Source organism: Polaribacter aquimarinus (genome assembly GCF_003129485.1).
Lineage (GTDB): Bacteria > Bacteroidota > Bacteroidia > Flavobacteriales > Flavobacteriaceae > Polaribacter > Polaribacter aquimarinus.
In genome coordinates, this window is the sequence record NZ_QFFG01000004.1 from 288,357 (window position 1) to 344,392 (window position 56,036).

Sequence of the window (56,036 nt, forward strand, 5' to 3'; positions counted from 1 at the left end):
ATGAATGATTTAACTTATACTTTAGAGCCAGTAACCAATGTTTGGGGTCTAGTAGGTGGAGCATATAATAATTGGGGTGCTACTCCAGATGCACAATTTAAAAGAGATTGGTCTAAACCATTTAATGACATTTGGATCTTAAAAGATGTAACTTTAATTGATGGAGAATTTAAATTTAGAGCCAACAATGATTGGGGTGTAAATTATGGAGATGATGGAAATGATGGAACTTTAGAAGCTGGTGGAGCAAATATTGTAACTACTGCTGGTACATATAGTTTTGAATTAGATTTCTCTGACCCTAATGCACCAACGTATAAAAAAATATAATTTTATTAAACTTTACAAAGGCTATCCTAATTAGGATAGCTTTTGTTTTTTTAATTTCTATCTGATGAAAAAAATTACACTTTTATTCTTGTTATTTTCTACTATTACATATTGTCAAGTAATAATTACACCAGCTACCTTTGATATGAACCAAAGCATTACAATTAGCATAGACGCTAAAAGTAGCGCTACAAATTGTAACAAATTTAGTAATCCTCAAAAAATATATATCCACTCTGGTGTTGGTGATGATAACAATCCTTTTGGAAAAAGTGTAGTTGGTAATTGGGGACAAGATGATGGTATTGGTGAAATGACATTAAATTCGACAAACAACAGATGGGAAATTACTTTTATCCCTAAAACATATTATAACCTAACAGATTCAGAAGTTGCAACAATTACAAAAATGGGAATGGTATTTAGAAATGAAAATGGTTCTCAAGAATTTAAAGATAATGGTTGTAATGATTTTGTTTTTAACGTAGGTACTTTTCAATTAACCTTAAATTCTCCATCAAATACTACGACTACTTTAAATTCAGGTCAAATCTATTCTATAAGCGCTTCAACATCAAAAGCAGCTAATTTTACTTTAAAAGCAAATGGAAATATTATCGATCAAAAAACAAATTTAACCAACTATAATTATCAACATACAGTAAACCAAGATATCGATTTTACTCTAGAAGCTATTCACAATGGAGAAACAAAAAGTGTAACTTTTAATTTTATTGTTAAACCTACAATTACAGAAGCTGCTATACCTTCTGGCATGAAAGACGGTATCAATTTTAATCCAACAGATAACACAAAAGCAACTTTAGTTTTTTATGCACCCATGAAAGAATTTGTTCATGTTATTGGCGATTTTAACAATTGGACAAGAAACAACATGTACTTACTAAAAAAAGACACTGCTAAAGATCGATTTTGGATAGAACTAACTGGTTTAACTCCACAAACAAATCATATGTATCAATATTTAGTTGATGGTGTAATAAAAGTTGCAGACCCCTACTCTACATCAATTTTAGACCCTTCTAACGATCAATATATCAACTCAACAACATACCCTAACCTACCTACTTATCCAACAGGAAAAACTAGTCATGCAGTAACACTTTTAAGAACTGGTGATGAAGAATATCAATGGAAAACTACTGATTTTCAAAGACCCGCTAAAACAGATTTAGTTATATATGAGCTTTTAATAAGAGACTTTGATGCTTTACATAGTTTTGATGCTGTAAAAGCAAGATTAGATTACTTGCAAGGTTTAGGAATTAATGCGATAGAATTTATGCCTGTTAATGAATTTGACGGAAACGAATCTTGGGGTTATAATCCTTCATTTCATATGGCTCTTGATAAATATTATGGAACACCAAAAGCTTTCAAACAACTCATTGACGAATGCCATAGAAGAGGAATTGCTGTAATTATAGATGTAGTTTACAATCATGCAAGTGGTCAGAATCCATATTTTAGAATGTATAGTTCGGATAGCGAGAACTACGATGCACAAGTAAATGCCAATAGTCCCTTTTTTAATCAAACTGCTACACACAGTTACAGTGTTTTTAACGACTTAAATCATAGCAAGCAAGCTGTAAAAGATTATGTAAAAAGAACTGCTCAATATTGGATTGAAGAATTTAAAGTTGATGGATTTCGTTGGGATTTAACCAAAGGGTTTACTCAAAATTGTACAAATAATGAAGGTTGCACCAACTCAGAACAAGCAGACAGGGTTGCTATTTTAAAAGAATACGCAGATTATCAATGGGAAAAAGATGCTGACTTCTATGTAATTTTTGAACATTTAGGCCCAAATTCTGAAGAAACTAAATGGGTTAATTATCGATTAAATGAGGGGAAAGGAATTATGGTTTGGAGTAATCATAATTGGAATTATTCTTCAGCAACTAGAGGAAAACATACTGGTAGAGATACTAGACATAATAGAGATTATTCTTCAGATTTCTCTTGGATATCATATAAGAATAGAGGGTGGTCTATACCCGCAAACATTAGTTATATGGAAAGTCATGATGAAGAAAGATTAATGTTTGAAAATTTTGATGATGGTAATTCTAATGGTTCATATAATATAAAAAGTACCAATATTGGATTACAGAGATCAGAACTCGCAGGAGCCTTTTACTTTACCGTTCCTGGGCCAAAAATGATTTGGCAATTTGGAGAATTAGGATATGACATTAGTATCAATCAAAATGGTAGAGTTGGCAATAAACCTATTCTTTGGAATTATTTTAACAATCAAGAAAGAAAAGATATTTATAACACTTGGAATAAATTAATCCAACTAAAACTTAAATACGATATTTTTAAAACATCAGATTTTACATTGGACGTCGCTAATATATTAGGATTAAAGAAAATACAACTTTCTTCACCAAACTCTCCTGAGATTAAATACATTACAATCGTAGGTAATTTTAGTACAACCACCCAAAACATCAACCCTACTCTACAAAAAACAGGAGTTTGGTATGATTTATTAGACAATAATAAAGCCCAAAACTTTACAAATACCAACAATTTAATCTCATTAGCACCAGGTGAGTTTAAAATTTTAGCAAGTGCTCCAGCTACACTTGCTACTGAAAATCTAATATTAAACCATGAGGTTTTAATTTATCCAAATCCTGTCAAAAATTCATTCAGATTAAATATTAAATCTAATAAGTTAACTCTTTTTGATATTAACGGAAAAAAAGTAAAAGAATTTAATGGTGCTTTTAACATTGATAAATCTTTTAATATTCAAGAATTAAAAAAAGGATTTTATATCTTAAAAATAGTCAACTCAAAAGGAAAATCTTATAAAAAACTAATTATTAATTAACCTTTTTTTCTTAACTATGAAAACTATCTATTTGGTTTTATCACCTCTATGATGTATATTTGTAAGGAGTAGCTATATAACTGTATAGCAGAGCTTTAAAAAATACATTATGAAAATTATTATTTCGAGAGTATTTGAATTTGGGGGAATTCAAAGCTTAAAGAATAATTTAGCCTCCTTTACTTTTATTGTATTACTTACTATACTTAGCATTCAAACCAATGCTCAGACAATTCCAAGTACTGGTTCTTCAGCTACAACTTGTGGAGACTGTACTCCAACTGGTTGGTTAGATTTTTTAGGAACTCCAGATATTTCGAATAGAAATGTTGCTGGTGGTCAAGGAACTATTGGTTCAGAAGCAACTTGGACAAATGCACCACTACCTTTACCTCCAACTGGAGATGCTACTTGGATAACAATGAAAGATTTAGGTGGAAATGGAACAGAAGAATCTGTTAAAACTAATATGGGAAGTATAGTTTCTGGTAAAGTTTACAGATTAACCCTCTATACAATGACCGCTATTAGTAACGCAGATGGTGGAACAGGAAATGATGAATATTATGGAGGAGCATACAAATCTAAATTTGATTATCAAATCGGCAAAAACGATGCTAATTTACAACCAAGACAGGTTGTTTCTGGATTAACCCAAAACTCTTGGGGAAAAACATTTTTTTATTTTTTAGGAGACCCGGATGTGGATAACTCAATGGTTCTAAATATTTTTCCCGGAGAGTATTCTGCTTATGCGGGTATTGGAACAACTTCTCCTGAAAATCTATTTGTAGAACCTTTACATATTGCTGTAGAATTAAATGCTCTAGACGAATTAGATTCAGATGGAGATGGTGTGCCAGATTCTGTGGATATAGATGATGATAACGATGGTATATTAGACACCGAAGAACTAACTGTTAGTGGAACAACTTATGACCCATTAGGTGATGAAGATGGAGATTTGCTTCCTAACTATTTAGATGTTAGAGATGATAATGGAACTTCAGACGGTAGTACAACAGATTATAATGATATTAATGGAGATGGAATACCTGATGTTTATGACTTCGATAAAGATGGAATACCTAATCATTTGGATTTAGATTCAGACAACGATGGTATCCCAGATATTATAGAAGGTCAGCCAACAGCCACATATGTTGCTCCAACTGGAGTTGTAGGAGCCAATGGGTTAGATAGTGCCTATGAAAACAATGATACACCAAGCGCTACAAGTTATACTGTTGTTAATACAGATAGTGGAGTAGATACAATTCCAGATTATTTAGATTTAGATTCAGATAACGATGGAACTAGCGATGAAATTGAAGCAAATTCGGCATTAACAGAAGAAGTTGGAGACAATGGCTTAGACAATGCTTATGATAATGGAGATGATTATTCTGACCCAAATGGTAGCTTTGACAATACACAAACAGACAACTTTCCAGACACAACAGTAGGTGGTGACGTTAACTGGAGAGATAATGGAACCACGGTTGGTAAAGATACTGATGGAGATGGTATTTTAGACAATGTAGATATAGATGATGATAACGATGGTATTCCTGATGTAAACGAATGTGCTACATCAAATACTGTTGCAAGTGATGCCTCTGGAATTCAAGCAGAAACTAGTATCACAACTTCAGCAAATGCCATAGGTTCTAATAATGCTTATGCTATTTTAGATGATGTTGGAGATAGTTTAACCATAGATTTAAATAGCGATACAGATGTTGCCGACAATACTCTTATTTTTATTGAATCTTCCATAACAGGAGACAATACTCATACCATGAGAGTAGAACAATCTGCAGATAATATTACATTCTCAAATCAAAAAATATTTACCTGGACAACTACCGGAGCTGATGAAAACAAAGAATATAGATTAGATGGAGTTGCAAGATATGTCAGAATTCGATTAGAAGTAGATAATGGAGGAACATTACAAATAGACAATGTAAGTTTCGAAGGCTTTACTATTACTTGTGATGAAGATGGAGATGGAATCCCTAACGAGTTGGATTTAGACTCAGATAATGATGGAATTCCAGATAATATAGAATCTCAAGTTACTTCTGCTTATGTTCCACCTGCAGATGTAGATTCAGATGGAGATGGTTTAGACGATGCTTATGATCCGGATTGCACCCCTTGTGGAGCAGTAACTGGTGTAGATTTATCAACACCAAATAATCATGACGGATTGGATAATCCAGATTATCTTGACTTAGATTCAGATAACGATGGAACCTCAGATAGAATAGAAGCTAACCTCTCTCTTAGTGGTTCTCCTGGAGCCAATGGTTTAGACTCTAATTACGACAATGGAGATAATTATGTAGATGTTAACGGAAATAATGATGACACTCCTTTCGGTGAATATCCTAACACAAATGGTGCTGATGTACCAAATGATGTTGATTGGAGAGATAACACAACAATATATACAGATAATGATAATGATGGTGTTCCTGACACCACAGATTTAGATGATGACAACGATGGTATCTTAGACACAGAAGAAACAGGTGGTTACGACCCATCTGCAGATGCAGATACAGATGACATACCAAACTATAAAGACCCTGATTTTGCAACTGGTGTTCCTGGTGATACTATCAATACTTTTGGTATTTGGACCAGCTTAGACCCAGACAATGATGGAGTTCCGAATCATTTTGATTTAGATGCAGATAACGATGGAATACCTGATAATATAGAAGGACAAACTACTAATGGATATATCATTCCAAATGGAGTTGTAAATGCAAGTGGTATAGATACGGCATATGGTATTAGTGGATTAACACCTATAGATACAGATACAGATGGAGATAATGATTATTTAGAACTTGACTCAGATAATGATGGCTTATTAGATAATACAGAAGCTGGTGTTACCTTAACAGGAATTGTTGGTAACAATGGTTTAGACAATGTTTATGATAATGGTGATAACTACACAGACGTAAATGGTAGTTTTGATGGTTCTCAAACTGATAATTTCCCAGATGATGATGGTGATGTTTTTTCTGGTGGAGATGTAGATTACAGAGATAATACGTTTACAATCGATACTGATGGAGATGGCGTAAACGATGAAATAGATTTAGATGATGACAATGACGGTATTTTAGATTCCATAGAACAAAGTACTAATGGAGATTGTGTTGGAGCCGATAAAACTCTAGACTGGGGAGACACTAGTGAATTTGGAGGAAATACTACTACTGAAGACCCAACCACTTTAAATGGAGGTGTTACTACAGAAAGTAAAGTAGATATTACATTAACTAGAACTACAACTGTAGGTAGTGATAGTAATTATCTCATTGGTAATTCTGCTGTTTCGAATAGCACAAATGCATATATTTTTACGCAAAGAGCAGCTGTTTCGGCAGAATCAAGACACATATTTACCTTTAAAGCTCCTGTAAAAGACTTAAGCTTTACCATTTATGATATTGATGAAGATAATGGTGCTGGTGGAACATCAAAAGACAAAGTTCAAATTATTATTACACAACAAGATGGATCTACATATACTATGGTTGGAGGTACAGACTATACAACACCAGCTGCAACTATAACAGATTTAGGTTCAAATACTTTCGAGGCAAATAACGACAACACCAACGAAGACCTAGTTATTAACTCAATTCCTGTTTATATTACAAAAATTCAAATAGTTTTTTCTAATACTGGGTCTGGTTCTATATCAAACAATCAAAGTTTAGCTGTTGGAAACTTTACGTATTGTTCACCATTAGATTCAGATGGAGATGGTATTTTCGATTATATAGATTTAGATTCTGATAACGATGGTATTCCAGACAATATTGAAGCACAATCAACAGCAGGTTACATTACTCCTTCTGGTAGTTACAGTATTACAGGTATAGATTTAGCATACGGAACAGGTCTTACACCAGTTAACACAGATGGTGATGCTAACCCAGATTATTTAGATTTAGATTCTGATAACGAAGGAGGTTTTGATATTGTAGAATCTGGTGCTGGTTTAACAGATGGAAATACAGATGGTATAGCAGATGGTGCTCCTTCAGTTTTTGGCACAAATGGTTTAATAAACACTCTTGAAACAGGAGATACAGATCAAGGTTACACTGATGTTAATGGTGAATATGACAACACTTTTAAAACCGTTTTTACAGATACAGATGGTGATGTAGATATGGGAGGTGATTTAGATTATAGAGATGATTTAGCTGGAATAGATTTAGATAATGATGGTTTTGTGAATTCTGTCGATATAGATGATGATGGTGATGGAATACCAGATATTAATGAAAGTGGTGGTAATGATCCTGATGGTGATGAAGACAATGATGGAACACTTAACTATCTTGACACATCAGATGATGGCTCAGGTGGCCCAGGAGGTACAACCAATTACACTGATGCAGACGGCAATGGTATTCCTGATGTTTATGATTTTGATGGTGATGGTGTTGCTAACCATTTAGACATAGATGCAGACAACGATGGTATTCCAGACAATGTAGAAGCACAAACAACTACAGGTTATGTTCCACCTGCAACTGTCGGTGATACAGATACTGATAATGATGGTTTAAATGATGCTTACGACCCAGATTGTACACCTTGTGGTAGTATAACTGGTGTAGATTTATCAACTCCAAACAATCATGATGGTACAGACAACCCTGATTATTTAGATACAGATTCAGATAACGATGGAACTTTCGATATTGCAGAAAATCAAGTAAATAATGCTACTGATGCAATTTTAGATGCAAATACTGGCAATACTACTGACGGAACTCCAGACGGAATTGTTGACCCATCAAGCTTTGTAGATACTGATGGAGATGGTTTAGCAGATGTTTTTGAAGGCATAGACAATAATGATGGCTATGATGTAAATGATGAAATAGATACACCACAGTCTGACTTACCAGATGTAGATTCTGATGTTCTTACAACTGGAGATGTAGATTTTAGAGATAATACGTTAGATCCTGTTACTCCTGGAATTACAAATGGTATTCTTTGGTTAAGAGCAGACAGAGGTGTAACAGAAGCCTCAGATGAAGTTACAGCATGGGTAGATCAAACCACACCTTCTTTTACAGCTACATCTCCAACAGGAGAAGCTCCAGATAGATTAGATGCTACTGCCAACTTGTTAAATTTTAACCCAGTTATCGATTTTGATGATACAAATAATGAAGATTTAATAATTACAGGTGGTATCTTAGGGAGTGGATCAACATATGACAATTTATGGACATATGTTGTTACAAATCCTAATACACATAAAAACTCATTTATATTTGTGGAAGCTTTAACAGGTTCAAGTGTTAACTTCCATGTTAAAATTAGTAACGATGCTCCTACTGATCCTCTTGTGTGGAGGCAACGTTTTGGAGCAAGTGGGACTATTTTTGCAACTAATAATCCACCAAATTTTTTAAATAATTATTCATTATACACTTTTGGAACGGCTACTTCAAGCACAGATACCCCAACAGGATTTGAACAAGCAAATCATCAATTAGGTGCTGTTTTAAATACTACAAGTGGTAATACAATAGCTACTATAACCGGTGCTGGTTCCAATATGGGTATTGGAAGTAATGCAGGAGGAAGTAACCGCTATTGGGATGGACAAATTGCGGAAATAATGGTTTTTAATGAAAAACCTACAGCATTAAAACAACAATCCATAGAAAGTTATTTGGCAATAAAATACGGTTTTACGTTAAGTACAACTTCCTATTCTGCAGACATTGTAGAAGGAGATTATATTTTATCCGATCAATCTACAAAAGTTTGGGATTACAGTGCTAACAGCTCATATCATAATGATGTAGCTGGTATTGGTAGAGACGATGCTTTAGATTTTATCCAAAAACAATCTAAATCAGTTGGCGTAAGTTCGGATGCCATTATAACTATTGGTTTAGGAGCAATTGCTTCTTCAAACACTGCTAATGCTAATTCATTTAGCAGTAACAAAGATTTCTTAATGTGGGGTAATGACAATGGTGTAATTAATACAACAACAGAAACTGAAATTATTTGTGCTCCCGAAAAAACTATTGGTAGAACTTGGAAAATTGTAGAAACTGGTAATGTTGGTTCTGTTCAAATAGCCGCTAATAAAGCCATTATTGATGGTGCTTTAAACACACCATTTACCATAAAAGTTTTAAAAGTAGCTGATGATGAAGCCTTTACTACAAATGTTAATTATGTTCCATTAAATGACACTACTATAAACTCAGAAAATGTTTATGAAGCCAACTTCGACTTCAATGGTACTAAATATTTTACCTACAGTGAAATAAACGGAATCTTTTGGAATGGTGGTGAAGCTTTAGAAGCAGATAGATGGATTGGTGGATTCAATTCTGGGAAGCCGACTACAAATGTAGCTGATAAAGATAAGGTAATGATTATTGATGCTCAAGGTACCTCTAACCACCCAACTCTAACAGAAGATGCCATTGTAGAATGTGTTTGGATTAAAACTGGCTCTAAATTAATGGTAGATGATAACAAATATTTAGAGTTTGATGAAGATTTTATTTTAGATGGTGAATTACGTTTAATTGACAACGGACAATTAATACAAACCCATACAGGTTTATCAAATGTTCAAGGTAACGGAAAGCTATATAGAGACCAAGCAGCAATTGTACCTAGCATATACAGATATCATTATTGGACTTCTCCAGTAAGAGAACTAAATAAAGACACCTTTAGAGTTGGAGAAGTATTATTTGATGGGAATGACTCAACATCTGAAACATCTATTTTGCGACCTATTACTTGGTCTGGAGAGGGTAATATTTATGATGGTGCCACAGGAACTGTTTCTCCAGATTTACCCATTAAAATTGCACCTTATTGGATTTATTCTTATTTGTATGGAACTACTCAAGCAGATTGGGCACAACAGTTTCAAACAGGTGTTTTACAAAGAGGACAAGGTTTTTCAATGAAAAGTACTGGTCAAAATCCACAGAATTTCACTTTTGCGGGTACACCAAATGATGGTTCAATTACCTTTAATTTTCCAGCAAATACTACAAGCTTATTAGGTAATCCCTACCCATCTGCGTTAGATGCTGTAAATTTTATCAGCACTAATTTAAGTTCTATCGATGGTACTCTATATTTTTGGGAACATACTGGTGAAGACGATTCTGTTTCTTCTGCTACAGAAGGTCATAATTTAACAGGTTATCAAGGTGGATATTCTCAAAGAAACATAGCTATGGGAATTGCAGCTAATAGTGTTCCAGCTGTTGCACCTTTCACATTCGATTTTGAGAATGCCATAGACAATACATCAGATATAACTCAAACAGTAGAAGGTTTTTCTGTTACGTATACTACTTCTAACAATAAACAAGATTTAGACACCACTGAAAATGAAGCTGGTGGAACAACGGGTAAATATTTAGATTTGAATGATGAAATTTCAGCATCATACACCTCAACATTTACTTTTAATAGTGATGTAGATATTGTAAGTGTTTATATTGCTAAAAAAGGAGCTGGAACTTTGAATGTTACATTTAGCGATAATGGACCTGAAGATAATGATGATGTTGTTCAGGTTCTTACAGATACAAACGGAGTTACGGTTAATTTAAATTGGGTTGATGTATCTTCTTTTACTATTAGTGCTGATAATGAATATAATTTAATAATAGATGATATTAAATTTAGAGAAGGTAATTTACCTGGTATAGATCCCGCAGATACTTACCATGCCCCAAACCGATATATCGCTGTAGCTCAAGGTTTTTTTGTTTCTGCATCACCTTCTGGAGGTGAAGTAAGGTTTGAAAACTCCATGAGAAATTTTGAAACAGATATTTACAGTGACCCAAGTAATGATGGTAGTGGTACAGGAACATATTTCTTTAAAGGAGTTAAACAACAAAAAAATGCAAGTAACAACAATATACAAGATGTAAACCTCTTGCCTATTTTAAAATTAGGGTTTAACTACAAATCTCCTAGACAAATTGATTTACATAGACAAATCGGAATTTCATTTAGAAGAGGCAACACATTCAACTATGACAACGGATATGATAGTGAAGTTTACGATGTTGGAACAACAGATTTCTATTGGCATTTTCCTGATTATTCAAATAAGAAGCTTATTATTGCGGGCGTTTCAGAAATTAATAAAGACTTAGAAGTTCCTTTAACGATTTCTGTAGATAATAATACACCTTTTACTATTGAAATAGATCATCAAAGAAATATTGATAAAGATATTTTTATTCATGATAAAGTAACGAATATTTATCACAAATTATCAGATGAAACTGCTATAGAGTTTAAACTTGATAAAGGCGAATATAGAAAACGTTTTTATTTAACCTTTAATGAAAGTAGCCCTACTTTAAATACTGATGAAAATATAATACTTAAAAAAATTAATATTTATTTAAATAACGATTCAAAAGAAATAATTATTGAAAACAAAGACAATATTATAATAAAAAATATAGAAATCTATAACATATTAGGGCAAAAAATAAAAACTTGGTCTAATATAAAAAGAACCTTAGAAAATAGATTAGAGGTTAAAACTTTATCCAATTCTTTTTATATTATTAAAATTAAAACCGAAAAAGAAATTTTATCTAAAAAGATTTTTATAAAGTAGTATAATAAGAACTTAAGTTAACAAATTATATTTTAACAAACACATCTCATAGGTTATGTTTTTTTTATTAAAAAAAATAACATTACTTTTGCAGTATTCCCCCCAATTATTTATTCAACAAACAATACATGAAAAAAATGTTTTTCAGTGTACTAGAATTTGGGGTAATTCTATTCACTAAAAAAAAACAATACAAGGTTTTAATTACTTTACTATTGTTTTTGACTTCTGCAGTAACTTTTTCACAAACGATACCAGGTACGGGTTCTAATAATGCTACTTGTGGGGACTGTACACCCACAGGTTGGTTAGATTTTAATGGAACACCAGATATTTCTAGAGGAACTATTGCTGGAGGTCAAGGTACTATTGGTGCAGAAGCAACATGGTCAGCTGGTATTCTACCTAACCCTCCAACAGGGCATGCAACATGGATAACTATGAAAGACTTAGGAGGTAATGGTACAGAAGAATCCGTTAGAACTACTATGGGAGATTTAGAAGTTGGAAAATTGTATAGACTTACCATATATACTATGTCTGCAACAAGTAATGCCAACGGTGGCACAGGTAATAACGAATATTATGGAGGTACACACAAACAGAAATTTGACTACCAAGTAGGTAAAAATGCGGCTACTTTATACCCAAGGCAGGTAGTAAATAGAATTTCTAAAAACGAATGGGGTAAGACATATTTTTACTTCATAGGAAATCCAGATAATATTGTAGGTGGCAAAGGTACTATGGTGTTAAATGTTTTTCCTGGTGAATATTCTGCTTATCCTGGTATTGGAAACGAAACCCCAGAAAATACATCTGTTGAACCACTTCACATAGCTGTAGAGTTAAATGCTATCGAAAAAATAGATACAGATGGAGACGGTATAGATGATACAATTGATATTGATGATGATAATGATGGTATTCTTGATACTGTAGAACTTACAGTTAATGGAACCACCTATGATCCACTTGGTGATGAAGATGGAGACTTCCTTCCGAACTATTTAGATGTTAGAGATGATAACGGTGTTGGAGACTCTAGTACAACTAATTATGATGATATCAATGGAGATGGTATTCCAAATGTATATGATTTTGATAATGATGGTATTCCTAATCATTTAGATTTAGATTCAGATAATGATGGTATACCAGATATTATAGAAGCACAATCAACTTCTGGTTATATCCCTCCGAATGGTGTCGTGGGTGTAAATGGTCTAGACAGCGCTTACGAAAGTGGAGATGATACTGTAAATGCTAACGGTTTAGGTGGTTTAAATGGTGCTGGACTTATCAATTTTGATAGTAATGGAAACCCCGATTACTTAGATTTAGACTCTGATGGCGATGGTGTTTCAGATACGATCGAAGGTAATATAAATCTATCTGGAGATGTTGGTGAAAATGGATTAGACGATGCTTATGATAATGGTAGTAAATATACAGATGTAAATGGAAGCTTTGATAATACACAGCTCAATAACTTTCCAAATACAAGTGCTGCAGATTCTCCTGATGATGTCAATTGGAGAGACTCTGGAACCATAATTCAAAAAGATACTGATGGTGATGGAATTCCAGATTCTGTAGATATAGATGATGATAATGATGGTATTATAGATACTGTCGAATGTGCTACAGTCAACAGAACTCAAAGTAATGCATCATCAGTTCAAAGTCAAAGTAGTGTTACAAATTCAGGTAATTCAATTGGTTCAGATAATTTAAGAGCAACATTAAATTCTACTTCAGATGTATTAACTATAGATTTAGGTGTTATAGTCCCCAAAAACACTATTATTGAAATAGAATCACGTATTACAGGCTCATTAAGTAATGAAATGAAAATTGAGCAATCTTCAACTACTTCCAATTTTACAAACCCAAAAGTTTTTAACTGGATAGCTCTAAACACAGAACAAAACAAAGAGTATAAATTATCTGCAGATGCAAGATACATTCAAATTACATTAGCTGTTTACACCTCAGGGACTCTTGAAATAGATAATATATTATATCAAGCTCATGACGTAGTCTGTGATTCTGATGGAGATGGCATACCCAATATAGTAGATTTAGATTCGGATAATGACGGAATCCCAGACAATATCGAAGCACAAGCAACAACAAATCAAGGAGGTTCTCCTTATATAGCTCCAGGTGGCTCCGTTGGTGCTAATGGTTTATACAGTGTTTATGAAAATAATGACACAGCTGGAGCAACAGGTTTAGGTGGTGCTGGTGGTGCTGGATTAATAAATACAGATAGTGGAAATGATGCTATTCCTGATTATTTAGATTCAGACTCTGATAATGATGGTATTTCTGATAGAGCTGAAGCTAACCTATCCATAAGTGGTAATTTTGGTGCTAATGGTTTAGATGCAAACTATGATGTTGGTGATGGTTATACAGACACTAATGGTAGCTTTGACAATACACAAACAGACAATTTCCCTGATGCAGATAATGATGTTAACGATGGTAGTGGAGATGATTCTGGTGATGTAGATTATAGAGATGCTGACTCTTCTTTTAGTGATAACGATAATGACGGTATCCCTGATGCTACAGATTTAGATGATGATAATGATGGTATATTAGATACAGAAGAAGGTTTTGACAACTGTAGTGGCACAATAACTTCTTCAATTTTTACAATAACCACTGCTGGAGGTACTACTACAGACAATATAAATTTAACTTCTTTAGGTGTAGCAATTGGTAGTCAAGTTGTAATAAGTAATATTCAAGCGGAAGGTGATTTAGATGGAGGTTCCGAAACATTCACCGTAAATATTAATAGTGGTAGTTATGTCTCTCCATCAGTAAATACAGGGGTACAATGTAGCACCACCCTTGGTTTTAACCCACTAACAAGTCCAATAACACAAACCGTAAGCGTCATAGATATCGGTTCTGGAACACCAGGAATAACAATTTTAGCAGATGCTTCAGCAGATGTAGGTGTTTTAGGAGGTTGTACAGGTGCAATGCGATACACAATCCAAGTAAGCTGTTCTCCAGCTCTTGATACAGATAATGACGGAGTCCCTAATTACTTAGATTTAGACTCAGATAATGATGGTATTCCTGATAACATCGAAGCACAAAGTACAATAGGTTATATTACTCCTAATGGTGTATTTAATGCAAATGGTATTGACACTGCTTATTCCACTGGCACAAATGGTTTAACTCCACAAGACACTGATGGTGATGGTCTTAAAGATTATTTAGAAACAGACTCAGACAATGATGGCCTATTGGATAATACTGAAGCTGGAACTTCAATTTCTGGAGTTTTTGGTACAAATGGATTAGATGCTAATTATGACAATGGTGATAACTACACAGATGTTAATGGTAATTACGATAACTCACAAACAAATAACTTTCCTGATGTAGATGGTGATGTTTTTTCTGGTGGAGATGTAGATTATAGAGATGATACATTTACAAATGACATCGATGGAGATGGTGTAAGTAATGAAACAGATTTAGATGATGATAATGATGGTATTCTAGATACTGTAGAAATAGGCACGTGTTCCGTAAATAACGGTATTTTAGATTGGGATGCTGAATATACAGAAGGTACAACAACAGAAACCTCTGGAGATGATCCAATTACCACAAATGCAAATATTACAAATGCAAATGTAGAATTTAGAATGTCTAGAACTACTAACGTGGGTAGTGACAGTAATTATCGTATAAATGATTTTATTACTACAAATTCTTCTTACACTATCAGACAAAGAGCTTCTATTGGTGCGGAATCAAGGCACATTTTCGATTTAAGTGCTCCAATATATAATTTATCTTTTACTATTTATGATATTAATAGGGAAACTGCAGCTACGGCTACAGACGATGTTCAAGTAATCTTAACAAAGCAAGATGGTTCTACTTATACACTTTTAGCAACAGACTACACAACTGGAGCATCTTACACCTACAGCGGAGGAACTTTCACAGGTACTACAACAGGAACATCAAATGTAACAATTGGAGCAATACCGGCTTGGATTGTTAAAATACAAATTGTATATAAAAATGTAGGTACTGGTACTGTTACTCCTTTTAACGAATCACAAGATATTGCTTTAGGTAATTTTACATATTGTACCCCTTTAGATACAGATGGTGATGGGGTTTTCGATTATATTGATTTAGATTCAGATAACGACGGAATTCCTGATAACTTTGAAGCTCAACCCACCGGTAGCTACATCCCTCCTACTGGAAGTTATGGTATTACAGGTATCGATTTAGCTTATGGTAATGGAGTTACTCCAGAAAATACAGATGCAACTGCTATTGGTCCATTAGTTTCAGACACTATACCAGATTATTTAGACCCAGACTCAGACGGTGATGGAACAAATGATGTATTAGAATCAAGTTTAGGTGGAGCTTTACCAAATGATGGCAGCAAAGTTACTGGTACTTTTGGTACTAATGGATTACTAGATACATTAGATAACGGAGATACTTACAATGATGTAAATGGTAGTTTTGACAACACCGTTTCAGATAATTTTACTGATAGCGACAATGACGTTACTATTGGCGGGGATTTAGATTATAGAGATACCGTTGTTGGTGTGGATACCGATAAAGATGGTATTGGAAATGCTACAGATATTGATGATGATAACGATGGTATTACTGATATTTCAGAAAGTGGGGGAAACAATCCTGATGGTGATGAAGATGGAGATGGTACACCAAATTATAGAGATAATTCTGATGGAGGTAATGGTGGTGATGGAAGCACCACTAATTATACAGACACAAATAATGATGGAATCCCTGATGTGTATGACTTTGATAATGATGGTGTTCCAAATCATTTAGATATAGATACTGATAATGATGGTATTCCAGATAATATAGAAGCACAAACAACAGTTGGTTATGTTCCCCCTTCTACAGATACAGATAATGATGCAGATAATGATGGTTTAAACGATGCGTACGATACTGATTGTACAGTAGGTAGTCCTTGTGGAACAAGTAATACAGTTGGGGTAGATATCTCAACTACACCAAGAAACACAGACAACACAGACAATCCAGATTATAAAGATTTAGATTCAGACAATGATGGGAAACCTGATATAGAAGAAAATGGAGATTCTGATAACTCTATTAGTGGTAATGATTCAGATGGAGATGGACTAGATGATAATTTTGAAGGTTCTGACTTAAATGATGGTTATGATGTAAATGATGAAATAAACACTCCTCAGACTGACTTACCAGATGTAGATTCTGATGTTACAACCGATGATGTAGATTATAGAGATTCAGATGATGATCCAGTATCTCCAAATTATTCTGGTAATACATTATGGCTTAGAGCTGATAAAGACGTTACTGGAGGTAATGATGTAACTCTTTGGTCAGATCAAACACCTGGTAACGCAGATTTTGTTGGAGATGGTACACCAGATGTAACTGTAACTGCAAATAATTTAAACTTTAATCCTACAGTTACATTTGTTCAAGCTGATAATGATGTACTTAGATATACAGGAAACCTAAACCCCAGAACAATGTATATTGTTTATAAGGATGCAGCAACAACAAATTGGACAACTCCATTTACAAATGATGATGCAGATGGTATTGGGCATGGGCATTCAGACGATTCTCAATTGTACAACACTACTTGGACTCCTCCTGACGTTAGAAATGGTGCAGAGTATGTAAATGGTCTTTCGTCAGATTTTCTAACAAAATCAAGACCAGACAATTACGAGATACACTCAAGAGTTTACCTTTCTAATATTTCTAACGAATCTAGAAATTATTATGTTGGTAGAGATAGAGAACAAGGTACAGATAGAGTTATAGATGGTGCAGTGGCTGAGGTTATTTTATATAGCGATGCCCATACAGATGCAAGAAGACAAGAAGTAGAAACTTATCTAGCTATAAAATATGGATTTACATTGGATGTAACTGATAATAGTGGCTCAATCGTTGAAGGAGATTATATTCTTACTGGAGGTAACCCAACTATTTGGGATTATACTACAAATGCGGCTTATCATAATGACGTAGCCGGTATTGGTCGAGATGACGCTATGGATTTAGATCAGTTTCAATCAAAATCAGTAAATTCTGATGCTATTATTACTATTGGTTTAGGTGCTATAGCTTCCACCAATTTAACTAATGGAAATTCTTTTACCAACAATAAAGACTTTTTAGTTTGGGGTAATGATAATGGGGTAATCAACAATACAACTACTTCAGAGTTAGTTTGTGCACCAGAAATTACTATTGGTAGAAAATGGAAAATTGAAGAAAATGGAACTGTTGGTTCTGTACAAATTGCAGTAAATAGAAGTACTATTGATGCCGCTTTAGTGACACCTAATACTTTAAAAGTTCTTAAAGTTGCAGACGATGCTAATTTCACTTCAAATGTAGATTATGTACCCTTAGAAGCTACTTCAATTACAGATTCGGCTGGTAATAACGAAAATGTTTACTCTGCTAATTACGACTTTAACGGTACTAAATATTTTACTTACACAGAAATAAATGGTATTTTCTGGAATGGAGCAACAACCAATGCTGCAGATAGATGGAAAGGTGGTAATAGTGGTTCTATTACAGGTGGACCAAGTACTAATGCTGCCGATGTAGATAAAGTTATGGTTATTGATGCTCAAGGTTCATCCAACCACGCTACTCTTGCTGAAGATGTAGAAGTAGAATGTGTTTGGATAAAAGCAAATTCTAAATTAATGGTTCAAAACAACAAGTTCTTAGAATTTGATGAAGATTTTATTTTAGATGGTGAACTTAGATTAATTGGTAATGGACAATTAATTCAAACTCACACAGGACTTTCTAATGTTCAAGGAGATGGTAAATTATTTAGAGATCAGGCTGCAATTGTTCCAAGCATTTACAGGTATCATTATTGGACTTCTCCGGTAAGAGAATTAAATAAAGATAACTTTAGAGTTGGTCAAGTAATGTTTGATGGTAATGAGCCTACTGCTGAAAACTCTCCTATAAGAAGTATAACTTGGGATGGAAATGGAAACTTATATGATGGTAAAACAGGTTCTGCTTCTCCATATGAAGCTATCAAAATTGCCCCATATTGGATATACTCTTATCTTAATGGTGAAGATCAAAGCGATTGGGTACAACAATGGGCTACCGGAGTCATAGAGAGAGGACAAGGTTATTCTATGAAGAGTACTGGGCAAAACCCTCAAAACTTTACATTTATTGGAACACCAAATGATGGCTCTATAACTTTTAACTTTACTGCAAACAGAACAAGTTTATTAGGTAACCCATACCCAAGTGCTTTAGATGCTGTTAATTTTATAAATACAAATATAAATGAGATAGATGGTACATTATATTTCTGGGAACATACAGGTGAAGATAACATTATACCTGCTAGTTCAGAAGGTCATAATTTAACGGGATATCAAGGGGGTTACTCTCAAAGAAACATAGCTATGGGAGTAGCTGCAAATAGTGTTCCTGCTTCAGCTGCAGTGGTATTTGATTGGGAGAATGCAACTATTAGTAATAATAAGGTTGTACAAACTGTTGATGGTATTACAGCTACTGTAGAATTTTCTTCAGGTAATGCCATAAAAGAAGATATTAGTTTAATTGCTCAACCTACAGATTATGCAATTGAAAACGAAGACGGAAATGGTTCATATACAATGACTGTTAGTTTTAACCAAAAAGTTGATATGGAGAGTATTAAAATATATAATGATATTTTAGGTACAACTCCTTTAAATTTAACTATTTCTGCAGGTATCAATTTTGATGATGTTACAACTTCTTTAACAAATACAGCTTCATTAGTTATAGATAAAACCGTTTCATTATCATGGAAAGATGTCTTTAGTTTTACAATTAGCAGCTCTACTCCATTTAAAATTGGACTTAATGATATGAAATTAAGAAAAGGTAATCTACCTAGCATAGGTGGTGGTACATATCATGCTCCAAATAGATATATTGCTGTTGCTCAAGGTTTCTTTGTTTCTTCTTCAAATACTGGTGGAACAGTTAGATTTGAAAACTCTATGAGAGCTTTTGAAGATGATAATTATACCACAGATGGTTCAGGAGGAGGTTCTGGTACTTATTTTTTTAAAGGCAGTAAGAAATCTTCTAATCATAAACAAATAAACCTGTTACCTATTTTAAAACTTGGATTTAATTACAAAGATTCGAATAATGCTCAACTTCATAGACAATTAGGTATTTCATTTAGAAGAGGTAACGATTTTAAATATGATAATGGATATGATAGTGAAATTTACGATTTAGGTTCAACAGACTTTTATTGGCAGTTTCCAGAGTACTCAGATAAGAAGTTAATTATAGCTGGGGTATCTGAAATTTCAAATTCTCTTAGAGTTCCTATTGTTCTTAAAATTGATACAGATAATCCTATTTTAATACAAATAGATGAAAAAAATAATATTTCCAAAAACATATATTTACAGGATGCATTATCTGGAAAATCTTATGAACTATCAAAAAGTAACCTAATAGAATTAAATATTGAAAAAGGTATTTACACCAATCGTTTTTTCTTAACTTTTGGAGATAATAATGGTGCTTTAAATAACCAAGACAATCTTCTTAACAATAAAATTAGTATTTTCTTAAAAAGAGATGTTAAAGAATTAATATTACAAAACAGCTCCGGTTTGGTAATTAAAAAGCTAGAAATGTTTAATATTTTAGGTCAAAAATCTAAAAGTTGGAATACAATTGAAACAAAAAACACAAATAAATTTAGCGTTAAAAACTTTTCTAATGCGGTTTACATTGTAAAAATAACAACAGAAATTGGGATTTTTACTAAAAAAATAATAATAGAATAAACACCAGTTATAACTTTAATTTAAGTAAAAAAGAAGCAGGATTATCTGCTTCTTTTTTACTTAAATTAAAGTATCTTTTTTTATTATTAAAAAATTAATTTATATATTAGCCAAATATTATAAACCCAAAAGGTTTTTAGTAGCCCCTAAATTAATTACTTTATGACCCCTAAATCTAAAAGTAAATGGTATTTATTACCATTTGTTTTACTATTTATTAATTTAAATAGTTTAGCACAAATTTACAATATTAATGATTTCTCTGTTAATGCTAATACCATTTTAACAGATGTATGTAATTTTTATGATTCTGTAATATATATTAAAAATTATAAAAATTTACTTGTATCTCTTCAATCGACAGAAGCTTCCTCGTTCAATTTCAAATCAATAGAGACAAAAAAACAAACAACTTGTTCTTTTAATAAATTATTCGTTTCTGATTTAGAAATTTTAACCAACAGCAATTCTAAAAGTAATACGAAAAACGTTGTTGATTTAAATGAAATCTACATCACTTTAGTAACAGAAAAAAATACAAATATTAATGACCCCACGAATTTAACGGATATAGATGGGGATGTGCTCACGATAGGTGATGTAGATTATAGGGTTACACACCTATCTGGCACTCCATTAATTGTTAAAATAATTCAAAACCCTATAAGTAAAATATTATATTATAGATTATCTAAAGAATTAAATAGAATTCAAAGTTGAGTTATTAATTTAAAGAACCTATACAATTTTGATCTAAAAACAAACAAAACTTTTAATAAACCCATATATAAAATAAGGAAAAGATAAACAAGAAACAAAAATCCCCTAACCCCTAAAATCCCCTTAACCCCTATGTTTAATTTTATAAAGGTATTATTAGTAATGCCTCCACCGCCTTCACCAGGTCCTCCAGGTCCTCCGGGGGTACCCATAGACAACATTAATTTCTTTTTATTCTTTACAGCTATCTTATTTGGCGGAATATTGATGTACAGAAAAAGAAAAATAACCTAAACTTAAATAATTATTTAACCTACTAATTTTAACTATTATGAAAATTATTAATCAAAGTACTCAAAACATTAAAAGTTTTTCTAAATTATTCTCTAGTTTTTTAAAAATATTTTTAATTTAAACTATTAATTTAAAATTTCTTTAATTTTATCAATTGTTATAGAGAGTTCTTGTATTGTAGTATACTTTGAGAACGAGAATCTTACTGAAGTTTTATCAGCTTCTATAGGGTTAAGGATTTCTGCTAATACATGAGAGCCTTTGTTGCTACCACTTTGGCAAGCACTACCTCCAGATACAGCAATACCTGCCATATCTAGTGTAAACAATAACATATCATTTTTAATCGGAAAACGAACGCTTAAGATAGTATAGCTGCTATGTTCTAAATTTGAAGAAAATCCATTAAACTCCATATTCTTAACTATTTTTTTGAGTTCTGATATAAAATATGTTTTTAGAGATTCTATATGTACTTTATCTTTCTCTAAGTTAAAAATTGATATTTCAAGAGCTTTTTCCATACCCAGAATAGAATGTACATTTTCAGTACTAGATCTTGCTCCTTTTTCTTGATCTCCACCGTGTAACATTGGTAAAATACCAAATCCTTTCTTAAAATAAGCAAAACCAACACCTTTTGGGCCGTGAAATTTATGAGCACTCGCTGTTATAAAATCAATAGGAGTCTTTTGCAAATCTATATGATAATGTCCAATAGCTTGAACTGTATCGGAATGTAGCAAAACATCATAATTTCTGCACACATTACAAATTTTATCAATGGCCAAAATATTTCCTATTTCATTATTAATATACATTAAACTTACCAATGTTTTTTGGGAGCTTTTTTGTAATAACTCCTCTAAATGTTCTAAATCTACGCTTCCATACTTATCAACATTTACAAAGTCTAAAACTATATCATAAGTCTTTTTTAAATAGCTACATGTATGCATTACGGCATGATGCTCAATTTTGGTTGTTATAATTCTTTTTACACCTAGATTTAAAACAGAATTATATAGAATTAGATTGTCAGCTTCAGTTCCACTACTTGTAAAAATAATTTCACTAGCAGATACATTAAAATGTTTAGCTATATTTTTTCTTGCACTTTCTACTGCTGATTTTGCTTTTCGTCCAAACTGATGAGTTGAAGATGGATTTCCAAAATTATCTTGCATTGATGTATGCATAACTTTTAAAACCTCATCATCTATTTTAGTTGTTGCAGCATTATCTAGATAAATCAAATTCATATTACAAAAATACAATTAATTAGAGTTCTGATAAACATAAACTTCTGTTGCTCCTAATCCATATTTTTTATACGAAGCGTCATAAAATTTAACTGGATACCTACTTAACAACCTATGTAACTCTGATTTTAAAACGCCTTGACCAACACCATGAATAAAAATTACTTTAGAAATTTTTTTTGATAAAGCATATTCAACTTTTCTTTTGGCAGTATCTAACTGAGTGTTTAACATATCATAGTTATCCATATTTTTTGTAGTCTTTACTAATTGATTAATATGTAAATCAACCTCTAAGAGTATTTCATTTTTTTCTTTTTTAAAGAGTGTCTTTTTTGTCGATTTTTCTTGAGATTTTTCTCTTAAAAGTGGATTATTTATATCAGAAAATTTACTCAATTCTTTCTGTTCAAATTCAATTTTAACCAATTCTCTAGAATCAAACTTAAAAACCATACCATCAGCAGTTTGAATAGCAATTTCATCTCCAGAAATGGCTATAACTTTCCCTTTTAAAACATCATCTAAAACTGCTACATTATTTCCAATTTCTAAACGCATACTTAACCTTCTCTTAATTTGGTTTCTATTGTAATGATACTATCTTTGTACAAAAATAACAAGATGATTAAGACTTCTAGAACTTCTCCGTTAAACTTCTTTAAAAATGCCAATAAATCTTCCAAATTATCAGAAGAAAGATACATTTTATTACAAAATATTGCCAGCAAAATTAGAGATGAATATGTAAAAAATAGTGTTGTTAATTTAAATTTTATTTGCACTCATAATTCAAGAAGAAGTCAGTTAGGTCAAGTTTGGTCTTTTTTTGCAGCAGATTATTTTGGTTTAAATATTAATTCGTTTTCTGGAGGCACAGAAGTAACTGCTTTTTATAGAAATACTGTAAAAACATTACAAAAAACAGGGTTTTCATTTAAAATTGCTGATTTTAGTCATCAAAACCCTAAGTATGTAATTTCATTTGAGGGCTCTCAAAAATCTATTCTAGGTTTCTCTAAAAGGTATGACCATCCAGACAACAAAAATCCTTTTATAGCTATAACAACTTGTAATAATGCGGATACCAATTGTCCTTTTATACCGGAAGCATCAGAAAGATTTCATTTGCCTTTTGTAGATCCAAAATTTTCTGATGGAACTGAACAACAAGATGAAATCTATTTAAAAACAAACCAACAAATTGCTAGTGAAATTTTTATTATTTTCTCTGAAGTTGAACGACTAATTTCTTAAACATTTAAACTTTTATCATACGGAATACTGTCTAGAATATGATTGATTACATTAACTCTAGCCTCAGTTTTCCTGTTAGCCCTTATAATTTTCCAAGGAGATATTTCGGTATTTGTTTTTTCAAACATTGCATTTTTGTATTCAGTATAGTGATCCCATAAGTCTTGTGCTTTTTCGTCTAATTTCGTTATTTTCCACTGTTTTAAAGGGTCACTCTTAATTTCTGCAAACCGTTTAGCTTGTTCTTTTTTAGAAATAGACATATATATCTTTACCAATCGAATTCCAGATTCTAAAATCATTCTTTCAAAATCATTAACCTGATTCATAAAAATTTTATACTCTTCTGAAGTACAAAAATTATTTACAGGTTCTACCACTGCCCTATTGTACCAACTTCTATCAAAAAAAACGATTTCACCTGCTTTTGGAAACTGTTCTACATATCTTTGAAAATACCACTGTGTTTGCTCATCTTTTGTTGGTTTTGACAAAGCTACAATTCTCATATAACGTGGGTTAATTCGTTCTGTTACTCTCCTTATAGCTCCACCTTTTCCAGCTGCATCTCTTCCTTCAAACACCACAACAATCCTTTCATTGTTATTAATTGCCCATGTCTGCAATCGAATAAGTTCTACCTGCAATTTTTTAAGTTTTCTTTGGTAGTCCACATACCTTAATGCTCTATCTACATTAAGAGGTTCTTTAGACAGAAGCGCCAATAAACCTTGTTTACTATTTAATTTTCTTACTTCTTTATCTGATAATTCTCTTTTCATAAACTAATCTATCTGAATATTAGAGCGATAATAACGCATAACTACATTTGGATCTGGAGATATGACGGTTTTAGCATTTTCTTTTCCTTCATAGTCAAATTGAGAAAGCACATGTCTCATAGCTTCCAATCTAGCTACTTTTTTATCATTTGTTTTTATCATCATCCAAGGACTATAGGATGTATGTGTTTTAGAAAACATTTCTTCTTTATAATGTGTATAACGATCCCAAAGCGCTTGTCCTTGTTTATCAACCGGACTAAATTTCCATCTCTTAAGCGGTTCTTCCATTCGAGCATCGAATCTTTTTAATTGTTCTTCTTTAGTTATAGATAACCAAAATTTTATGATAATAACTCCATCCTCATACATCATATGTTCAAACTCAGGAACTTGAACCAAAAACTCTTTATATTGTTGTTCAGAACAAAAACCCATTACAGGTTCTACAACTGCTCTATTATACCAACTTCTATCAAAAAAGACAATCTCTCCTGGATTAGGTAATTCTTTAATATAACGTTGAAAATACCATTGCCCTTTTTCTATTTCTGTAGGCTTATTTAACGCAACCAATCTTGAAGATCTTGGATTTAAATGCTCCATAAACCTTCTTATGTTTCCTCCTTTACCTGCTGCATCTCTACCTTCAAAAATAATAGCTACTCTTTTTTTCTCTTTAGATATCCAGCGCTGTAATTTAACCAACTCTATTTGTAAAGATCGTAACTCTTTATCATAAAGAACAGTGCTTTTAACCTTATCACTAATCTCGCTTTTTTCTTCTAAAGCTGTTAACAATTGATGGTTACTTTCAAAACTCTCAAAGTCTTCTTTAGTTAATCCTAATTTTATGCTCATTGATACGATTTAAAACATAAAAATAATCACTTTTTTTGATAAAACTGTTAAAAAAACACGATTTTATACAAGTTCTTATATCTTTGTTTGCTATGAAATATTTGACCCTAATTTTACTCTTGTTTTGCTCATTTTATTCAGTATGTCAAGAAAAATTTTCTAAAGAAATAGGTTTTGTAACAGATAACGACTTATATATTTCAAAAAGCAGAGATAGATATTATACCAGTGGTATTTTTATCAACTACAGATTCATTTCTCATAAAAAAAGCCAAAGTTTAGAAAAATTGATTTATGAGTGGCAATTAGGTCATGAAATGTATACACCTAACAAAGCTATTGTTACCAATATAATTTTTCATGATAGACCTTTTGCTGCTCATCTTTATACTGGTTTTAAAATGGATCGTATTTATAAATCTAAAAAGATATTTTCTACTAATATTCAACTAGGTTTTATTGGACCTAATGCTCTTGGAAAAGAAGTTCAAGATTTTATTCACAACATTTATGGATTTAGAAAAGCTGTGGGGTGGAAACATCAAATAAAAAGTGCTTTATCTTTAAATTTTAACTTTGGATATTCTCATTTTTTATTAAAAAACAAAAAAAACAATTTAGATGTTACATGGATAAATAAAGTAAGATTAGGCTCTACTTTTACCAATGCTTCTGTGGGCTTATATGGGCGATTTGGTTTTAAAGCTTTACAATCAATAGTTAACTCAATTGCATTTAATACAAACTTAAATAACAACAATAATGCAGGTTCAAGAGGTATTGAATCGTTTTTATTTGTAAAGCCTACTTTGCAATATGCAATTTACGACGCTACTTTACAAGGTAGTTTTTTAAATACTAAAAGTGAAGTAACTAAAGAATTAATACCAATAGTATTTAATATTCAAATAGGATATAAATTTACTGTTAATCGTTTTAATTTTGGTTATATTTTTAATTATAACACTAGTAAATCTAAAGGTTTAAAACATACTTATGGCAATAAATATGGAAGTATTATTATAAACTATTTACTTCATTAATTTTCAAAAAAATCATCGTTAAACCCAATTAAATATAATTTATCCTGAGTTCTAGTTATTGCTGTATACAACCATCTATAATACTCTTTAGAGACTCCATTTGGCAAATATGGTTGTTCAACAAAGACTGTTTTCCATTGCCCTCCCTGAGATTTATGGCAAGTTATCGCATAAGAAAACTTAACTTGTAAAGCATTGAAAAATTTATTCTTTTTAATGGCTAGATATTGTTTAAACTTAGATTTTTCATCAACATAATCTTCTTTTACAGCTTGGTACAATTTATTACTATCTTCATAAGTTAAAGAGGGCATTTCACTTATTAAAGTATCTAATATTAACACTGTTTCAAATGGTTTCATTTGCGGATAATCTATCATTCTTACTTCAACTTCAGCAAACTTAAAGCCATATAATTCTTTAATAGAAAAAATTTTAAGTACCTCACAAATGTCTCCATTTGCAATAAAACCCGCCTCAGAAGATTCTTTTAACCAGAAATAATTATTTTTTACAACCATAATATAGTCGCCAGCAGAAATTTCGTTTTCTTGTCCACGAATATTATATCTAATTTGTTGATTATATTGATTAGCTCTTTTATTAGATCTAACTATAAATGCAGTATCTTCAACTCCAGCATAGTCATATGCATTTACGATGGCATCTTCTATATCAAAACTATCTTCCAATCTTTTTATATCTGGGTATTGTAAATTAAACTGAAATTGACTTCCATCATTTTCAATTTGCTTTCTTAACATAGTTGCATTCATTAGAATTCCAGATTTATTATGTTGTCGCATTACTTCATCCAACTCTATTTCAATAACTTTTTTATCAAAACAAACACTTAATTGTGATGCTTCTAACGCAGGACTTATATTTAACTTTACAGGAGGTAATTGGGCAGTATCTCCAATAAAAATTAATTTACATTGACTACCAGAATCAACATACCTAATTAAATCTTCTAACAAAGATGAATGATCAAAGTAATTTTGTTTTTGCTTTTCATCTGGAATCATAGAAGCTTCATCTACAATAAAAATAGTATTTCTATGTTTATTTTGCTGTAAAACAAAATCAACAGAACCATTGGGTTGCTTTTTTGGAAAATATATTTTCTTATGAATAGTATAGGCAGCTTTATTTGAATATACAGCAATAACTTTTGCTGCTCTACCCGTTGGTGCTAATAATACAGCTCTTATGTTTGTTTTATTTAAACAATTGACAAAAGTACTAATCGTTGTAGTTTTTCCAGTACCCGCATAACCTTTTAATAAAAATAGTTCACTTTTATTTTCACTAAAAATAAAACTGCTTAATAAATTGAATAATTCACCTTGCTTTAAAGTAGGTTTGTAAGAGAATTTTCTGAGTAATTCTTTGTAAAAATCGATGGGTAATTTTATCATATAAAAATTAAAACATCAAAGATACATTGAATTGCAAATAAAAGTTTTTATCATAAAAAAAAAATTGTAGATTTGCGTAGAGACTATAAATAAAATATATTAAAATGGGATTAATTGGAATGATTTTAGCAGCTGTTTTAGTTGCTGTATTAATAGCTATCGTAGTAGTTAAATATTTACCATTAAAATTAAGATGGATTGCATCTTTGTTATTATTGGCTTCAACGGTTTTTTTAGTTTATAAAATTTACAATGGTATTATGGAACCTATAAATTTTAATAAAATTAAAGTTAAAAAGTTCGCTAAAGTTGTTGAAAAATTAAAAATCATTCGAGATGCTGAAGTAAAATACAACGAAGTTTTTGGAAAATATACTAAAGATAAAGCAGGGTTAATTAAATTTATTGACACAGCTCAATTAGCATTAACTCAAACTAAAACAATTGTAGAGAAAGAAGATAGAGGTGGAGGAATTATTATCGATGTAGAAAAAAAGATTGTTGATACAATTGGATATGAACCAGTTTTAAAATACTTTAAAGATAAAGATTATCAAAATATGTTTGCTGTACCTGGGGTTCCTAATAAAGAATTTGATTTAGAAATTGGTACTGTAGAGAAAGTACAGGGTTTAGTAGTTCCTACCTTTATGGCTAAAACAGAAAAAAAAGATATTTTAAAAGGTATGGATGAATCATTAGTTAAATTAGAATTAGAAGCTTTAGCAACTGACCAAATAAAAGGTGAGTATGTTTCTGTAGGTTCTTTAGACGAAGTAACCACTGGAGGTAATTGGCCACCTTTTTATGATAAAAAAGAAAGTGCAAAAAAGCAGTAATACATCTTTTAAGAAGACGATAAACAATAAACTGTCCATCCAATTTAATTTGGATGGATTTTCTTTTTGTATTTCAAACTCAACAACAAATAAAGATATTTTCTTTTCAGAATATCTTTTTAAAGAAACAATAACTACTCCAGAGCAACTACTGTCTAAAATCAAAGATATTTTTAAGACAGATAAAAATCTACAATACGATTTTTCTAGCGTTTTGGTCATTCACCAAAATGCTTTGTCTTGTTTGGTTCCAAATGAATATTTCAATGAAAATAAATTAGAATCCTATTTATCTTATAACATAAAATCATTAACAACAGATTACATTACATTTGATAATTTAGAAATATTAAAATGTAAAAATGTTTACATTCCATACGTAAATATTAACAATTATATTTTTCAAAACTTTGGTGAATTTGAATACAAACATCACAGTACAGTATTAATAGAAAAATTAATTTCTATCAAAAATGGACAAGAAAAGAAAATGTATCTAAACGTTTCTAAAACCTCTTTAGACATTTTCATTTTCGAAAAAAACCGTTTATTATTTTATAATTCATTTAATTACAGTAGTAAAGAAGATTTTATTTATTATATATTATTTACTGCAGAACAACTGAAATTAGATACTGAAAATTTAGCAGTTTTCTTTTTGGGTGATATAGAAAAAGACTCTGAAACTTATAAAATTGCTTACAAATACATTCGCAATATAAATTTTTTAGAAAGTAACAACCCTATTTTTAATCAAATTAATGCATCAAAACATTCAAACTTTACACTTTTAGGGTTATGAGAATTATTTCAGGAAAATTAAAAGGAAGACGTTTTAATCCACCAAAAAACTTACCTGTTAGACCTACAACAGATATGGCCAAAGAATCTTTGTTTAACATAATAAACAATCATTATTACTTCGAAAACATTTCTGTTATAGATTTATTTTCTGGCACAGGTAGTATTAGTTTTGAATTTGCTTCTAGAGGTACAAAGAATATTTATGCAATAGACGCTCATTTTGGTTGTATTAAATATATATACAATACTGCTAAGGATTTAGGATTAAATGTAAATACTTACAAAAGCGATGTTTATAAATTCTTAGAAAAAACATCAATACAAGCTGATGTAATTTTTGCCGACCCTCCTTATCATTTTGAAGAAGAACAATTTTTGAAAATTATAGATCTTGTATTCGAAAAAAAACTCCTTACAAATGAAGGAGTTTTAATTATTGAGCATTCCAAACATACTGATTTATCGAAGCATAAAAAACATACTTATGATAAACGTTATGGAGGCAATATTTTTAGTTTTTTTGAAGCAATCTAGTTGTTATTCCTATCAAGATATTGTTGTGCCTTATTTCTAAGTTCTGTCATTAACTCAGAAGGTAATAATTTTGCACACTCAATAAAATATTTTTGATATTTGTTATCTTTAGACATATAAACATCAAATAAAACACCATCTTCTTTTTTGTCCATTAATTTCAAAATTTCTGCAATAATTTTCTTTCCTGATTCTTTATTTGAAAAACCTGAACAAACTTTGGCCATAGAATTATAAAAAGTTACTAAACATGCGGTATCAGCACATCCATTAATCCTCTTAACAATTTTATTTGCTAAATCACTTGTATCAGTTTTGTTAGTGTTATTTACTGGCACGCCATCACCTCCTTCAGATTGAGCTTGTGTTTGGAATGAGATGAAGAATACCAACAAAGCTGTACATAGAATTTTCATAATTTTGTTATTTTAAAGTTACAGTACAAATATCTATAAATATACAAATAAAAAAAAATACGGCAAATGCCGTATTTTCTTGAGAAAATTATTAAAATATTAGAGTTATAATAAAAATAAACTATATCTTCTGCTATTACATAAGAGATGTAATAATATCAGAAATTGTAACTCCTTCTGCTTCTGCTTTATAATTTTTTACAATTCTATGAGATAATATAGGTATAGCCACAGCTTTTACATCTTCAATATCTGGAGAAAATTTTCCATTAACAGCAGCATGTGCTTTTGCTGCCAAAATTAAGTTCTGAGAAGCCCTTGGACCCGCTCCCCAATCTAAATATTGCCTAACTAGTTCTGTTGCTTTATTAGATTTTGGTCTTGTTTTACCAACTAAATCAACCGCATATTCTATAACATTATCAGCAACTGGTACTTTACGGATTAGTTTTTGAACCTCAACAATCTCTTCTCCAGAAAATAAAGAATTAATGGCAGGTTTTACATTACCAGTTGTACTTTTTACAACTTGCACCTCCTCTTCAAAAGAAGGATACTCTAAGTTAATCGAAAACATAAACCTGTCTAACTGTGCTTCTGGTAAAGGATAAGTACCTTCTTGTTCGATAGGGTTTTGAGTTGCTAATACAAAAAATGGCAAATTTAATTTATAATGATTACCAGAAACAGTAACCGAGCGTTCTTGCATTGCTTCTAATAAAGCTGCTTGTGTTTTGGGTGGCGTTCGGTTAATTTCATCTGCCAAAATAATGTTAGAAAAAATGGGCCCTTTAATAAATTTAAAGTGACGATTTTCATCTAAAATTTCACTTCCTAAGATATCTGAAGGCATTAAATCAGGAGTAAACTGAATTCTTTTAAAATTTAAACCTAATGCATCAGAAATTGTATTTACTAGTAAAGTTTTAGCCAAACCAGGAACTCCTATTAATAGAGAATGCCCTCCACAAAAAATAGATAAAAGTGTATAATCTACTGCTTCGTTTTGTCCTATAATAACTTTACTTATTTCTTCTTTTAAAGCATTATACTTTTTTACTAAATTATGAACCGCTTCAACGTCTGACATTATCTAGGAGATGTTTCTTTTTTCCAATTTTTTTTAAAAGTACAGCTACTATATTCTTTACCTAATTTAATATAAGTATCTCTAATTTTACTTTTAGACCATTTCTCTATAGTCTCTTCTTTCTTTTTTTGGAGTGCTAATTGTTGTATTTTAACATAATCTTTTACTAAATCCGCTTTATGAGTATTAACTCTATCTCTCATTAAGATAAATTTAAACATCTTTCCATTTTCTCTATCTTCATCGTAAAAAACATCTGTCATCCCTCCTTTTTCCAAATCATTAACTCTAGCATAAAAAGCAGGATCCATTCTAGTCAAGTCAAATCTAGATTCTCCTGTAGATGGATTAATAATTAAACCTCCGCTATTTTTGGTTTCTATGTCTTGAGAGTACTTCTTAACTGCCTCTTGAAAGGTGATTTTTCCACTTTTAATATCTTGAACAATTCCTTCTACCTTTAATTTAACTTCCTTAAGTTTTTCATCTGGCACTTCTGGTTTCATTAGAATATGAGAAGCAACTCTTGTATTTCCTTTAATAGAATGCAACTGCATTATGTGATAACCAAAATTAGATTTAAAAGGTTTAGAAACTTGACCGACATCTAAACTAAAAGCCATTTCTTTAAACTCTTTAATAAAAGAGGATTGTTTTGTTATCGTATATTCACCACCATTTTGTGTAACTCCTGGGTCATCAGAATTAATAATGGCCTTCATCTTAAAACTAGCTCCTTCTTCTATTTGTTTTTTTATTTCATTTAATTTAGCAATAACTCTTTCATTTTCTTCTTCTGTTGGAGAGGCTAATACAACAATCTGAGCTAATTCAATTTCAGCAGGAAATTGAGGTAACTCACCTTTTTCTTTTAACCCATTAAAATACAAACGAACCTCTTCTGGAGTAACATCGATTTTTTCAGTTATTTTCCGTTGCTCTTTTTCTATAAGAAGGTTCTCTTTCTGCACTCCATAAAGCTCTTTTTTTAGGTCAGCTAAATCATTAAAACCATAGGCTTTTACCACTTTTTTAACATCTCCGTATTGTTGAGTAAAAAACTGAATACTTCTTTCAACTCTTTGATTAATTTCGCCTTCAGAAACTGTTACGCTATCAATTATAGCATGGTGTGCTAATAATTTCTGTTGCATTAATTCTTCTAACATCTCGCAATTAGAAATCGTAATTTTACCCTCGCTTCTTATTTCTACTTCTTGTTTAAATTTAGCGATATCTGATTCTAAAACTATATTTTTACCTATTACAACAGCAACTCCATCAATTTTAATACTTTTTTGTGCATTTAAGTTTACACTAAAAAAAACTATGAAAGCTGTTAAAAGTTGTATTTTAATATATTTTGAAACTGTTGTTTTGTGTAGCATCTTTTACTAATATTTTTTCAATCTCTCTAATTAATTCAATTTTACGTTTGTGTAAAATCATCTGTTTTATGGTTGGTTTTATATAGCTTAACGGTGCTATTGAATTCCGCTTTAAAACATCTTTTATAGCGACCAAATATAAACCTATTGAGTCTTGTTTTTGAATGAATTTTGTTTTTTTTAACAGTTTTTCTTTAGAAAAGGGAAGTTTTAACAAAATGTTATCTAAAGGAATCCAAATTGAATCGTTAAACTGATGAAATTTAAAACTTAACTGTTGCTTTTCTAATGTTTCTAAATCTTCTATATCATCAGATTTAAACAACTCTACAAACTCTTTTTTATCAATTACATTTGCATCAAAATGAAGATATCTAATTTTAACAAGCTCTTCATTTAATCTAAAGTTATTATTGTTTAATTGATAATACTCTTCTACCTCTTCATCAAAAATTAAAGTATCTAATCTTTCTTTTATAAGTTGTTCTTTATATTTATTTATTAAAAGACTCTCTTTGTAATCAAGAACCAATTTATCAATTTCGTTAATATCATTTAAAGAACTATTATTGTTAGCTTTCTTTAGCAAAAGTTTTTTTATAGCCCAATCTTGAATATAACTTCTTACTATAACCAAACTATCAGCTTTACTGATATTATTTGGTAATATATTTTTTAAATCTTCTCTAAAAAGTTTATCTGTGTTAACAATTGCTACAATTTCTGACGATTTATCATTCTTCTCTTGTATATTAAAATAATCACAAGAGACTAATAGTAAAACCAATAAAAAAAATGCAATTTTTTTCATCTATTTCTTATAGAATTTTATTAACTTTTTAAGTTGTCTTTTATTAACTTTTATTTTGCTTTTCTTTCTTAAATCTGCAATCCATGTTTTTTCTAAATAATTTTGGTAATCATTCATTACCTGCCCTTTAACTGATTTAAGTTCTTTAGAATTATAATTTTTAAGGTTCTTTTTGTAATAGTTTTTGAGTCCTATGGTGTCTTTAGAAGACTTGTTCCAAATTTTTTCTTGCATTAATTCAAACAGTAACAAACCATCTTCATATTCTTTTAAAGTATTAGCATATTCTGGTTCTGTATAAATTAGGTTTTCTTTATAATACTCAATAATTTGATTGTCCTTAAACTCTTCAAATAAAACATAAACTGGTTTATGTCTTCTATTTCTAATATACTTAATAAACGTTTCTTGTTTAATTTTTTTATCATTTATTGAAAATAAAGTTGATTGTAAAGAATCTACAGGTAAAGATCTAATGTTTTTTCTATTTAAAATCTTTTTTGATTCTTCATTTTCTAAAATAGAATATTTACTCTTTAATTTATTAATTACAGCTTTATCACTTAACTGCATTCTTGAGCTCGATTTTATTTTCTTTTTCAATTCGCCTTTCATCTCTTCAAAAGATTTCACAGGATGAATTTTAATTAGTTTTGCAATATGCCAACCATAGCGAGTTCTAAAAGGTTTAGAAAATTCTCCAGGAGATTTTAAACTAAGAATAGCATCCGAAAAAGGTTTTACCATTCTACTAGGTTTAAATTTACCCAATTTTCCACCTCTATTTTTTGTACCAGAATCTTCTGAGTATTGTTTAGCTAAATCTTCAAATTTTTCATTTTTCAACAGCTTATTATAAACACTATCAATTTTGGATTTCCCTTTATTACTTATATCTCTCACTAATATATGTGCTCCTTCTATTTCTCCAAGAGAAGCCCTAAGATCATCAACTTTTAAAATATGATATCCAAAACGAGTTCTAAACGGCATAGAAGTTTCTCCAACTTTAGTTTCATAAGCTGCAACTTCGAAAGGATACACCATATTAAATGCAGAAAAATAACCTAAATTACCTTCATTTCCTTTTCTTCCAGTATTGGGATCATCTTTTGCAGAAGGATCTTCTGAAGTTTCTACTGCTACTTTTTCAAAGCCTTCACCGTTCACAATTCTTTCTCTAATTTTAAGAATTTTATTGTAAGCTAATAGTGTATCTTTTGGCAATGCATCTTTTGATGTTCTTATTAAAATATGCTTAGCTTTAACCTCATTAATAGTTCTATAATAAGCATCTTTAATCAATTTGTCAATAAAAGATGTGTCTTGTAAATAAGGAGCGGAAAGCTGATTTTTATACGTTTCCATCTCTCTAATGTAAGTTGGTAAAGTATCTAATTTCAAATAATAAGCTTGTTTTACTTTTAATTTATAATTAATATATAAATCTAAATTTTTAGTAACATCTTTTGCTTCAGCATTATCTATAGCATCTAAGTTTTTTTCATAAACACGTTTGAATTCTGAAACGGTCGTTTCCTCACCGTTAATTGTAACTAAAACTTTATCTTTTTTTTGTGAAAAAACTGATGCTGATAAACTTAAAATAAATAATAAAACTATTTTTTTCATAAACTAATTATTATAACGAAATGATTCCTTTAATTTTTTCTGCTTTTTTATAATAAGAGATAATCTCTTCTGATTTTTCTATTTTTAATACGATGGAAACACTAATATATTTTCCTGTTTTAGATTTTTTTGTATTAATTATTGCCCCTTTGTTATTAAACAATTCTTCTACTTCGTCTACTTGACTACCATCAGAAGGTACAATAAACTTATACATATAATCTGCAGGAAATTTTGTAGTTTCATCCAACTGATTTTTTAGCTTGGTGTAAAACTCATTTTTATCACTCATATTTATATTTTTAGTAAAAAATTACCAAATCACAATTTACAAAATTACATTAAAAATTAGTTTTATAAAGGGAATGATTTATTTTTGTGAGATGCAACAAAAAATTGTGCTTATTGGAGGTCCAGGAACTGGCAAAACATCTGTTTTAAATGAATTGATACAAAGAGGTTTTTACTGTATGCCAGAAGTATCTAGAGAAGTCACTTTAAAAGCCAAAGAACAAGGAATAGAGCAATTGTTTTTAACAGAGCCTTTAGTATTTAGTGAAATGTTGTTAGAGGGTAGAGAATTACAATATCTTAATGCGGATAAAAATGATAATAACATTGTTTTTTTTGATAGAGGAATTCCTGACATTCACGCCTACATGGATTTTTTTAAAACTAACTATCCTGATACTTTTCTAAATAAAAGCAAGAAATATCAATACAGTAAAATATTTCATTTTGCTCCTTGGAAAGAAATACATACAACTGATAATGAACGTTATGAAAGTTTTGAAGAATCTAAAACTATAGATAAATTCTTATTGAAAGCATATTCAGAGTTAGGTTATAAAATTTGCAATGTTCCTTTTGGTTCTATTAAAGAAAGAACTGATTTTATTTTAAACTCACTTTCTTGTGATATATGATAAAGTCTCCAAAAGAAATATTAAAAATTTATTGGGGGTTTTCTGATTTCAGACAGTCACAAGAAGAAATAATCAATTCAGTTTTAGCACAAAAAGATGTAATTGCGCTATTGCCAACAGGTGGCGGAAAATCTGTTTGCTTTCAACTACCCGCAATTCTTAAGGATGGAGTATGTTTGGTTATTTCTCCTTTAATTGCTTTAATGCAAGATCAAGTTGAAAATTTAAAGCAAAAAGGCATTAAAGCTGCTGCAATACCTTCTGGTGCAACACAAGACGAAATCATAACTTTTTTTGATAACATTAAATTTGGTAATTATAAGTTCTTATACATTTCTCCAGAAAGGTTACAATCCAAATTTATTCAGCAAAAAATAAAAGCATTAAACATAAATTTATTTGCAATAGATGAAGCGCATTGTATTTCTGAATGGGGACACGATTTTAGGCCTTCTTATAGAAATATTAAAATTTTAAAAGAACTAAAACCTGCAACAAATTTTATAGCTTTAACAGCAACTGCAAACCAAAAGGTAATTGATGATATTTCTAAAAACTTAAATCTTGAAAATCCAGAAATTTTTAAAAAATCTTTTTCAAGAGAAAAATTAGCTTATCAAATTTTTAAGGTTGAAGACAAATTACATCGTTTACTCCAAATCTTTACAAAAACAAAAACTCCTGCAATTGTATATGTAAACTCACGTAAAAATACAATTGAAATTGCTAACTTTTTAAATGCAAATGGATTTAAAAGTTCTTTTTATCACGGAGGTTTATCAACTATTGAAAAACAAATTTCTTTCGATAATTGGATGTCAGAAAAAACACCTGTTATGGTGGCTACAAATGCTTTTGGTATGGGAATTGATAAATCGAATGTTGGTTTGGTTATTCATTACAATTTACCAACAAGTATCGAAAATTACATACAAGAAGCTGGAAGAGCAGGGAGAAATAGCAAAAAATCTTTTGCAGCACTTTTATACAATGAACATGATGTTTCTTTGTTAGAGTCACAGCAAGAAAAATCATCACCTACAATTAAAGAAATAAAAGAGGTTTTAAAAAATTTATACCAACATTTTAGAATTTCTTTTGGCGAATTATCAATAGGAAATTTTGATTTTAATTTGTTAGATTTTTGTAAAAAATATAACCTCTCTACTTTTAAAATTGATGTAGTTTTAAAAATTCTATCAAACAATGGTATTATAGAAATTGATTCGAATTTCAATCAAAAATCAATATTACAATTTAAAGCAACAAGTAATCAAGTTTTAAACTATGCTAAAAACAATAAAAATATCAGTCATTTTATAAGTACCATTCTAAGAACTTATGGTGGTTTGTTTGAACAGGAAACTAAGATTAACGAGTTTATCATTGCAAAAAAAGTAGGAATTACTTCCAAACAAGTGCTTTTAAATCTTAAAAAATTACACGAAGATGAAATTGCTACATATAAAGGAGTAACTTCTAATGCTAGTATTTCTTTTTTAGTTCCAAGAGAAGATGATAAAACAGTAAATAGATGTTCTAAAGAAATTAAGATTTATCTAAACCAGAAAAAGAAAAAAACTAAAGATTTTATCAAATTTGTGAAAAATGATGAAATTTGTAGAAGTATTCAGGTTTTAGAGTATTTTGATGAGAACTCAACAAAAAAGTGCGGTATTTGTGATGTTTGCTTAAAAGAGAAGAAAAAAACTAAGGTTGATATATCGCAAAAAATACTTCAACTTTTAAGATGTGGACAAACTTTATCTTCTTCAGAAATAAGAACACATTTAAGAATTGATGAAAAAGACATTTTAATACATTTGCAACAATTATTAACATCAAATAAAATAAAAATCAATCATCAAAATAAATACCAATTAAATTAAAATTATGAAAGACTTACGTATAGTTTTTATGGGAACTCCAGATTTTGCAGTTACTATTCTAAAACACTTGGTAGAGAACAATTATAATGTAGTTGGTGTAATTACTGCCACAGACAAACCTGCTGGTAGAGGAAGAAAACTAAACGAATCTGCAGTTAAGAAATATGCAAAATCTGTAGATTTACCTATTCTACAACCTAAAAATCTTAAAAACGAAGATTTTTTAGATGATTTAAAAGCTTTAAATGCCAATTTACAAATTGTAGTTGCCTTTAGAATGTTGCCAAAAGTTGTATGGAAAATGCCTAAATACGGCACTTTTAACCTACACGCATCGCTCTTACCAGAATATAGAGGTGCAGCCCCAATACATTGGGCGATAATAAATGGAGAAACAAAAACGGGTGTTACCACTTTTTTTATTGATGATAAAATTGACACGGGAGAAATTATCTTACAAGATGAAATTTCGATTGCTGATAATGAAACTGTAGGGAGTTTACACGATAGAATGATGTTTATAGGAGCTGAATTGGTTGCTAAAACTGTTAATTTAATCTCTACAGAAAAAATAAACACCACTAAACAACCAGAACGAGAGGAAAAATCTGCACCAAAACTAAATCCTGAAAACACAAAAATTAATTGGAACGATACTATTGATAACATCTACAATAAAATTAGAGGTTTAAACCCTTTCCCAACTGCTTGGACAATTTTTTGCAATAATAATGAAGAAATAACCGCTAAGATTTATGCGATTCGGAAAGAATTAGAAAATCATAATTTTAAAATTGGCGCAATCATCACCTCAAAGAAAGATTTAAAAGTTGCGGTAAAAAATGGTTTTATAATTATTGATGAAATTAAACTTTCTGGAAAGAAAAAAATGGACTCAAAAAGTCTTTTAAATGGTTACACTTTTCATAAAGACTCTAGAATGTTGTAAAGCCTTTATCCACAAGGATTGTAGGGTTTTTTATTTTTCCAACTAGCTTTATTAACAATTTACTATCATTTATTAACAAAATGATGCTTTTTTAAGAATCAAATTTGCATAAGCCCTTAATCCGTCTATATTTGTTAAGCTTTTAAGCAAAAAATAATATTCAATAATTTAAAAATCTATTTATTATGAACAAGTCAGATTTAATCGATGCAATGGCTGCAGATGCAGGAATTTCTAAAGTAGCAGCTAAAGCGGCATTAGAATCTTTTACAGATAATGTAACTTCTGCATTAAAAGGTGGTGGTAAAGTTGCTTTAGTAGGATTTGGAACTTTCTCAGTATCTAACAGAGCTGCAAGAACAGGAAGAAACCCTCAAACAGGGCAAACTATCCAAATTGCTGCTAAAAATGTAGCAAAATTTAAAGCTGGAGCTGGATTAAGCGACGCTGTAAACTAAAAAAATTAGTTTAATAGTATATTCAAAACTCTCTTTTTTTAGGGAGTTTTTTTTATTCCTTATTTTTTTATACTTTTAGAATAAATCTTAAAAGAATAATTTGAAACTTGATAAAGGAAAACTTTTAATTGCTGAACCGGCCATTCTTAATGATAGCTCTTTTAACAGAGCTATAGTTCTACTTACAGAACATACATCAAACAATTCTGTTGGTTTTATTTTAAATAGACCTTTAGAATATACTGTCAATGATCTTTTACCTGATGTAAATTGTCACTTTCCAGTTTATCAAGGCGGTCCTGTGGAGCAAGACAATTTGTATTTTGTTCATAAAATACCAGAATTAATCCCTGATAGTATAGAAGTCGCAAATGGTATTTTTTGGGGAGGAAATTTCGAATCACTTAAAGAATTATTAAATGATGAAGTTTTAAAAACTTCTGATATTCGATTTTTCTTAGGATATTCTGGTTGGGGAAAACAACAACTAGTCAAAGAAATGAATCAAAACTCTTGGTTTGTTGGAGAAAATGATTTCGAAAATATTTTCTCTTTGGACGAAAAAAGTCTCTGGAAAAATAAATTGTTGCAAAAAGGTGGAGATTACAAACTTTGGGCTAACGCGCCAAGTGATTTTAATCTAAATTAGTTCCCAGCTACTTGTAGTATTCTTAAATTATTTGCTAATTTCTTACCTACTTCTGTTTTAAAAGTTTTTTTCTTGTAATTCGTAACAGGTTGAATTCCAATAATTGCATTAGTAATAAAAACTTCGTCTGCTTTTTGTATTTCAAAAGGAGAAATTACTGTTTCTTCAATTGTAAATTCTTTATTTTTAGAAATCATTTCTATCATTTTTTTTCGAACAACACCTTTTATACAACCTTCGGTTAACGCAGGGGTTTTTATAATGTTACCTTTAATAATAAAAATATTTCCGTTGGTTACCTCAACAACCCCTTTTCTCTCATTCAATAATACACAATTATCCAAATCATTTTCGTCAGCAAAAATACTTGCTAAAGTATTAAGCATTCTGTTATTTGTTTTTACAGTTGACAATAATCCTGAATAATTGTAAAAATCTTTAAAAACATCTAATTTGTATACTTCTTTGGTTAAATAAGTGTTTACATCAACTTCAATTGTATATTCAATCTTATTCGTATCGGGTTTGTATAAACCACCATTTTTTCTAAAAATATTAAAACGGACTCTATAATCACTCACTTGTTCTTGAACAGCAACTGTTTTTAAAATTTCTTTTTCTAAAAATTCTAAGGTAAATTCCATAGGAATCTTCATACGCAACATTCGCATAGAAGCCATTAATCTAAAATAATGGTCCTCCCAAAAAATAATTTTTTTATTGATTATTCTAATTGTTTCAAAAATAGCATCTCCATATTTAAAAGCTCTATTTTCAGTAGATATATTTATATTTTCTGGGTATAATAATTCACCATTAAAATTAATCATAACTAAGAATTTAAAGTTGCAAAATTAGTGTATTTAAAAATATGAAGGCATAAAAAAACTCAACAAAAGTTGAGCTTTAAATTTATTTTTTTTGCCAATTAAGCACCAATAGTATGCTTTAATTCGTCTATCTGATTTTCCCACAATTGTTTGGCTTCTTCTATCTCATCTTCTTCATCAGCAAAATCAGTTATGATTAAAGATACATCTTTAGTTAATGCGTCAACTTGAATTGCTATTTCAAAAAAACTATCATCATCTTCACTTTCTAACCATTTAAAACGGATTCTTTCTCCTGATTTCTTTGCGATTAATTCTGCTTTCTCCTCTACTCCATCCCATTCAAAACTAAAAACTTTCCCTCTAGAATTTACCTTATCTGCAAACCATTCTTGTAAACTAGATGGTGAGGAAATATATTGATACAACATGTTTGGTGATGCATGTATGGGAATTTCTAATTGATATTTTACTTTATCCATTGTAGATTTCTTAGGATGACAATATAGGTATTAATTCTATTTAAAAAAAATTAAAAACACATCTTGGTAATCTCCAAAAATCAATTATATTTGCAGCCTCAAAACCTAATGGCGAGGTAGCTCAGTTGGTTAGAGCGCAGGATTCATAACCCTGAGGTCGGCAGTTCAAATCTGCTCCTCGCTACTAAAATCTCAAACTAAAAGTTTGAGATTTTTTATTTTATATTACAACCGTTTTACATTTCTACAAAACTATATGTAAAAAAATAGAATTAGATGATGTAAATATTGATGAGTATTATTAGGATAATAACTTGGAAAACATTTTTTTATTGAATAGATAATTTTGTAAAAGTTAAAGTTGTAAATGTTTTTGAATTAAATGCTTAGGTAAGCAATCAAAATCTCACAAATTCTACTATAATTTGGTTTACATCATCTATAGATTACATAACCAAAAAGTATTGAAAACATTTGAATTTTTATTAATTTTTGACGCAAAAAATCTTGTAGAATTCAAAAATCATTTTATATTTGCAGTCCTTTACCATGCGAAAGTAGCTCAGTTGGTAGAGCGTCAGCCTTCCAAGCTGAATGTCGCCAGTTCGAACCTGGTCTTTCGCTCAAAAGACTTCATCTTCTTCAGATAAAGTCTTTTTTTTATGTTCTAAACTTAACTAAACTAAACTAGAGTTTTATTAGAAGAAGTTTAAAACGAGATAAACTTTAATAGAATAGGTTAAAAGAAAATTTTGTTAAAACATAGAATCATCTTATATGTTTTTTAACTTATCCCCAAAAAACAATAATAATACAATTGGAATTCCAAGTGCTATAACTAATATTTTATTTGTGGTAAATATAGACGGTTCTAATAATAAAGTTGCAGCAAAACCACCTATTGCTCCACCTAAATGTGCCGAATGGCCAATATTACCTAATTGTTTTTTCATACCATAAATAGAATATAGTAAGTATCCAACTCCAAAAATATACCCTGGAATTGGTATTGGAATAAAAAACAAATACAACTCCATTCCTGGATATAATAATATTGATGAATACACAATACCAGAAACAGCTCCAGAAGCACCTACAGCGCTATAATACGGTTCATTTTTATGATATTGTAAAGAATACAAACTACCAAACAGTAAGCTTCCAAAATAAATTATTAAAAAATCTGGCGTTCCTAAAATCTTAGCAACAATATCTCCAAAAAGATATAAAGCATACATGTTAAACCCAAGGTGCAACCAATCTACATGCAAAAACCCAGATGTTAACGCTCTTATTTTTTCACCATTTAAAATTCTACTAACTTGAAATTTATATTTATCTAAAAAAGAATAATCATTAAATCCTTTCATAGAGACCAAAACGTTAGCAATTATAATTAATAAAACTGCTTGATTCATATTATTCATCATTAAACAAACATACTAAAAACAGTTTAGTATTACTATTCTAGTTTTAAATTATATACGATATTTGCATCATTAAAAAACATTTTATGAATTTTGCTGTTTTTGCAATAGCTTACCCAATAATTTGGATACTTTCTAGATTACCAATGAAGATTTTATATATAAAGTCTGATTTTCTGTATTTTATAATGTACTATCTTATAGGTTACAGAAAAAAAGTGGTTTTCGACAACTTAAAACTTTCATTCCCTGAAAAATCTGATGATGAATTAAAGAAAATCTCAAAAAAATTCTTTAAACATTTTATCGATTTAGTAATGGAGAGTGTGAAAGCATTTACGATATCCGAAAAAGAAATAAAAAGAAGATATATTTATAAAAACTCCGAATTGGTTAATAAATATGCTGCTGAAGGAAAAAGTATTGCTTTGGTTGGTGCACATCAAGCAAATTGGGAATGGTCAATTAGTTTACCTTTAGCTTTAAATATTGATGTTTACGGGGCTTACACAAAGCTTAACAATAAATATTTTGAAAAATGGGTTAGAGACTCAAGAGAAAAATTTGGTGTGCTAGGTTGTAAGACCTCTGAAACGGTAAAAACAATTCAAAAAAATTATAATGAAAAAAAACAAGGTGCTTATATTCTATTAAGTGATCAATCTCCACAGCCTCATAAAACTTTTTATTGGAAATCATTTTTTGGAACAAAAGTTCCTGTTCATACTGGTGCAGAAATGCTTTCTAAAAAATTTGATTTTGTTGTAATTAATTACGTTGCTAAAAAAATAAAAAGAGGATATTATGAAGTTGAATTTCAACTGATAACTGAAACTCCTAAAAACTATAAAAATTATAAAATAACCGATATCTATACTGAGCTTACAGAAAATAACATCATTCGTCAACCAGAATTTTACTTATGGTCTCATAAACGCTTTAAGCACAAAGATATTTATGATGAATGGAAAGAAATGATGGCTAAAAATAAAAAAGAGAAGAAAATTTAATTTCTTCTCTTTTTTATTTTTATAATTTAAACTCTAAATGCCCGCAACTGTTTTTATTTCTTCTATAAAACGTTCAGCCAAAGCATCTGCTGCATCTTGAGATTTTGCTTCTGTATATATTCTTATAATTGGTTCTGTATTCGATTTACGTAAATGAATCCACTCTTCAGCAAAATCTATCTTAACACCATCAATCGTATTTACATCTTCATTTGCATATTTAGAAGCCATAGTTTCTAAAAGTTGATCTACATCTATCTGTGGAGTTAACTGAATCTTATTTTTACTCATAAAATAACTTGGATAAGAATCTCGTAATGCTGCACAAGATATTTTTTTGTGTGCTAAATGAGATAAAAATAATGCTACTCCAACTAATGAATCACGCCCATAATGTGATGCTGGGTAAATGATTCCTCCATTTCCTTCTCCACCAATTACAGTGTTTGTTTCTTTCATCTTAATCACCACATTTACTTCCCCTACAGCAGAAGCTGTATAGGTTCCTCCATGCTTTTGAGTCACATCTCTTAATGCTCTAGAAGATGATAAATTAGATACTGTATTTCCACCACCTAATCTTCCTAAAACATAATCTGCACAAGCTACCAAAGTATATTCTTCACCAAACATAGAACCGTCATTACAAACCAAAGCGAGTCTATCTACATCTGGATCAACTACAATCCCTAAGTCAGCACTTTCTTTAACTACTAATTCAGAAATATCCGTTAAATGTTCTTTTAAAGGTTCTGGATTATGAGGAAATTGTCCGTTTGGAGTACAATATAATTCAATACATTCTACATTAAGTTCTTTTAGTAAAGCTGGAATAAAAATTCCTCCGGTAGAATTTACAGCATCTACCACAACTTTAAAATTTGCTTTTTTAATAGCTTCAACATCTACAAATTCTAAATCTAAAACTTCATTAATATGTTTTTCGACATAAGTCTTATTTTTTGAATAAGTACCTAAATCATCAACTTCTGCAAAATTAAAATTTTCACTTTCAGCTAACTCAAGAATTTTCTCTCCTTCTGCACCATTTAAAAACTCACCTTTTTCATTTAACAATTTTAAAGCATTCCATTGTTTTGGATTATGAGAAGCAGTTAAAATGATTCCTCCTTCTGCTTTTTCTAGAGGTACTGCTACTTCTACTGTTGGTGTAGTTGATAAACCTAAATCTACAACATCTATTCCTAGACCAACTAAAGTGTTGGCTACCAAACTAGAAATCATTTTTCCAGAAATACGAGCATCTCTACCAATTACAACTTTAATTTTTTCTTTATTTTGATTTCTTTCTTTTATAAATGCTCCATAAGCTGAAGCAAATTTCACAGCATCTATTGGTGTTAAATTATCGGCAGTTTTACCTCCAATGGTTCCTCTAATTCCTGAAATTGATTTGATTAATGTCATTCTTTTAGTTGTCTTTTTTTATTTAGCGGAACAAATATAATTATAAATTAACAAGTAGTAGCCTATATTAATATTCTGTTTGCTAACAAAAAAATACGACAGAGATTGTAGCATTTGTTTGAGCTCTTTTTTAAAAATTAGCAAAAATAAAGTGCGTAAAACCCAACCTATAAAAAACGTCTAAATAAATTTTGTACCTTTAAAAAAACTCCAAAATTCATGATTCATTATTTTAGAAAGATTAGAACCAAACTACTTAAAGAAAGTAGTTTTAGCAAGTATTTAATTTATGCTATTGGAGAGGTTTTTTTAGTAATGATTGGTATAATGTTGGCATTGTATTTTGATAATTTAAATACTCAAAATGAAAATAGCAAGAAAGAAAAATGGTATTTAAACAATATTGTTGAAGACATTGAATTTCAAAAAGTCATATTAAAAGACATGAAAAGACATTGCCTAGAATCTATAGATATTGGTAAGTCTATAATTAAAGATTTTGATAAGCATAAAAGTTTTGTACAAATTGACAGTTTAAATGATAAATTAAACTTCTTAATAGAAACATATAACTTCCCTAACACTAACAACACCTATTCAGAACTTGTTTCTTCTGGTCAACTTAATCTTATTACCAATAAGATACTTAGTGTAGATATAATAAACTATTATCTTTCCTCTCAAGGAAATTATGATGATGTTAGAAATAATATAGATAATATTTTTTATCCTGAGATATATCCAATTATTAAAAAACTTTGTCAAATAACAATGTATGATGAAGATATAGGGAAAGGTGAAGAGTATTTATTGGGAGAATATATAAATTTAACTAGTCTTATTGAAAATAGATTAAAATCATCAGAAACAAAATTAGACTTGTTAAATGCTATTAAAATTAGAATTCAAATTTCGAGTGTTCATTTATATATGGTAAACGACACCTTGGAAATTGCTGAAGAACTAATAAAATCTATATATGAAGACTTAGGTTATACCAATAAAAAGGCAACTACAGTTTAATTACTCTTAATTAAGATTAACTCTTCTTGAGGTTCAATTAAATATCTTGCACCGCTTTTTGTAACAACTGCCATTTCTTCTACAGAAATAGTTTTCAATGTACCATCTTTACTTTTCCATGAATGAAAACCATCAAAAGCAAAAGTCATACCTTCTTTTAATTCTTTTTGAGAGGCTGGACGTACATGCGTTGCTTGTGAACCTCCTAAATTAGGGCCTACATCGTGAGCTACATATCCCACAGGATGACCTGTACTCCACATTACATATTCAGATTTATTTTTCTGCATTAATACTCTTTGTGCTTTATCTACATCTATACCTTTTACACCAGGTTTCATTGATTGTAAAGCAATTCTATTTCCAGATTTTCCACTCTCCCAATAAAACTGAATATCTTTTGGTGCTTTGGTTTCTCCTTCTTTTAAAACATAAGCAAAACGCTGAATATCACTTACCCATCTATTATAAACTTTAATTCCAAAATCAATTTGAATAACATCTCCAGGCATAATAACTTTATTAGTTGCATGTGAATGTCCTCTGTCTGGACCAGAATTTACGTTTGGATTTTGATCTGTTGCCCAACCATCTTTAACTCCATATTCAGCAATTTTCTGCTTTAAAAACTTTGCAATATCAGCATCTGTAGATTTACCTGGTATTACTTTTTTATATGCTTCTATTTGCCAATCAGCTGTTAATTGTGCAGCTTTTCTTAAAATTTCAACTTCTTCTGGTAATTTTATAGACAACCAATTATATACTAATTCTGTTGCAGAAACAAGTTTTTTCTTATCTTCTCCCATTAAATTCTCAATAGCTAATCTTTGTGTAAATGATAATCCATCAGCCGTAGAGTTTGAATCTGAAGAATTTACAGCAATCTTTTCAAATTTTTTTTCTTTAATAAAATCTACCGCTTTTAAAATAGAAGACACTCCCCTTTTTACTGGTATTACTTTATCATGAATATCCAATTCATCTAAAGCAGTTGCTTCTCCTGAGGGTGAAAAAACAATAGAATGAAATCCTTTTTCATCATTAAAAAATAAAAATGCAGCTGTACCACCAGCATTTTCCCCTCCTATATGATCTGCTAATGGGTCGTTATTATTTTCTCTACAAATCACCACCCAACAATCTACATTTGCTTCTTTTAAAGCATTTGGTAAAAGTGTCTGAATTCTTTTCTTTCTTATTTCTGGCCAAGGATTTTTGCCCCAATAAGTAATTGGATTAATTTCTTCTTCAGCTATCTTTTCTTGATGACAGCCTAAAAACAATAGAAGTAAATAAAAAACAACTAGTATTTTTTTCATTTGTATTAAATATTATATAAATATAACTAAAAAAACATCAGTATTAGATTGGAAAAAATAGTGTTGATTTATTTAGGAATCCAAACATTTCTCCCATTTTTCTTATTATATATATATATAAAACTGCCCTCATTTTTATTTAAATTATAATAAATGCAACCTATTGGAACTTCTATATCGCATTCAATATTGGGATCACCATACCCTTCTATTGCTCTAGGTTCATTAAAGGTTCCGTTTAAAATTACGATATTTGGTTTTTTATCTTTATAATATAACTCTCTTTCTAAATCAACAGAGAAATACATTAGTTTTTCAACTTTTTCAATTAAAAAAAACAAATAATCACCAATTAAATTTAAATTAGAAATCATCATTTTATTTATTTTAGGTTCAAGATTAGAGTTGTTAGACAATATTCTGAAACAATATTGCAATTTATTTTTATCGTATTCTTTGTTACTATAAAACTTAGAATTTGAAATATTAACAACATCAATTTTTGGAATTCCAGATAGATTGATATCACTAGTTATTGAGTCTACAAAATTTATCTGATTTAAGTCTAACATATCTAAATTAGAATTATTAATACTTAAAATTTTAACAGGAGAAATACCCCCAAAAGATGAGTAATTATCTAGTCTTATTTTTTTCATATCTCTACCTATAACAAAAGAACAAGCAGATTTAACTAAACTTCTTTTTAAGGAGATATTTATGTTTTTAAACTCTAAAACATTTGGCATATTGGTATTTATATGGATATATCCTAAACTAAAATTATCACCTTTAAAATTATTAAACTTCCATTTTTTTATGGTTGCATTAGATTTCCCTATATAAACTAAATAATTTTCATTGGAATAACCTTTATTGAATATTGACATACCATTAATTTCTAAATTATTAATAATTGCATTATTAATAATTTTTTTCCCATTATAATTATAGTTGGATGGTACACTTATACCTGCTGTAGAAATATTTGTTCCAATAATATTCTTACAATAAATAGATACATTTGCATTCTTACTTACATTAATTAATGTAGATAAATCTCTGCCTTCACAATTTGTAATGTAATTTTCACCTCCTCTGAAGCCAAACAATGGGGTTTGGTTCTTTCTAAGTCCAATCCATCTCTCTTTATTTGGTGGAAGAAAACCAATATTAGAATTGACTAAAGATTTATAAACCCAGCCTTCATATATAACTACATCATTTTTATTATAAGATTTTTTAGAACTAAATTTTGGAACAGGTATTGGAATAGAGTCATTGGTAATAGTACCTATTCCAATACAATTTAGCCAATATACACGTCCAACTGAATAATGAGTGTCAAAAATATGATGATCTAGCACTCCAGATCCAGTAACAGAAACTTTACAATCCCAAGAAACACCTCCTTCATCACCTGTACCACCAAATGCAACAGAATGCCTACTTCCCATAGCAATACCAGATATTATGCAATTCATAGAACTCCCTTCAATTGCTATTCCATAACCTTGACTTTTACTATATGTATTGTAAGAATTTATATTAATACTTACACCATAACAATGAAAAATTTCAACGAAAATCTCATTATTATTTTTACCTACAACATTATTTAATTTAAAATCTACACCATAATCAATTCTCATTCCTTTACCTAAAATACTATCATTTTCAAAGTATAATTTTTCACTACATATAATTGAAACTGGGTTTATTTTAGCTATTCTTGCACTATCGGTAAGTAAATAAGTATCGTTTAATGTTGTATTTAAATATATTATTTGACCTTCAATTTTTTTAACACTATGCATTTCTCCTTGCTTAATATCTTCATTACCTAACTCACAAAATTTCTTTTCTGAAACAATTTTTAGAATATCTCCTTTAGAAAATTTATTTGCCATTTTTGAAAGAATATATGATTCCCCTTTATTTACATCGCTTTCAATATTTGTCATTTTTTTTGATGATTCAAAAAAATTAGAAGACCCTGAAACTTGCAATAAGAACTCTTTATTAATATTTCCTTTTAAAGATAAATTCCCTATAATTGTTAAATTGTCTACATCCTTAACTATAATTTTTTTTGTAATGTAAAAATTTCCGCCTCTGAGGGTTTTCTGTGGTGTAAGTTTTAATAACTCTATCGATTTTAATAAAGGTAAAGTATCATCTGATTTACCGTCTGATTTTGCGCCAAACCATAAAGGAGAAACAATATCTACATTCCATTTTCCAGTAAAATTAAAATTTGATATATCATTAAAAATATTTAAAGAAGTGTTATTTATTGAAGTATTTTTTCCTTCTAGTGATATAATATATTTCTGTTTTAAGTTGTTAGTTTTTTTTGCACAGAATTTACCTCCTTCGAATTGTAATATGATATTTTCAGGAAATTTTATTACTTTTTTAAGAGAGTTAAACACATTGTATTCCTCCCTTAAAATCCATATAGAGTTTTTATAATGTTTAGGAATATTAAAAAAATCAAAATCTTTTGGAATTTCGTAAATCATATAAATTATTTAATTTCAAAATATACAAAAAAAGCCGATGCATATAGCATCGGCTTTTCAGATATTATAAATATCAGCTTAATAGTGAAAAGAATTATTTCTTTTTTGACCCAGCTTCCATTTTCTTTTTTAAATCTGCAAGACCACCAATATCTCCTAAGGTAGTTTTTTCTGCTTCTGCTGCTTTTTTAACGGCTGCTTTTACATTTCTTTTTTCTTGCTCTCTAAAGATAGATGTATGAGAAACAACTACTCTTCTGTATTCTTTAGAAAATTCTAAAACAACAAATTCTGCTGTATCTCCTTTACCTAATTTAGAACCATCTTCTTTATCTAAGAAACGAGTTGGTGCAAAACCTTCTACATCTCCAGCTAAAGTTACAGTTGCTCCTTTATCATTCTTATCTTTAATAGTTCCTTCGTGCTTAGAACCGATTGCAAACGTAGCTTCATGCTCATCCCAAGGGTTTTCTTGAGTTTGCTTGTGACCTAAGTTTAACTTTCTGTTCTCTACATCTAATTCTAAAACTTGAACTTCTAATTGTTGACCAACAGTGACAAAATCTGATGGATGCTTCACTTTCTTAGTCCAAGATAAATCAGAGATGTATACTAAACCATCAATACCTTCTTCTAACTCAACAAATACTCCAAAGTTTGTGTAATTTCTTACAGTACCTGTATGCGTTGAACCAACAGGGTATTTCGTTGTAATATCTGTCCAAGGATCTGGGTGTAATTGTTTGATACCTAAAGACATTTTACGATCTTCTCTATCTAAAGTTAAGATTTGAGCTTCAACTTTATCTCCAACTTTTACGAAATCTTGTGCAGAACGTAAATGTGTTGACCAAGACATTTCAGAAACGTGAATTAATCCTTCTACTCCTTGTTCAACTTCTACAAATGCTCCATAATCTGCCAAAACAACAACTTCTCCAGTTACTTTATCACCAATTTTTAAATCAGCACTTAAAGCTTCCCATGGGTGAGCAGATAATTGTTTTAATCCTAATTGGATTCTAGATTTGTTATCATCAAAATCTAAAATTACTACATTTAATTTTTGATCTAATTCAACAACCTCATTCGGATGATTGATTCTTGACCAAGATAAATCTGTAATATGTACTAAACCATCAACACCTCCTAAATCAACAAATACACCGTAAGAAGTAATGTTTTTAACAACACCTTCTAATACTTGTCCTTTCTCTAACTGGCCAATGATTTCTTTTTTCTGTAATTCAATATCTGCTTCGATAAGCGCTTTGTGTGATACAACAACGTTTTTAAATTCGTGGTTGATTTTTACAACCTTGAATTCCATTGTTTTCTCAACATATTGATCGTAATCTCTAATTGGTTTTACATCAATTTGAGAACCTGGTAAAAATGCTTCTATTCCGAAAACATCCACAATCATACCACCTCTTGTTCTACATTTAACAAAACCGTTAACTACTTCACCTGTTTCATGAGCGTTATTTACACGTTCCCAAGCTTTAATTACTCTTGCTTTTTTGTGAGATAATACTAATTGACCAGAAGAATCTTCTCTTTTATCTACTAATACTTCTACTTTATCACCAACAGCTAAAGCTTGATTGTAACGAAATTCATTTAAAGAAATAACTCCTTCAGATTTAGAGTTAATGTCAATAATTGCATCTCTGTCTGTAATTCTAATTACAGTACCTTCAATAACATCACGTTCATTAACAAAACCAACAGTTCCTTCTAAAGCTTTTTCAAACTCTTTTAATTTAGATTCATCAACTTCATCAATTCCTTCTTCGTATTTGTGCCAATTAAAATCTGCTAAAAATTGTTCAGGATTTACAGTTTCTTCTACAGCAGGAGCTGCAGTTTCTTGTACTTCAGTAGCAATTACTTGCTCTTCAGTGTTTTTAGTTTCTTCAGACATATGTCTAAAATAATTTGTATCTTATTGTTTTCCAGATTTTTAACAATAAAAACAGTAAGAGATGTTTTTTAATTTTGTTTTCTAAATATCCTTTTTCAAATCTGTTATCGTAAAAAGGAGTGCAAATTTACAAAAATCATTTGATTTTTAATTACTTAGATTAAAATAAATCACTTTTATTCTGATTATATTTGTAATTGAAAATCAAATTTTTATGAAAACTACTATAAAAACAATCTGTATATTATTGCTATTTATAAATTTTGGATGCAAAAAAGAAATAAAAACAACAATAAAATATTATAAATCTCACGAAAAAAGCAGAGCAAATGTTCCTTTTTCTGATGCAGTTCAAGTAAACAATTTGTATTTTTTAACTGGTCAAATTGGTAGGAATCACAAAACAGGTAAACTTGTTGACGGTGGAATTAAAGCAGAAACCAAACAAGCAATTCTAAATATTCAAGAGGTATTAAAACAGCATAATTTAACCTTAAAAAATGTAGTAAAATGTACAGTAATCCTTTCTGATATAAATGATTTTTCTAATATGAACTCAATTTATCACACTTTTTTTAACGATAATTTACCTGCAAGAACTACATTTGCAGCCAATTTAGTTGCAGGTGCAAAAATTGAAATTGAAGTAGTTGCCGCAAAGAAATAAAATGGATAAAAAAACACAAGATTTAGTCGATAAAGGAATTATGCTTCCGTTAATGGAAGAATTTTACACCATACAAGGTGAAGGATGTCACACTGGTACAGCAGCTTATTTTATTCGAGTTGGCGGTTGCGATGTAGGTTGTCATTGGTGCGATGTAAAAGAAAGTTGGAATGCAGATTTGCACCCACCAACCTTAGCTGATACCATTGTAAGTAACGTAAAAAAACATGCCAATACTGTTGTTATTACAGGTGGAGAACCGTTAATGTGGTCCATGGATTATATTACTAATTTACTTAAAGAAAATCATATAAAAACCCATATAGAAACCTCCGGTGCCTATTCATTTTCTGGAAAATGGGATTGGTTTTGCCTTTCACCTAAGAAAACAAAACTACCATTACAAGAAAATTATAGAGAAGCTGACGAATTAAAAATGATTATCCATAACAAATCAGATTTCGATTTTGCAGAACAACAAGCCGATAAAGTTGGTAAAAAATGTCAATTATTTTTGCAACCAGAATGGTCTAAAAAAGAAAAAATGACCGAAGAAATCGTAAATTATGTGATGAAAAATCCTAAATGGAAAATATCTCTTCAAACGCATAAGTATTTAAATATTCCTTAATTTTTTTAAAGTGATTTCCTGCTTTCCGCACTCGCTTTAATCAGGGTTAAGACTACTTAATAATTTTTAGCTAATCCTCTAATTTACTGTCAACTAAAGAACAAATTCGATCAAACTGTTCTTTAATTCCCATATCAGAATTATCAAATTCAATAGCATCTTTAGCTTTAATTAAAGGAGAATCTTCTCTTGTAGAATCAATCCTGTCTCGTTCTTGAACATTAAAAAGAATTTCATCAAAATTTACTTTATCGCCCCTATCAATTAATTCTTTATAACGTCTTGTGGCTCTTTTATCTGCAGAAGCAGTCATGAATAATTTTAAATCTGCATCAGGAAAAACAACAGTTCCAATATCTCTTCCATCCATTACAATTCCTCCTTCTTTTCCCATTTGTTGTTGTTCAGCAACTAATTTTTTTCGAACTTCAGATATTGCTGCTACTTTACTTACAAGTTGAGATACTTCAAGTGTTCTGATTTCTTTTTCAACATTATTTCCATTAAGATACATCTCTGCAAAACCTAATTTTTGATTAAATTGAAACGAAAGCCTAACCAATTGTAACTTAGATATCAATTCATCTTTATTCAAGAAGTTTTTACCTACAAAATTATTTTGCTTTGAAAAAAGAGTTACCGCTCTATACATAGCACCAGTATCAACATAAATATAATTATATTTTTTTGCTAATAACTTAGCAATAGTACTTTTACCTGTTGATGAAAAACCATCTATTGCAATTGTAATTTTTTTACTCATCTATCTTGTTCTATCTAAATCTATTAGCAAACTAAATGTACTTGCATTTGCTGCAGAATGAAATTTAGAATATGCATAGTTCAATTTAAATTTATTCATTTTTAATCCAAAACCAAAAGAAATACCACTAAAAGTTCTAGCATTTTGCAATTTCAATTCTGCCGCTCTTCTAAAGTTATATCCTAACCTTATATTAATTGCACTTTTAGGAAATAATTCAGCACCAATTACAAAGTGTCGTAAGGTATTTCCAATAAATCCAATTTTTTCTTGAGTAGTATTTCCTTCTAAATCTGTAGTTTGATCAGATGGATTTGGTACAGATAAGTTCCACTGCTGCAAATTATCTAAAGTTACATACCATTTTAAAGGTACATGTTCCAACTGAAATGAGCCTCCTAAAGCTAATCTAAATGGTAATCTTTCTTGTTTTCCATTAAAAGTCTGTACTTGAGTTCCTATATTTCTTGCAACCAAAGTAACTGTAAAAGGCTGATAAGGATTATTATATAATAATGCTAAATCTGTAGAAATTCCAGTTGAAGAAAAATTTGCGATATTAGAATTAATAATTCTAATATTAGAACCTAAATATAAATTGGTCCAAGGTAGATTTACTGCATATCCGATAGATAAAGCAATATCATTTGCATTAAAATTTCCAGTTTCATTTCCTTGCTCATCAGCACCAATTAAAGTACCATAATCTAAATATTTTATACTACTATGAATAGTCCCAAATCTTCTTGAAATAGTTTTAGCATATGATAAAGAACCAATATTAATTCCAGCCAAATAACTAGTATAATTTAAAGAGAGTTTATTATCTAAATCCTTATTAATAACTGAAGGATTCCATATTGGTTGATTAACATCATCCAAAAGCGTCAAAACATCACCTCCTAAAGCTATCTGTCTTGCAGAAGTAGACAAATTCAAAAATTGATATATTTCTTCTCCACCAACTTGAGCTTTAACAGAACAAATTGATAAAAAAAAGATCAATAATAATACTTTGTTTTTATTCATTTAACAATAAAAAAACGACTATAAATCAATAACGAAAATACATCAATATATTACATAAAATCTAACAATTTTTCATAAAAAAGCCTCATATCTTAAAGATATGAGGCTTGTAAGTCTTGACTATATCAAGATAAAGAAAGGCAG

39 protein-coding genes and 2 tRNA genes (1 of these 41 only partly in view) are annotated in these 56,036 nt (G+C 30.1%); 21 read left to right on the plus strand and 20 right to left on the minus strand.

Going from position 1 to position 56,036, the window contains the following annotated elements; genetic code table 11:
- From DIS07_RS10980 to DIS07_RS11000, 5 genes are all read left to right on the plus strand, one after another.
- Positions 1-330, plus strand: the final stretch of a protein-coding gene (locus tag DIS07_RS10980; RefSeq protein ID WP_109405296.1) for a SusE domain-containing protein. The gene continues 1,347 nt to the left of window position 1, outside the view; the window shows 330 of its 1,677 coding nt (coding positions 1,348-1,677); the start codon falls outside the window, past its left edge; the stop codon is at positions 328-330.
- A gap of 64 nt (positions 331-394) precedes the next feature.
- Complete coding sequence (locus DIS07_RS10985) at positions 395-3,202, plus strand: alpha-amylase family glycosyl hydrolase (protein ID WP_235869132.1); 2,808 nt, start codon at positions 395-397, stop codon at positions 3,200-3,202.
- Between the two features lie 109 nt (positions 3,203-3,311).
- Complete coding sequence (locus DIS07_RS10990) at positions 3,312-11,894, plus strand: T9SS type A sorting domain-containing protein (RefSeq protein ID WP_109405298.1); 8,583 nt, start codon at positions 3,312-3,314, stop codon at positions 11,892-11,894.
- A gap of 128 nt (positions 11,895-12,022) precedes the next feature.
- Positions 12,023-20,803 carry a T9SS type A sorting domain-containing protein gene (locus tag DIS07_RS10995; protein WP_109405299.1) on the plus strand — a complete coding sequence of 2,927 codons (8,781 nt, stop codon included), beginning with the start codon at positions 12,023-12,025 and terminating at the stop codon, positions 20,801-20,803.
- Between the two features lie 162 nt (positions 20,804-20,965).
- Positions 20,966-21,523 (plus strand): hypothetical protein, encoded by a 558-nt coding sequence (locus DIS07_RS11000; protein ID WP_109405300.1) that lies wholly within the window; start codon positions 20,966-20,968, stop codon positions 21,521-21,523.
- Positions 21,524-21,942: 419 nt separating this feature from the next.
- Here DIS07_RS11000 and DIS07_RS11010 read toward each other — a convergent pair whose 3' ends face one another.
- Positions 21,943-23,079, minus strand: coding sequence for a cysteine desulfurase family protein (locus DIS07_RS11010; protein WP_109405302.1), 1,137 nt, complete (start codon positions 23,077-23,079; stop codon positions 21,943-21,945).
- Positions 23,080-23,094: 15 nt separating this feature from the next.
- Complete coding sequence (locus DIS07_RS11015; RefSeq protein WP_109405303.1) at positions 23,095-23,640, minus strand: Smr/MutS family protein; 546 nt, start codon at positions 23,638-23,640, stop codon at positions 23,095-23,097.
- Positions 23,641-23,703: 63 nt separating this feature from the next.
- Between DIS07_RS11015 and DIS07_RS11020 the strand changes: the two genes are divergently transcribed.
- Complete coding sequence (locus DIS07_RS11020; RefSeq protein WP_109405304.1) at positions 23,704-24,336, plus strand: low molecular weight phosphatase family protein; 633 nt, start codon at positions 23,704-23,706, stop codon at positions 24,334-24,336.
- Here the strand turns inward: DIS07_RS11020 and ppk2 (DIS07_RS11025) are convergent.
- Entirely contained in the window at positions 24,333-25,118 is a 786-nt protein-coding gene (gene ppk2 / locus DIS07_RS11025; RefSeq protein WP_109405305.1) for a polyphosphate kinase 2, read from the minus strand. The genes DIS07_RS11020 and ppk2 (DIS07_RS11025) overlap by 4 nt on opposite strands.
- A 3-nt stretch (positions 25,119-25,121) precedes the next feature.
- A complete protein-coding gene (ppk2, locus tag DIS07_RS11030) occupies positions 25,122-25,979 on the minus strand; it encodes a polyphosphate kinase 2 (protein ID WP_109405306.1) in 858 nt (285 codons plus the stop codon).
- Positions 25,980-26,071: 92 nt separating this feature from the next.
- Here ppk2 (DIS07_RS11030) and DIS07_RS11035 point away from each other — a divergent pair, with 92 nt between their 5' ends.
- Positions 26,072-27,022 (plus strand): lipid A deacylase LpxR family protein, encoded by a 951-nt coding sequence (locus DIS07_RS11035; protein WP_109405307.1) that lies wholly within the window; start codon positions 26,072-26,074, stop codon positions 27,020-27,022.
- Here the strand turns inward: DIS07_RS11035 and DIS07_RS11040 are convergent.
- Complete coding sequence (locus tag DIS07_RS11040) at positions 27,019-28,443, minus strand: ATP-dependent DNA helicase (protein ID WP_109405308.1); 1,425 nt, start codon at positions 28,441-28,443, stop codon at positions 27,019-27,021. The genes DIS07_RS11035 and DIS07_RS11040 overlap by 4 nt on opposite strands.
- Before the next feature lie 104 nt (positions 28,444-28,547).
- Between DIS07_RS11040 and DIS07_RS11045 the strand changes: the two genes are divergently transcribed.
- From DIS07_RS11045 to DIS07_RS11055, 3 genes are read left to right on the plus strand one after another with little or no spacing between them, the layout of a single operon-like run.
- Positions 28,548-29,282 (plus strand): hypothetical protein, encoded by a 735-nt coding sequence (locus tag DIS07_RS11045; protein ID WP_109405309.1) that lies wholly within the window; start codon positions 28,548-28,550, stop codon positions 29,280-29,282.
- Positions 29,251-30,084, plus strand: a complete 834-nt coding sequence (locus DIS07_RS11050) for a DUF3822 family protein (protein WP_109405310.1) — start codon at positions 29,251-29,253, stop codon at positions 30,082-30,084. Before DIS07_RS11045 ends, DIS07_RS11050 begins: the two co-directional genes overlap by 32 nt.
- Positions 30,081-30,620, plus strand: coding sequence for an RsmD family RNA methyltransferase (locus DIS07_RS11055; protein WP_109405311.1), 540 nt, complete (start codon positions 30,081-30,083; stop codon positions 30,618-30,620). The genes DIS07_RS11050 and DIS07_RS11055 overlap by 4 nt, the downstream gene beginning before the upstream one ends.
- Here DIS07_RS11055 and DIS07_RS11060 read toward each other — a convergent pair.
- The 6 genes from DIS07_RS11060 to DIS07_RS11085 all read right to left on the minus strand — a co-directional run bounded on the left by DIS07_RS11060 (position 30,617) and on the right by DIS07_RS11085 (position 36,249).
- Positions 30,617-31,036: a hypothetical protein gene (locus DIS07_RS11060; protein ID WP_109405312.1), complete on the minus strand. Its 420-nt coding sequence runs from the start codon at positions 31,034-31,036 to the stop codon at positions 30,617-30,619. The two genes, DIS07_RS11055 and DIS07_RS11060, sit on opposite strands and share 4 nt — an antisense overlap.
- Before the next feature lie 136 nt (positions 31,037-31,172).
- Positions 31,173-32,126 (minus strand): AAA family ATPase, encoded by a 954-nt coding sequence (locus DIS07_RS11065; RefSeq protein WP_109405313.1) that lies wholly within the window; start codon positions 32,124-32,126, stop codon positions 31,173-31,175.
- Complete coding sequence (locus DIS07_RS11070) at positions 32,126-33,514, minus strand: peptidylprolyl isomerase (RefSeq protein WP_109405314.1); 1,389 nt, start codon at positions 33,512-33,514, stop codon at positions 32,126-32,128. The genes DIS07_RS11065 and DIS07_RS11070 overlap by 1 nt, the downstream gene beginning before the upstream one ends.
- Positions 33,480-34,325, minus strand: coding sequence for a hypothetical protein (locus DIS07_RS11075; RefSeq protein ID WP_109405315.1), 846 nt, complete (start codon positions 34,323-34,325; stop codon positions 33,480-33,482). Before DIS07_RS11075 ends, DIS07_RS11070 begins: the two co-directional genes overlap by 35 nt.
- Positions 34,326-35,957, minus strand: a complete 1,632-nt coding sequence (locus DIS07_RS11080) for a peptidylprolyl isomerase (protein ID WP_109405316.1) — start codon at positions 35,955-35,957, stop codon at positions 34,326-34,328.
- Between the two features lie 10 nt (positions 35,958-35,967).
- A complete protein-coding gene (locus DIS07_RS11085) occupies positions 35,968-36,249 on the minus strand; it encodes a DUF493 family protein (protein ID WP_109405317.1) in 282 nt (93 codons plus the stop codon).
- 91 nt (positions 36,250-36,340) lie between these two features.
- On the opposite strand from DIS07_RS11085, the gene DIS07_RS11090 reads away from it, so the two are divergent.
- The 5 genes from DIS07_RS11090 (at position 36,341) to DIS07_RS11110 (ending at position 40,828) form a co-directional block, all read left to right on the plus strand.
- Entirely contained in the window at positions 36,341-36,883 is a 543-nt protein-coding gene (locus tag DIS07_RS11090) for an AAA family ATPase (protein WP_109405318.1), read from the plus strand.
- A complete protein-coding gene (locus tag DIS07_RS11095; RefSeq protein ID WP_109405319.1) occupies positions 36,880-38,772 on the plus strand; it encodes a RecQ family ATP-dependent DNA helicase in 1,893 nt (630 codons plus the stop codon). The genes DIS07_RS11090 and DIS07_RS11095 overlap by 4 nt, the downstream gene beginning before the upstream one ends.
- Positions 38,773-38,776: 4 nt before the next feature.
- Positions 38,777-39,721: a methionyl-tRNA formyltransferase gene (gene fmt, locus DIS07_RS11100; protein WP_181374587.1), complete on the plus strand. Its 945-nt coding sequence runs from the start codon at positions 38,777-38,779 to the stop codon at positions 39,719-39,721.
- A 185-nt stretch (positions 39,722-39,906) separates the two neighbouring features.
- Positions 39,907-40,179 (plus strand): HU family DNA-binding protein, encoded by a 273-nt coding sequence (locus DIS07_RS11105; protein ID WP_109405321.1) that lies wholly within the window; start codon positions 39,907-39,909, stop codon positions 40,177-40,179.
- A gap of 100 nt (positions 40,180-40,279) precedes the next feature.
- Complete coding sequence (locus DIS07_RS11110; RefSeq protein ID WP_109405322.1) at positions 40,280-40,828, plus strand: YqgE/AlgH family protein; 549 nt, start codon at positions 40,280-40,282, stop codon at positions 40,826-40,828.
- Here the strand turns inward: DIS07_RS11110 and DIS07_RS11115 are convergent.
- Entirely contained in the window at positions 40,825-41,658 is an 834-nt protein-coding gene (locus DIS07_RS11115) for an aminotransferase class IV (protein WP_109405323.1), read from the minus strand. The genes DIS07_RS11110 and DIS07_RS11115 overlap by 4 nt on opposite strands.
- A 98-nt stretch (positions 41,659-41,756) precedes the next feature.
- Entirely contained in the window at positions 41,757-42,140 is a 384-nt protein-coding gene (locus DIS07_RS11120; protein WP_109405324.1) for an START-like domain-containing protein, read from the minus strand.
- A gap of 110 nt (positions 42,141-42,250) precedes the next feature.
- Between DIS07_RS11120 and DIS07_RS11125 the strand changes: the two genes are divergently transcribed.
- Positions 42,251-42,324: transfer RNA gene (locus tag DIS07_RS11125), tRNA-Met, on the plus strand.
- 367 nt (positions 42,325-42,691) lie between these two features.
- Positions 42,692-42,764: transfer RNA gene (locus tag DIS07_RS11130), tRNA-Gly, on the plus strand.
- A 149-nt stretch (positions 42,765-42,913) separates the two neighbouring features.
- Here the strand turns inward: DIS07_RS11130 and DIS07_RS11135 are convergent.
- Positions 42,914-43,567: a rhomboid family intramembrane serine protease gene (locus DIS07_RS11135; RefSeq protein ID WP_235869134.1), complete on the minus strand. Its 654-nt coding sequence runs from the start codon at positions 43,565-43,567 to the stop codon at positions 42,914-42,916.
- A gap of 86 nt (positions 43,568-43,653) precedes the next feature.
- Here DIS07_RS11135 and DIS07_RS11140 point away from each other — a divergent pair, with 86 nt between their 5' ends.
- Complete coding sequence (locus tag DIS07_RS11140; protein ID WP_109405326.1) at positions 43,654-44,577, plus strand: lysophospholipid acyltransferase family protein; 924 nt, start codon at positions 43,654-43,656, stop codon at positions 44,575-44,577.
- A 33-nt stretch (positions 44,578-44,610) separates the two neighbouring features.
- Here DIS07_RS11140 and glmM read toward each other — a convergent pair whose 3' ends face one another.
- Positions 44,611-46,005, minus strand: a complete 1,395-nt coding sequence (gene glmM, locus DIS07_RS11145) for a phosphoglucosamine mutase (RefSeq protein WP_109405327.1) — start codon at positions 46,003-46,005, stop codon at positions 44,611-44,613.
- Between the two features lie 219 nt (positions 46,006-46,224).
- Here glmM and DIS07_RS11150 point away from each other — a divergent pair, with 219 nt between their 5' ends.
- Positions 46,225-47,028 carry a DUF6090 family protein gene (locus DIS07_RS11150; RefSeq protein ID WP_109405328.1) on the plus strand — a complete coding sequence of 268 codons (804 nt, stop codon included), beginning with the start codon at positions 46,225-46,227 and terminating at the stop codon, positions 47,026-47,028.
- Here the strand turns inward: DIS07_RS11150 and DIS07_RS11155 are convergent.
- The 3 genes from DIS07_RS11155 to rpsA form a co-directional block, all read right to left on the minus strand.
- The gene (locus DIS07_RS11155) at positions 47,025-48,350 is read right to left on the minus strand and encodes a M24 family metallopeptidase (RefSeq protein ID WP_109405329.1); all 1,326 of its coding nucleotides are present in this window, start codon (positions 48,348-48,350) and stop codon (positions 47,025-47,027) included. The two genes, DIS07_RS11150 and DIS07_RS11155, sit on opposite strands and share 4 nt — an antisense overlap.
- Positions 48,351-48,418: 68 nt before the next feature.
- Positions 48,419-50,875, minus strand: a complete 2,457-nt coding sequence (locus DIS07_RS11160; RefSeq protein WP_109405330.1) for a hypothetical protein — start codon at positions 50,873-50,875, stop codon at positions 48,419-48,421.
- Positions 50,876-50,969: 94 nt separating this feature from the next.
- A complete protein-coding gene (rpsA, locus tag DIS07_RS11165) occupies positions 50,970-52,802 on the minus strand; it encodes a 30S ribosomal protein S1 (protein ID WP_109405331.1) in 1,833 nt (610 codons plus the stop codon).
- 214 nt (positions 52,803-53,016) lie between these two features.
- Here rpsA and DIS07_RS11170 point away from each other — a divergent pair, with 214 nt between their 5' ends.
- Both DIS07_RS11170 and DIS07_RS11175 read left to right on the plus strand, forming a co-directional pair.
- Positions 53,017-53,469, plus strand: coding sequence for a RidA family protein (locus tag DIS07_RS11170; protein ID WP_109405332.1), 453 nt, complete (start codon positions 53,017-53,019; stop codon positions 53,467-53,469).
- A 1-nt stretch (position 53,470) separates the two neighbouring features.
- On the plus strand, positions 53,471-54,100 hold the full coding sequence (locus DIS07_RS11175; protein WP_109405333.1) for a 7-carboxy-7-deazaguanine synthase QueE: 630 nt from the start codon (positions 53,471-53,473) through the stop codon (positions 54,098-54,100).
- Positions 54,101-54,170: 70 nt separating this feature from the next.
- Here the strand turns inward: DIS07_RS11175 and cmk are convergent, their stop codons facing one another.
- Together cmk and porQ are read right to left on the minus strand one after the other, a co-directional pair.
- Positions 54,171-54,863 carry a (d)CMP kinase gene (gene cmk / locus DIS07_RS11180; protein WP_109405334.1) on the minus strand — a complete coding sequence of 231 codons (693 nt, stop codon included), beginning with the start codon at positions 54,861-54,863 and terminating at the stop codon, positions 54,171-54,173.
- Positions 54,864-55,868 carry a type IX secretion system protein PorQ gene (porQ, locus tag DIS07_RS11185; protein ID WP_235869133.1) on the minus strand — a complete coding sequence of 335 codons (1,005 nt, stop codon included), beginning with the start codon at positions 55,866-55,868 and terminating at the stop codon, positions 54,864-54,866.
- Between the last annotated feature and the right edge of the window lie 168 nt (positions 55,869-56,036).

Excerpts from the sequence above, each read along its gene's own strand:
- DIS07_RS10985 (WP_235869132.1), top strand. The coding sequence starts at position 395 with ATGAAAAAAATTACACTTTTATTCTTGTTATTTTCTACTATTACATAT.
- DIS07_RS10990 (WP_109405298.1), top strand. The coding sequence starts at position 3,312 with ATGAAAATTATTATTTCGAGAGTATTTGAATTTGGGGGAATTCAAAGC.
- DIS07_RS10995 (WP_109405299.1), top strand. The coding sequence starts at position 12,023 with ATGAAAAAAATGTTTTTCAGTGTACTAGAATTTGGGGTAATTCTATTC.
- DIS07_RS11000 (WP_109405300.1), top strand. The coding sequence starts at position 20,966 with ATGACCCCTAAATCTAAAAGTAAATGGTATTTATTACCATTTGTTTTA.
- DIS07_RS11010 (WP_109405302.1), bottom strand. The coding sequence starts at position 23,079 with ATGAATTTGATTTATCTAGATAATGCTGCAACAACTAAAATAGATGAT.
- DIS07_RS11015 (WP_109405303.1), bottom strand. The coding sequence starts at position 23,640 with ATGCGTTTAGAAATTGGAAATAATGTAGCAGTTTTAGATGATGTTTTA.
- DIS07_RS11020 (WP_109405304.1), top strand. The coding sequence starts at position 23,704 with ATGATTAAGACTTCTAGAACTTCTCCGTTAAACTTCTTTAAAAATGCC.
- ppk2 (WP_109405305.1), bottom strand. The coding sequence starts at position 25,118 with ATGAAAAGAGAATTATCAGATAAAGAAGTAAGAAAATTAAATAGTAAA.
- ppk2 (WP_109405306.1), bottom strand. The coding sequence starts at position 25,979 with ATGAGCATAAAATTAGGATTAACTAAAGAAGACTTTGAGAGTTTTGAA.
- DIS07_RS11035 (WP_109405307.1), top strand. The coding sequence starts at position 26,072 with ATGAAATATTTGACCCTAATTTTACTCTTGTTTTGCTCATTTTATTCA.
- DIS07_RS11040 (WP_109405308.1), bottom strand. The coding sequence starts at position 28,443 with ATGATAAAATTACCCATCGATTTTTACAAAGAATTACTCAGAAAATTC.
- DIS07_RS11045 (WP_109405309.1), top strand. The coding sequence starts at position 28,548 with ATGGGATTAATTGGAATGATTTTAGCAGCTGTTTTAGTTGCTGTATTA.
- DIS07_RS11050 (WP_109405310.1), top strand. The coding sequence starts at position 29,251 with ATGATAAAAAAGAAAGTGCAAAAAAGCAGTAATACATCTTTTAAGAAG.
- DIS07_RS11055 (WP_109405311.1), top strand. The coding sequence starts at position 30,081 with ATGAGAATTATTTCAGGAAAATTAAAAGGAAGACGTTTTAATCCACCA.
- DIS07_RS11060 (WP_109405312.1), bottom strand. The coding sequence starts at position 31,036 with ATGAAAATTCTATGTACAGCTTTGTTGGTATTCTTCATCTCATTCCAA.
- DIS07_RS11065 (WP_109405313.1), bottom strand. The coding sequence starts at position 32,126 with ATGTCAGACGTTGAAGCGGTTCATAATTTAGTAAAAAAGTATAATGCT.
- DIS07_RS11070 (WP_109405314.1), bottom strand. The coding sequence starts at position 33,514 with ATGCTACACAAAACAACAGTTTCAAAATATATTAAAATACAACTTTTA.
- DIS07_RS11075 (WP_109405315.1), bottom strand. The coding sequence starts at position 34,325 with ATGAAAAAAATTGCATTTTTTTTATTGGTTTTACTATTAGTCTCTTGT.
- DIS07_RS11080 (WP_109405316.1), bottom strand. The coding sequence starts at position 35,957 with ATGAAAAAAATAGTTTTATTATTTATTTTAAGTTTATCAGCATCAGTT.
- DIS07_RS11085 (WP_109405317.1), bottom strand. The coding sequence starts at position 36,249 with ATGAGTGATAAAAATGAGTTTTACACCAAGCTAAAAAATCAGTTGGAT.
- DIS07_RS11090 (WP_109405318.1), top strand. The coding sequence starts at position 36,341 with ATGCAACAAAAAATTGTGCTTATTGGAGGTCCAGGAACTGGCAAAACA.
- DIS07_RS11095 (WP_109405319.1), top strand. The coding sequence starts at position 36,880 with ATGATAAAGTCTCCAAAAGAAATATTAAAAATTTATTGGGGGTTTTCT.
- fmt (WP_181374587.1), top strand. The coding sequence starts at position 38,777 with ATGAAAGACTTACGTATAGTTTTTATGGGAACTCCAGATTTTGCAGTT.
- DIS07_RS11105 (WP_109405321.1), top strand. The coding sequence starts at position 39,907 with ATGAACAAGTCAGATTTAATCGATGCAATGGCTGCAGATGCAGGAATT.
- DIS07_RS11115 (WP_109405323.1), bottom strand. The coding sequence starts at position 41,658 with ATGATTAATTTTAATGGTGAATTATTATACCCAGAAAATATAAATATA.
- DIS07_RS11120 (WP_109405324.1), bottom strand. The coding sequence starts at position 42,140 with ATGGATAAAGTAAAATATCAATTAGAAATTCCCATACATGCATCACCA.
- DIS07_RS11135 (WP_235869134.1), bottom strand. The coding sequence starts at position 43,567 with ATGAATAATATGAATCAAGCAGTTTTATTAATTATAATTGCTAACGTT.
- DIS07_RS11140 (WP_109405326.1), top strand. The coding sequence starts at position 43,654 with ATGAATTTTGCTGTTTTTGCAATAGCTTACCCAATAATTTGGATACTT.
- glmM (WP_109405327.1), bottom strand. The coding sequence starts at position 46,005 with ATGACATTAATCAAATCAATTTCAGGAATTAGAGGAACCATTGGAGGT.
- DIS07_RS11150 (WP_109405328.1), top strand. The coding sequence starts at position 46,225 with ATGATTCATTATTTTAGAAAGATTAGAACCAAACTACTTAAAGAAAGT.
- DIS07_RS11155 (WP_109405329.1), bottom strand. The coding sequence starts at position 48,350 with ATGAAAAAAATACTAGTTGTTTTTTATTTACTTCTATTGTTTTTAGGC.
- DIS07_RS11160 (WP_109405330.1), bottom strand. The coding sequence starts at position 50,875 with ATGATTTACGAAATTCCAAAAGATTTTGATTTTTTTAATATTCCTAAA.
- rpsA (WP_109405331.1), bottom strand. The coding sequence starts at position 52,802 with ATGTCTGAAGAAACTAAAAACACTGAAGAGCAAGTAATTGCTACTGAA.
- DIS07_RS11170 (WP_109405332.1), top strand. The coding sequence starts at position 53,017 with ATGAAAACTACTATAAAAACAATCTGTATATTATTGCTATTTATAAAT.
- DIS07_RS11175 (WP_109405333.1), top strand. The coding sequence starts at position 53,471 with ATGGATAAAAAAACACAAGATTTAGTCGATAAAGGAATTATGCTTCCG.
- cmk (WP_109405334.1), bottom strand. The coding sequence starts at position 54,863 with ATGAGTAAAAAAATTACAATTGCAATAGATGGTTTTTCATCAACAGGT.